Source organism: Streptomyces sp. CB01881 (assembly GCF_002953255.1).
Lineage (GTDB): Bacteria > Actinomycetota > Actinomycetes > Streptomycetales > Streptomycetaceae > Kitasatospora.
The window spans coordinates 9,790,291-9,847,961 of the sequence record NZ_CP026498.1; the positions used below are offsets into that span (position 1 = coordinate 9,790,291).

Annotated in this window: 48 protein-coding genes and 3 pseudogenes (2 of these 51 only partly in view); 29 read left to right on the top strand and 22 right to left on the bottom strand. The window is 74.3% G+C overall.

Annotated elements, in window-relative coordinates; genetic code table 11:
• Positions 1-86: the beginning of a MarR family winged helix-turn-helix transcriptional regulator gene (locus C2142_RS32145; RefSeq protein ID WP_148646323.1), read on the bottom strand. 412 nt of this gene lie to the left of the window's left edge; 86 of the gene's 498 nt are visible here — the first part of the coding sequence; it begins with the start codon at positions 84-86; its stop codon lies beyond the left edge, outside the window.
• Between the two features lie 99 nt (positions 87-185).
• Between C2142_RS32145 and C2142_RS32150 the strand changes: the two genes are divergently transcribed.
• The 3 genes and pseudogenes from C2142_RS32150 to C2142_RS32160 form a co-directional block, all read left to right on the top strand.
• Positions 186-1,034, top strand: coding sequence for an NAD(P)H-binding protein (locus C2142_RS32150; RefSeq protein WP_148646324.1), 849 nt, complete (start codon positions 186-188; stop codon positions 1,032-1,034).
• Between the two features lie 26 nt (positions 1,035-1,060).
• A complete protein-coding gene (locus C2142_RS32155; RefSeq protein ID WP_148646325.1) occupies positions 1,061-1,474 on the top strand; it encodes a MarR family winged helix-turn-helix transcriptional regulator in 414 nt (137 codons plus the stop codon).
• Positions 1,475-1,549: 75 nt separating this feature from the next.
• Positions 1,550-1,711: pseudogene (locus tag C2142_RS32160) on the top strand (family 1 glycosylhydrolase); the annotation flags it as partial.
• 66 nt (positions 1,712-1,777) lie between these two features.
• Here the strand turns inward: C2142_RS32160 and C2142_RS40700 are convergent.
• A pseudogene (locus C2142_RS40700) lies at positions 1,778-1,912 on the bottom strand (excalibur calcium-binding domain-containing protein); the annotation flags it as partial.
• A 165-nt stretch (positions 1,913-2,077) separates the two neighbouring features.
• Positions 2,078-2,620: pseudogene (locus C2142_RS40705) on the bottom strand (excalibur calcium-binding domain-containing protein); the annotation flags it as partial.
• A gap of 365 nt (positions 2,621-2,985) precedes the next feature.
• Between C2142_RS40705 and C2142_RS32170 the strand changes: the two are divergent.
• Complete coding sequence (locus C2142_RS32170; protein ID WP_148646327.1) at positions 2,986-3,495, top strand: hypothetical protein; 510 nt, start codon at positions 2,986-2,988, stop codon at positions 3,493-3,495.
• A 101-nt stretch (positions 3,496-3,596) separates the two neighbouring features.
• On the opposite strand, the gene C2142_RS32175 is transcribed toward C2142_RS32170, so the two are convergent.
• The 6 genes from C2142_RS32175 to C2142_RS32200 all read right to left on the bottom strand — a co-directional run bounded on the left by C2142_RS32175 (position 3,597) and on the right by C2142_RS32200 (position 14,851).
• Positions 3,597-5,165, bottom strand: coding sequence for an APC family permease (locus tag C2142_RS32175; RefSeq protein WP_148646328.1), 1,569 nt, complete (start codon positions 5,163-5,165; stop codon positions 3,597-3,599).
• Positions 5,166-5,315: 150 nt separating this feature from the next.
• Positions 5,316-5,843 (bottom strand): hypothetical protein, encoded by a 528-nt coding sequence (locus tag C2142_RS32180; RefSeq protein ID WP_148646329.1) that lies wholly within the window; start codon positions 5,841-5,843, stop codon positions 5,316-5,318.
• A 216-nt stretch (positions 5,844-6,059) separates the two neighbouring features.
• Positions 6,060-6,773 (bottom strand): hypothetical protein, encoded by a 714-nt coding sequence (locus C2142_RS32185; RefSeq protein WP_148646330.1) that lies wholly within the window; start codon positions 6,771-6,773, stop codon positions 6,060-6,062.
• The gene (locus C2142_RS32190; protein ID WP_148646331.1) at positions 6,770-10,963 is read right to left on the bottom strand and encodes an NEW3 domain-containing protein; all 4,194 of its coding nucleotides are present in this window, start codon (positions 10,961-10,963) and stop codon (positions 6,770-6,772) included. Before C2142_RS32190 ends, C2142_RS32185 begins: the two co-directional genes overlap by 4 nt.
• A gap of 32 nt (positions 10,964-10,995) precedes the next feature.
• Positions 10,996-13,461, bottom strand: a complete 2,466-nt coding sequence (locus C2142_RS32195) for a discoidin domain-containing protein (protein WP_148646332.1) — start codon at positions 13,459-13,461, stop codon at positions 10,996-10,998.
• A 301-nt stretch (positions 13,462-13,762) separates the two neighbouring features.
• On the bottom strand, positions 13,763-14,851 hold the full coding sequence (locus C2142_RS32200) for a LacI family DNA-binding transcriptional regulator (protein WP_148646333.1): 1,089 nt from the start codon (positions 14,849-14,851) through the stop codon (positions 13,763-13,765).
• 152 nt (positions 14,852-15,003) lie between these two features.
• Here C2142_RS32200 and C2142_RS32205 point away from each other — a divergent pair, with 152 nt between their 5' ends.
• The 7 genes from C2142_RS32205 (at position 15,004) to manA (ending at position 24,982) form a co-directional block, all read left to right on the top strand.
• Positions 15,004-16,290 carry a sugar ABC transporter substrate-binding protein gene (locus C2142_RS32205; protein WP_148646334.1) on the top strand — a complete coding sequence of 429 codons (1,287 nt, stop codon included), beginning with the start codon at positions 15,004-15,006 and terminating at the stop codon, positions 16,288-16,290.
• Between the two features lie 104 nt (positions 16,291-16,394).
• Positions 16,395-17,267: a sugar ABC transporter permease gene (locus C2142_RS32210; RefSeq protein WP_148646335.1), complete on the top strand. Its 873-nt coding sequence runs from the start codon at positions 16,395-16,397 to the stop codon at positions 17,265-17,267.
• A gap of 3 nt (positions 17,268-17,270) precedes the next feature.
• On the top strand, positions 17,271-18,194 hold the full coding sequence (locus C2142_RS32215) for a carbohydrate ABC transporter permease (protein WP_148646336.1): 924 nt from the start codon (positions 17,271-17,273) through the stop codon (positions 18,192-18,194).
• Positions 18,195-18,243: 49 nt separating this feature from the next.
• Positions 18,244-19,515, top strand: coding sequence for a glycosyl hydrolase (locus tag C2142_RS32220; protein WP_148646337.1), 1,272 nt, complete (start codon positions 18,244-18,246; stop codon positions 19,513-19,515).
• A gap of 47 nt (positions 19,516-19,562) precedes the next feature.
• On the top strand, positions 19,563-22,631 hold the full coding sequence (locus C2142_RS32225; protein ID WP_148646338.1) for a glycoside hydrolase family 38 C-terminal domain-containing protein: 3,069 nt from the start codon (positions 19,563-19,565) through the stop codon (positions 22,629-22,631).
• Between the two features lie 79 nt (positions 22,632-22,710).
• Positions 22,711-23,655, top strand: coding sequence for an ROK family protein (locus C2142_RS32230; RefSeq protein WP_148646339.1), 945 nt, complete (start codon positions 22,711-22,713; stop codon positions 23,653-23,655).
• Positions 23,656-23,755: 100 nt separating this feature from the next.
• Positions 23,756-24,982, top strand: a complete 1,227-nt coding sequence (manA, locus tag C2142_RS32235) for a mannose-6-phosphate isomerase, class I (protein WP_148646340.1) — start codon at positions 23,756-23,758, stop codon at positions 24,980-24,982.
• 28 nt (positions 24,983-25,010) lie between these two features.
• Here manA and C2142_RS32240 read toward each other — a convergent pair whose 3' ends face one another.
• From C2142_RS32240 to C2142_RS32260, 5 genes are all read right to left on the bottom strand, one after another.
• Positions 25,011-25,679 (bottom strand): hypothetical protein, encoded by a 669-nt coding sequence (locus C2142_RS32240; protein WP_148646341.1) that lies wholly within the window; start codon positions 25,677-25,679, stop codon positions 25,011-25,013.
• Positions 25,680-26,122: 443 nt separating this feature from the next.
• Positions 26,123-26,668 carry a thioesterase family protein gene (locus C2142_RS32245; protein ID WP_162002606.1) on the bottom strand — a complete coding sequence of 182 codons (546 nt, stop codon included), beginning with the start codon at positions 26,666-26,668 and terminating at the stop codon, positions 26,123-26,125.
• Complete coding sequence (locus tag C2142_RS32250; RefSeq protein WP_162002607.1) at positions 26,665-26,994, bottom strand: hypothetical protein; 330 nt, start codon at positions 26,992-26,994, stop codon at positions 26,665-26,667. The genes C2142_RS32245 and C2142_RS32250 overlap by 4 nt, the downstream gene beginning before the upstream one ends.
• A 234-nt stretch (positions 26,995-27,228) precedes the next feature.
• Complete coding sequence (locus tag C2142_RS32255; protein ID WP_148646343.1) at positions 27,229-27,522, bottom strand: hypothetical protein; 294 nt, start codon at positions 27,520-27,522, stop codon at positions 27,229-27,231.
• A gap of 74 nt (positions 27,523-27,596) precedes the next feature.
• A complete protein-coding gene (locus C2142_RS32260; protein WP_148646344.1) occupies positions 27,597-27,941 on the bottom strand; it encodes a helix-turn-helix domain-containing protein in 345 nt (114 codons plus the stop codon).
• Positions 27,942-28,049: 108 nt separating this feature from the next.
• Between C2142_RS32260 and C2142_RS32265 the strand changes: the two genes are divergently transcribed.
• The 3 genes from C2142_RS32265 to C2142_RS32275 all read left to right on the top strand — a co-directional run bounded on the left by C2142_RS32265 (position 28,050) and on the right by C2142_RS32275 (position 30,062).
• Positions 28,050-29,036 carry a zinc-binding dehydrogenase gene (locus tag C2142_RS32265; RefSeq protein ID WP_148646345.1) on the top strand — a complete coding sequence of 329 codons (987 nt, stop codon included), beginning with the start codon at positions 28,050-28,052 and terminating at the stop codon, positions 29,034-29,036.
• A gap of 68 nt (positions 29,037-29,104) precedes the next feature.
• Positions 29,105-29,575 (top strand): hypothetical protein, encoded by a 471-nt coding sequence (locus C2142_RS32270; RefSeq protein WP_148646346.1) that lies wholly within the window; start codon positions 29,105-29,107, stop codon positions 29,573-29,575.
• 103 nt (positions 29,576-29,678) lie between these two features.
• Positions 29,679-30,062: a YciI family protein gene (locus C2142_RS32275; protein ID WP_148646347.1), complete on the top strand. Its 384-nt coding sequence runs from the start codon at positions 29,679-29,681 to the stop codon at positions 30,060-30,062.
• Positions 30,063-30,117: 55 nt separating this feature from the next.
• Here C2142_RS32275 and C2142_RS32280 read toward each other — a convergent pair whose 3' ends face one another.
• Both C2142_RS32280 and C2142_RS32285 read right to left on the bottom strand, forming a co-directional pair.
• The gene (locus C2142_RS32280) at positions 30,118-31,530 is read right to left on the bottom strand and encodes an FAD-binding oxidoreductase (RefSeq protein ID WP_148646348.1); all 1,413 of its coding nucleotides are present in this window, start codon (positions 31,528-31,530) and stop codon (positions 30,118-30,120) included.
• Positions 31,531-31,767: 237 nt separating this feature from the next.
• Complete coding sequence (locus C2142_RS32285; RefSeq protein WP_148646349.1) at positions 31,768-32,259, bottom strand: cysteine/serine endopeptidase inhibitor; 492 nt, start codon at positions 32,257-32,259, stop codon at positions 31,768-31,770.
• A 301-nt stretch (positions 32,260-32,560) separates the two neighbouring features.
• On the opposite strand from C2142_RS32285, the gene C2142_RS32290 reads away from it, so the two are divergent.
• Positions 32,561-32,791: a hypothetical protein gene (locus tag C2142_RS32290; RefSeq protein ID WP_148646350.1), complete on the top strand. Its 231-nt coding sequence runs from the start codon at positions 32,561-32,563 to the stop codon at positions 32,789-32,791.
• Between the two features lie 46 nt (positions 32,792-32,837).
• Here C2142_RS32290 and C2142_RS32295 read toward each other — a convergent pair whose 3' ends face one another.
• Together C2142_RS32295 and C2142_RS32300 are read right to left on the bottom strand one after the other, a co-directional pair.
• Entirely contained in the window at positions 32,838-33,662 is an 825-nt protein-coding gene (locus C2142_RS32295) for an SMP-30/gluconolactonase/LRE family protein (protein WP_148646351.1), read from the bottom strand.
• Positions 33,663-33,683: 21 nt separating this feature from the next.
• On the bottom strand, positions 33,684-34,076 hold the full coding sequence (locus C2142_RS32300) for an SDR family oxidoreductase (RefSeq protein WP_148646352.1): 393 nt from the start codon (positions 34,074-34,076) through the stop codon (positions 33,684-33,686).
• A 537-nt stretch (positions 34,077-34,613) separates the two neighbouring features.
• Between C2142_RS32300 and C2142_RS32305 the strand changes: the two genes are divergently transcribed.
• The 9 genes from C2142_RS32305 (at position 34,614) to C2142_RS32345 (ending at position 45,588) form a co-directional block, all read left to right on the top strand.
• The gene (locus tag C2142_RS32305) at positions 34,614-35,570 is read left to right on the top strand and encodes a TauD/TfdA family dioxygenase (protein WP_148646353.1); all 957 of its coding nucleotides are present in this window, start codon (positions 34,614-34,616) and stop codon (positions 35,568-35,570) included.
• A gap of 105 nt (positions 35,571-35,675) precedes the next feature.
• A complete protein-coding gene (locus tag C2142_RS32310; RefSeq protein WP_148646354.1) occupies positions 35,676-36,989 on the top strand; it encodes an ROK family transcriptional regulator in 1,314 nt (437 codons plus the stop codon).
• A gap of 114 nt (positions 36,990-37,103) precedes the next feature.
• Positions 37,104-38,690, top strand: a complete 1,587-nt coding sequence (locus C2142_RS32315; protein ID WP_148646355.1) for an ABC transporter substrate-binding protein — start codon at positions 37,104-37,106, stop codon at positions 38,688-38,690.
• A gap of 3 nt (positions 38,691-38,693) precedes the next feature.
• Entirely contained in the window at positions 38,694-39,638 is a 945-nt protein-coding gene (locus C2142_RS32320; RefSeq protein WP_148646356.1) for an ABC transporter permease, read from the top strand.
• A gap of 4 nt (positions 39,639-39,642) precedes the next feature.
• Positions 39,643-40,506: an ABC transporter permease gene (locus tag C2142_RS32325; protein ID WP_148646357.1), complete on the top strand. Its 864-nt coding sequence runs from the start codon at positions 39,643-39,645 to the stop codon at positions 40,504-40,506.
• Positions 40,503-42,107 (top strand): ABC transporter ATP-binding protein, encoded by a 1,605-nt coding sequence (locus C2142_RS32330; protein ID WP_148646358.1) that lies wholly within the window; start codon positions 40,503-40,505, stop codon positions 42,105-42,107. Before C2142_RS32325 ends, C2142_RS32330 begins: the two co-directional genes overlap by 4 nt.
• Entirely contained in the window at positions 42,104-44,467 is a 2,364-nt protein-coding gene (locus C2142_RS32335) for an arylsulfatase (protein WP_148646359.1), read from the top strand. Before C2142_RS32330 ends, C2142_RS32335 begins: the two co-directional genes overlap by 4 nt.
• A gap of 87 nt (positions 44,468-44,554) precedes the next feature.
• Positions 44,555-45,208 (top strand): 4'-phosphopantetheinyl transferase superfamily protein, encoded by a 654-nt coding sequence (locus C2142_RS32340; protein WP_148646360.1) that lies wholly within the window; start codon positions 44,555-44,557, stop codon positions 45,206-45,208.
• Positions 45,205-45,588 (top strand): barstar family protein, encoded by a 384-nt coding sequence (locus C2142_RS32345; protein WP_148646361.1) that lies wholly within the window; start codon positions 45,205-45,207, stop codon positions 45,586-45,588. Before C2142_RS32340 ends, C2142_RS32345 begins: the two co-directional genes overlap by 4 nt.
• A 140-nt stretch (positions 45,589-45,728) precedes the next feature.
• Here C2142_RS32345 and C2142_RS32350 read toward each other — a convergent pair whose 3' ends face one another.
• A complete protein-coding gene (locus C2142_RS32350; protein ID WP_148646362.1) occupies positions 45,729-46,673 on the bottom strand; it encodes a polysaccharide deacetylase family protein in 945 nt (314 codons plus the stop codon).
• A 141-nt stretch (positions 46,674-46,814) separates the two neighbouring features.
• Between C2142_RS32350 and C2142_RS32355 the strand changes: the two genes are divergently transcribed.
• From C2142_RS32355 to C2142_RS32365, 3 genes are all read left to right on the top strand, one after another.
• Entirely contained in the window at positions 46,815-47,666 is an 852-nt protein-coding gene (locus tag C2142_RS32355; protein WP_148646363.1) for an SMP-30/gluconolactonase/LRE family protein, read from the top strand.
• A gap of 110 nt (positions 47,667-47,776) precedes the next feature.
• A complete protein-coding gene (locus C2142_RS32360) occupies positions 47,777-49,429 on the top strand; it encodes a CehA/McbA family metallohydrolase (RefSeq protein WP_148646364.1) in 1,653 nt (550 codons plus the stop codon).
• Positions 49,430-49,573: 144 nt separating this feature from the next.
• Positions 49,574-50,092 carry an ATP-binding protein gene (locus C2142_RS32365; RefSeq protein ID WP_148646365.1) on the top strand — a complete coding sequence of 173 codons (519 nt, stop codon included), beginning with the start codon at positions 49,574-49,576 and terminating at the stop codon, positions 50,090-50,092.
• Between the two features lie 128 nt (positions 50,093-50,220).
• Here C2142_RS32365 and C2142_RS32370 read toward each other — a convergent pair whose 3' ends face one another.
• Both C2142_RS32370 and C2142_RS32375 read right to left on the bottom strand, forming a co-directional pair.
• Positions 50,221-52,230 carry a DEDDh family exonuclease gene (locus C2142_RS32370; protein ID WP_241002908.1) on the bottom strand — a complete coding sequence of 670 codons (2,010 nt, stop codon included), beginning with the start codon at positions 52,228-52,230 and terminating at the stop codon, positions 50,221-50,223.
• 641 nt (positions 52,231-52,871) lie between these two features.
• Positions 52,872-53,231, bottom strand: a complete 360-nt coding sequence (locus C2142_RS32375; RefSeq protein ID WP_148646366.1) for a hypothetical protein — start codon at positions 53,229-53,231, stop codon at positions 52,872-52,874.
• Positions 53,232-53,757: 526 nt separating this feature from the next.
• On the opposite strand from C2142_RS32375, the gene C2142_RS41770 reads away from it, so the two are divergent.
• Positions 53,758-56,511, top strand: coding sequence for a hypothetical protein (locus C2142_RS41770; protein WP_153882838.1), 2,754 nt, complete (start codon positions 53,758-53,760; stop codon positions 56,509-56,511).
• 169 nt (positions 56,512-56,680) lie between these two features.
• Complete coding sequence (locus C2142_RS32385) at positions 56,681-57,571, top strand: MinD/ParA family protein (RefSeq protein ID WP_148646368.1); 891 nt, start codon at positions 56,681-56,683, stop codon at positions 57,569-57,571.
• 30 nt (positions 57,572-57,601) lie between these two features.
• Here C2142_RS32385 and C2142_RS32390 read toward each other — a convergent pair whose 3' ends face one another.
• Positions 57,602-57,671, bottom strand: the 3' end of a protein-coding gene (locus tag C2142_RS32390) for a DinB family protein (protein ID WP_148646369.1). Its footprint extends 437 nt past the window's final position; 70 of the gene's 507 nt are visible here — the last part of the coding sequence; its start codon lies beyond the right edge, outside the window; it ends in the stop codon at positions 57,602-57,604.

The window sequence follows — 57,671 nt, forward strand, 5'->3', positions numbered from 1 at the left end:
AGAAGGGAGGAGCGCCGCAGCTTCCCGAAGGCCGGGCCCACCGCGTCCAGCAGCTCGTCAGCCGTTCCCGGCTCGTGCTTCGTCATGCCCCCATCGTAACTGGATGACCGCTCGAAGGCATGTGTTGACATGAAAACGTGTGCATGTAAGCATGCATATGTCTACAGCAACGAACGGAGCTTCCCATGACCATCCTCGTCACCGGCGCCCGCGGCAAGGTCGGCCGAGCCGTCATCGACCTCCTGCACGCCGCCGGCCACACCGTCCGCGCCGCCAGCGCCGACCCCGCCCAGCTGACCGTCCCGGCCGGCGTCGAGGTCGCCGAACTCGCCCTCGACCGACCCGGGACCTTCGCCGCCGCCCTGCGCGGCGTCCGCCAGGTCTTCCTCTACCCGCAGCCCGCCGGCATCCACGAACTGGTCGAGGCCGCCGAGGCCGCCGGTGTCGAGCACGTCGTCCTGCTCTCCTCGTCCTCGGTCCTCGGCCCCGCCGCCGCGAACGACCCACTCGCGAGCCACAGCCTCCTCGTCGAGCAAGCGCTCGCCGGCTCCGCGCTCACCTGCACCCTCCTGCGCCCGGACGCCTTCGCCAGCAACTCCCTCGGCTGGGCCTGGTTCATCGGCAACTCGACGCCGGTCCAGCTCGCCTACCCGGACGCGCACATCGCGCCGATCCACCCCGAGGACATCGCCGACATCGCCGTCGCCGCCCTGACCGGCGACTCCCTCACCGGCCGCGCCGTCACCCTGACCGGGGCCGAGTCACTCACCTTCCGCGAGCAGCTCGCCGTCCTCGCCTACACGCTCGGCCGCGAGATCGAGGTCGAGCACATCACCCGCGCCGAGGCCGAGCAGCAGATGGGCCGGCACATGCCCGCGCCGATGGTCTCCTCGCTGCTCGACCTGTGGCAGGCCGCCGACCGGCACGGCCCCGCCGTCATCGCCGACACCACCGAGACCCTGCTCGGCCGCCCCGCCCGCTCGTACCGGCAGTGGGCCCGCGAGAACGCCGCCGCCTTCACCACCGCGCGCTGAACCGACCCGCCCCTCAGGAGCAGCACATGAAGCCGATCGGCTACTGGCTCAACCGCACCGACCAGGCCCTCACCGGCCGCATGAACGCCATGCTGGCCGAGTTCGGCCTCACCCGGCTCGCCTGGCAGGTCCTCAACGTCGTCGAGGACGACCCGCAGGCCACCGACACCGCCGTCCTGACCGTGCTCGCCGCCAACGCCGACCCCGCCGACCTGACCGCCGCCGTCTCAGCCGTCCTCGCCGACGGCTGGGCGACCCGCCCGGGCCCGGCCCGCCTCGCCCTCACCGGGAGCGGCCGCGCCCGCCTCACCGGCGTCGCCGCCCGGGTCGACGCCTTCCGCGCCCTGTCGACGGCCGGCATCTCCCCGGAGGAGTACCGCACCGCCGTCGCCGTCCTGGAGCGGATGACCCACAACCTGGAGACCGGGGCGGGGCGGTAGGGCCCGTGCCGCCCCGCCCGGCTACGGCGCGTCGGCCGGGTCGGCGGCGCTCACCGGGACGTCGGGGCGGCGGAACCAGTCACCGCGATGCCGTGGGAGGTGCACGCCCCCGGCCTCGAAGAACTGCTGCTGCGCCTCACCCACGAGTACGGGGTCCGGCGGATCTACGTCACCGAGAACGGCGCCGCCTACCACGACACCGTCGCCCCCGACGGCACCGTCCACAACCCCGAGCGCACTGCCGCCCACCGGCGGCGGTAGGCCGGGGGCGGCCCGCCGCACCAGCGGGCCGCCCGGCACCGGTCACTCGCAGGCGACGCCGTCGTTGTCGCGGTCGAGCCCCGCGCGGTACCCGGGGTCACCCCGGTGCAGTGGGGCGGCCCCGGCCGCCCGGGCTGCGGCGCAGTTGGCGTAGTACGCGGCGCCGCCGCCTCCACCGGAGGTCGCGCCCCCGCCGCCGCTCGCCGAGTCACCACCGGTGGACGTGCCGCCGGAGGTCGAACCGCCCGTGCCGGAGCCCCCGGCCGCCGAACCGCCGCTCGCCGAACCGCCCGACGAGGTGCCGCCGGAGGAACCGCCGGCGGAGGACTGCTCGCACGCGACGCCGTCACCGTCCGCGTCCAGCCCCGCGCGGTACCCGGGGTCACCCCGGTGCAGCGGGGCGACCCCGGCCGCCCGGGCGGCCGTGCAGTTCACGTAGTACGCACCCGCGGCGGGGGTGGGGGCGGGCGTGGGCGCGGGCGGTGCGACGGCCGTCGGGGGCGCGGGCGTGGGAGTGACCGTCGGAGTCGGCGCGGGGGTCGGGGTCGGCGTCGGCGTCGGGGTGGGCGTGGCCGACGGGCTCGTGCTCGCGGTCGGTGCCGGGGAGGCCGGGCCCGCGGTGGAGGACGAGGTGGCGGCCGCGGCCGGCTGGACGAGATCGGTGCGGTCGGGCTTCGGGTCCGCGAGCACCGCGCCGAACCAGATCAGGCAGTAGATCCCGCCGATCACACTGACGGCCACCTTCACCGGCCGCTGCCAGAACGAGGTCCACACCAGCACCAGGCCGACCGGTGGCACGAAGAGCAGGGCGAGGACGATCGCTGCAGGCCGACGCCACCACGGGCGGGTCGGAGCGGCAGCCGGTGGGGGGTACGCGTAGGTCATTGGCCCATCAGAGCACCATCCAGCCACCGACCGCGCAGAAATAGATCACATTTCAACCACATTCCGGACAAGGAAATGTCAGCTCCCCGCGAGTACACCGATCCCGGCCCGGAACCCGACCGCCCGGCCCTCGGCCGCTGCGAGGGCGCACCTTTGACGTCGTGACGGATTCCGACGTCGCCGACTCCCGGCAGCGGCCGGGCGCGCACGGAACTCGCGCCGCACCACTGATGCCCCGTCCCGGTTCCCGTCTGCAGCCGTTCGGGGGATACCCGCCCGCTCCCGGTGCCCCGGGCGCCCGTCGCGGGCATCCGTCACCCTCGTCGACCCTCCGCACACCAGGAGGGCGGTTCAGAGGAGAGGCCATGGATGACGAGCAGGTAGTGCCGGCCCAGGACGACGCGCTCATCTCACTGAGGGAGTACTCCGCACCCGACACCGTCCCGGGACTGCACCGCCTCATGGCCGAGATCGACGAATCCGGCCACCCCACCGCACTGCCGCTCTCCTTCTCCGGCGTGAAGGTGCTCGGCGATGTCGTCACCGGGGACGCCGCCTTCGACCTCCGCCTCGGGAACGAGACCAGCGGTTCGTTCCGGGTCCTGTTCTTCGTCCCCGAGGACGACACCGGGACCCTCCTGCCGCCGCCGTACGGCGACCGGACCGACGGCACCGCCATCCTCTTCCCGGGGGCCGCCGGCTTCCTCTCCCCCGGCACGCCCGCCACGGACCGCCGCCGCGGCTACGGCATCCAGCCGCCGAAGGTCTTCACCTGTCCGAACGGCATCCTCGTCGCCGGCCGCTGCGACCTCTACGGCGACTACACGATGATGGGAAGCCTCGGCTTCCAGGTCACCCTCGGCCCCCGCCCGTAGATCCCGGGCCTGCACCCGTCCCTCGGGGGTACGGGACTCCGCGCGCCCGCCACGTCCGCCGGCGTCCTCGACGATCACGCCCTGCAGCGAATCCGGCCCGGCTACGGCGCGTCGGCCGGGTCGGCGGCGCTCACCGGGACATCGGGGTGGCGGAACCAGGAACCCTGGACGGCCCACTGGACCAGCATCAGCACACCGCCCAGCACCAGGGCCCCGATGCCGATGACGGTCACGCCGCCAGTCTCCCCGAAGATCGGCAGGTTCACCGAGGTCGCGCCGTAGTTCGGGTCCGCGTAGACGTCGAAGGCGCCGTAGCAGAAGAAGTAGAGCAGCATCACGCCGCCGACCAGCGGGCAGAGCCCCTTGAAGACGAAGTCCTTGACGCTCCTGGTCAGCACCCGCCGGTAGTACCAGACGCAGGCGAAGCCGGTCAGGCCGTAGTAGAAGGCGATGCCGAGCCCCACCGAGGCGATGGAGTCGGCCAGCACGTTGCCGCTGATCGCCGTCAGCAGGACGTAGAAGGCGATGGACGCCACGCCCATGCCGATCGTGGACCAGGTCGGGGTGAGGTGGCGGGGGTGCACCCGGCCGAACGGAGCGGGGATCGCCTTGTGCGCGGCCATCGAGAAGGAGGTCCGGGCCGTCGGCAGGATGGTGGTCTGGGTGGAGGCCGCGGCGGAGGTCAGCACCATGAAGATCAGCAGCTTGCTGAGGAACCCGCCGAATCCCGCAGTGCCGAACACGGCGTCACCGAGGCCGGACAGCACGTCGCCGGAGTTGTCCTCGTTGCCCAGGCCGATGCCCTCCGTCCCGACGCCCGCGAACGCCAGCGCCGAGGTGGACACCAGGGTGTAGATCAGCAGGAGCAGCACGGTCGAGATGACCGCCGCGCGCCCGGGGGTGCGCTTGGAGTCGGCGGTCTCCTCGTTGACCGAGACGGCCGTGTCCCAGCCCCAGTAGATGAAGACCGCGGCGAGCATGCCGGCGGTGAACGCGCCGGTGGAGGCGACGTTGAAGGGGTTGAACCAGGAGGCGCTGATGTGGACCGCCGTGGCGGGCGGGCTGCTGCCGTAAACCTTGACCAGGGCGGTGACCGACAGCAGGACCAGCATCACCACCTCGACCGAGAGCAGCCAGCGTTGCAGGGCGGCGGACAGCTCGATGCCGACGTAGCAGATCGCCGTCATCACGATGATCCAGACCACGCCGGCGATGGACGTCCACACCGTGCTGTCGGCGAGCGAGTCCAGGCCGAACAGCCGGAATCCGTAGACTCCGGCGATCTGGGCCAGGTTCGCCATGACGATGATGTCGGCGATGATGATGCCCCAGCCGCCCATCCACCCCGTCCGCGGCCCGAAGGCCCGGGCGGCCCAGGTGAAGGTGGTGCCGCAGTCCGGGTCGGAGGCGTTGAGCTCCTTGTAGGCGTAGGCGATCAGCAGCATCGGGATGAACGCCAGGACGGTGATGATCGGGGCCTGGAGCCCCACACCGACCACGATGATGCCGAGTGTCGCCGCGAGGCTGTAGGCGGGGGCGGTGGAGGCCAGGCCGATGGCGACGGAAGAGACGAGTCCGAGCGCGCCGGTCTTGAGCCCCTTCTCGCCCGCGCCCGAGCCGGTCGTTCGTGGTTCGACGGCCGGGGCCGGACCGTTGGGGGACTGCGGCACCGATCCCACCTCCTCCCCCTGACCCAGCCGAGGACCTCGGATGTGATCATGGGGCCGAGAGAATTCCCGCTCTGAACCGACGATACTGCCGCCGCCCCCCGCAGGCCCGCCGGGACCGGGGCGCCCGTGCCGGGCCTGTGCGTACCCGGTTCAGCCGGCGGCGTGCTCCTTCAGGAAGGCCCCGGCGTGGGCGGCAGCCTCCTCCTTCGTGGCCAGGGCGGGCGCGGCGGCAGCCCCTCCCAGCGTTCCGTCCGCGCCCCGGCCGGTCCACCGCCACCCGGCCGACGACGCCTCCCGGAACAGCTCGGCGGTGCCGCCGAACAGTTCGAGGCCGCTCGCCCCCGCCCCGGAAGCCGCCGGCCTCTCGACGGCGTCGGGCCACTTCTTCCGGGCGCCCTGCCGGGTGATACCCCACGCGGCACCCAGCCGCTCGTAGCTCGCACCGTAGGACCCGGCGGTCTGCGCGGCGATCGCCGTCAGCCGCTTGACCTCCTCGTCCACCACCTTCCAGGTACTGAGGACGGAGAGGGCGACGTCGGCTGGGTCCCCCGCCCACATGAGGTCCGCGGGGAGCCCGGTCTCCCGGGCGCGCAGGGCGGTGGCGAGCGGATTGAGGGCGTCGAGCAGGGCCCTGTCCAGCGCGGTCAGTTCCTCGGTGGTGATCTCAGGCTTCGGCATGACGACAACTTTAGTTACCGCTTCGGCGTTCGACAACCGGAGTTTCCAAGTGGCATATGCCAAAACAGGCCGGTTCATCCCGCCGGGCGGGGCGGCCGCCTGCTCTACGTCGACCTCACCCCCCTCGTGTCCGAGCCGTGTACGAGCACCGGGCATCCGCAGCAGTTCGGCCCGCCGCGCTCGGGGGCGAGCGCGGCTGGCGTTGAACAGGGCCTGTCAGTGGCGGTGGTGGTTGTCGGGCTGGGCGGGGTCGCCGGGGTGTTCCAATCCCTGGACGAGGGTGAGGCGGTGGGCGCGTTCGTGGTCCAGCCAGCGGACGAAGGCGGACCGGCGGGCGGCTGCGCGGACCACCGACCGCGCGTCCGGGCGGTCGTCCGCAGGGCGGGCCACCGCGACGAGAGCGGCGGTCCAGCCGCCGGCCGTCGCCCACTCGCCCGGCGGCGTGTCGCGCAGGGCGTCGGCCAGCGCGTGCGGCAGGGTCTGCGGGCCGGCCTCGCAGGTACCGCCGTCCGGGAAGGACAGCGTCCAGGTCTCCGACGGCCCCGGGCGGTCCGCCACGGCCGCGTAGTGAGCGACCTCCGCCGCCGTCGGCTCGACGTCCGCCGTGACCGCCTCGAACACCGCCCGCACCGCCGCGCTCCCCTCGTACGCGGCGGCGGTGACGGAGCCGAGTTCGACGGCGGCCTGCTGGTCGAGGTGGGCGGGACCGGATCCGGCGACGGCCAGGCCGCGTTCGGCGGCCACCGCCTCGCACAGCGCCTCCGTCAGCAGCACCTGGGCCACCCAGCGGGTGAGCTGGCGGTCCTCCGAACCTCCCGGCCGGGGAAGGACGCAGGCACGCGGGCCGGACCGCAGGGTGGCGAGGCGGCGGTCGAGTGCGGTGCGCGGCAGCGGCCGGCCGTCGAGCAGGCCCAGGACGCCGGCGGTCACGGCTCCACCACCAGGGCGACGGTCGGGGCGTACTGGCAGCGGCCGAACCACATCACCTTGGCCAGCGCCCAGGACGAACCGGGCTCGGTGGCTTCGGGGGCGGTGATCTCGAAGTCCACGGTGGTGGCCGACCCGGCCGGGACGGTGAAGCCCCGCACGGGTTCCGCGATCGCCTCCCAGGTGCCCCACGGCGAGACGAGCTGCAGTTCACCGCGGATCTCGCCGCGGGTGCGGTTGTGCATCACCACCGCCAGGGTGGCCCGGCCGCCGGGAGCGACGCGCAGCGACTCCGAGCCGACCGTCACGGTGAGGCCGGTGTCCCGGCCCTCCACCGCCTTCGTGCCCTGGGCGGCGGTCCAGTCCTCGGGCGCCCCGCCGGGTACCGGCAGCAGCTCCGGCAGGTCGCCGACCGCGATGGTGACCACGTCCTCCACCTCCTGCCCGTCGTGCGCGATCCGGACGGCGGCGAAGTGGAGCCCGGGTTCGGCGCCGGCCGGCGGGGTGAGCGTGACCGGGAAGCGCAGGTGGCCGCCCGCCTCCAGCCGGTAGGGGCGGGCGGTGAGGCTCGCCGTCCAGCCCGCGGGCGGCAGGACGAGCACCGTCCCCTCGACGGCGGCGTCCCGCAGCTGCGAGGAGAGCGCCACCGACAGCGACACCGGCCCGCCCGCGCCGTCCGTCCGCAGCAGGCCGGGCGACACCCCGACCGACACCGGGAGGTAGCCGAGCGGCGCCGGTCCCCGGTTGTGCAGCCAGTACCGGGCGTGGACGGGCTGGGCGGCCTCGGCGACCGCGCCGAGCACCGGGCCGGCCGGGTCCGAGGTCACACTCGGCCGGGCCAGCACGGTGGCGATCTGCGAGCCGGAGAGCTCCAGGTCCGCCGGCCCGAGCGGACGCTCCAGCAGGTCGGCCCGGTGGAGTTCGGTGAGGCCGAGGGCCCCGCCGAGGGCCGCCGTGCGTCCCAGGCCCGTCGATTCGACCAGCCGTACGGTCAGTTGGTCGCCGAGCGGCCGGGCCGAGCCGTGCGCGATGGGGTTGCCGGCCGGCTTGAGGGCGCCGAGCAGCACCTCGCGGGCCGGTTCCACCCGCAGCCAGGAGAGGGTGGCGGGCAGCGGGCCCACCTGCGCCGGGGTGAGCCGGGCGTACAGCGGGTGGTTGAACTCCTGCCCCTGTGCGGGCAGCGTCAGGGCCCGCCAGTCTCCCGCGCCGCCCACCAGCGCGTAGCTGAACTCATGGGTCCAGTGCTGGAGTTGGAAGGACGCACCGTCGGGCAGGGTGCGCCGGGGCGGGTCGATCCAGACACCGGAGGGCCAGCCGGTGCAGGAGCGCATCAGCGAGAGGTGCAGCGCGCCGGTGGCGTCGACGGCGAAGCCGGGCAGGCCGAAGCTGAGCAGTCCGACGGTGTGGTCGACGAGTTGTTCCGAGGCGTGGAGCGGTCCGGGGCAGACGGCGGTGACCCGGGCATCGGCGAGGTCCTGCGCCAGAGCGGCGGGATCGGTGACCACGAGGGCGGGCAGCGCGCGCAGGTCGCGCAGGTCGGCGCCGGGCCGCCACACCTCGGCGAGCGGGGTCAGCGCGGGCACCCAGACGGCGCCGTGCGCCTTCAGCACACGCGCGTACTCCTCCCCGGCCCGCTCGATCAACTCCCGTGCCGCCTCGTTGACGTCCGGCCCGCCGACCACGATCCGGAAGTCCGGCAGGTTGGAGTCGACGTCCAGCCAGCCGTAGCGGGCCCAGTCCGCGCCCGAGGTGGTGGCGGTGACGCCGACCCGGGCGAGTGCGACCACCAACGCGCGCGCGTCGGCGGCCGCGTCCAGATCGGGGACGACCACCTCGGCCACGCCCAGCGCCCGTTCGCCCAGCACCGCACCGGACGGATCGGTGAGTACCGCGCGTGCCGTGGAACCGAGGCCGAACCAGGTGTTGGCGGGGTTGTCGAGGGTCCACGGCGCCTCGGCGGAGTCGACGTCGGGCAGTGCGAAGCCACGGCCGACCACCGCGTCCGCGACCTCGCTGACCGGCAGCGCCCCGGGCAGGTCCACCGGGAAGCGCAGCCGCAACAGGCGGTCGGCGCCGGAGTGGTCGACCACCCGGGTGCGGCAGTCGACGCGGTCCACGCCGCGCCACAGGGTCACGGTCTGCTCGTAGCGGACACCGTCCACCGTTCCGCCGATCACCAGCCGTTCGCCGAGCGGGCCGGTCTCCCGGCGGACGTCCGCGGGCAGGTCGCCGGAACCGGCCACCGGGCCCTTGGGCACGAGGTGCCAGGGGCCCTCGCCGAAGTCGGGGTGCTGCGGGTACTCCTCGTAGACCCGCAGCTCGTTGCCGATCGCGCCGGAGCGGATCAACTCCCGGTCGTGGAGCAGATCGTGAACTGACGTCAGACAGCCGCCGCGCCCGGGGTCGGCGGTCACCCGGTACCGGGCGTTGGCGACCGTCCGGCCCTCGGCGGCCGACCAGGCGGTGTCCTCCTCCGGCCCGGGGACCAGCCGCCAGGTGCGCCAGCCCAGCGCGGGCACGTCGGCGGCCAGGAACCGCAAGGTCCCCCGGTCGACGGCGCTGGGCACCACCGAGCCGGTGTCGTCCAGCACCCGCACCGCCTGCCCACCGCGTGGCAGCGGCACGGCCACCAGGTCGGTCCGGTCGAAGGAGAGCGTGTTGGTGACGACGACGGCCTCGCCCGCGCCCGTGGTGTCCACCCGGCCGGTGAGCGCCTCCAGTGCCCGGTCGCGGACGTCGGCCGCGAGGTCGTACGCCTCCCGCCAGCCGCCGAGCAGGTCCAGGTAGACCTGGTCGGATTCGGAGCCGGTGATCGCGTCATGGTGCGCGCCGTAGGCGAGTTGGCGCCAGACCTTGTCCAGGGCGCCCGAGGGGTAGCGGCCCAGCCCGTGCACCACGGCCAGCGTGGCCAGCTTCTCGGCGTCGACGGCCGCGACCTCGGCGGCCCGCTGGGCCTGCTTGGTGTCGATGTAGGAGACGTCCTTGCCGGTGTAGACCGGGTTCATGTCCCGGGTCTGCGGGCTGGGCCGGCGGCCGGTGGCCTCCAGCTCGGCACGGACGGCATCCAGGAAGTCGCGCGGGGTGGCGCAGACGAACCGCGGCCAGAGGTACTTCGAGGCCCAGGAGCGGTGGATCTCGGTGACCCACTTGTTCGGCGGGGTGTAGTCGGTGCCGACCGGCAGCAGCAGGTTCCTGGTCGCACCGACCGGCTTGAGCTTGCGGTACAGATCGAGGACGGCCTGCTCGGCGGTGGCGAGGTCGGCGGAGGAGTCCATCCACCAGCCGGCCGAGTAGTGGTGCGGCATGTAGTGGGTGAGCACGCCCTCGCCGGAGGGCGCGATCCACTCGAACTCGCTCGGGAACTGCATCACCCGGGCGTCGTCCTTGGCCTCGCGGAAGTTCTTCTGGATCGGGCCCCACTGGTGGAACGGGCCGCGCGCCCAGGCACTGCCGGTGAGGCCGGCTGCCGCCAGGTGGCCGGGGAACTGCGGGTCGTGCCCGAACACGTCGAGCTGCCAGGCGGTCTGCGGATCGCCGCCGAGGACGTCGCGCTGGTACCCGATGCCGTAGACGATGTTGCGGATGGTGGTCTCGGCGCCGGTGAGGTTGGTGTTGGGCTCGTTGTAGGTGCCGCCGACCAGCTCGACCTGGCCGCGTTCCAGCAACAGCCGCAGCGCCTCCCGGCGCTCCGGGTGCTGGTCGAAGTAGGGCTTCAGGTAGTCGACTTCGGCGAGCACGAACTTGTACACCGGGTCGCGCAGCGCCAGCTCCAGGTGTGCGTCGACCAGGGCGAAGCCGTTGCGCTCCCAGAGCGGCCGGGTGGTGGCGTCGGCGGAGAGCAGCTCCCACGGCGAGGTGTACGCGGCCTGGGTGTTCCACCAGACCGGGTCGTAGTGGAAGTGCGAGACCATGAACATCGTCCAACCGGGCTCGGCGACTTCGACGACGCCCTCGGCGCGTGCGCCGCCGGCCTCCACCCGGACGTCCACGCGCGCCCCCGGTGCCGGGCCGGTGATCTCCAGGGGGACTTCGACCAGCCCCGTGCCGGCCGCCTCGCCCCGCACGCCCGGACCGGTGACGGTGATCCGGGTGGCGGGCGGGCCGTCGAGGGTCACCCGCAGCAGCTGGCGCGGCGCGTCCTCAGGGCCGGTGAAGAGGTCCGTGCTTTCGACGGCGGTGATGGTGACCGACACGGGACTGGTCCTTTCACGAAGGTACGGCGGAGCTACGCGCCCCAGGCCTCGAACTCGTAGACGCGGGCGGCGGGGTCGGTGCCCTGGGTGGGCCTGGTGACGACCAGCCGGACGTAGCGCGCCGTGGTGGTCACCGGGTGGGTGGTGGTGCCGGCGGTGTTCCCGGTGACGGTGGCGACGGTGGTCCACGGGTCGGTGGCCGCCGAACGCACCTGGATCGAGAAGTCCCGGGTGTTGTAGGAGGAGCTCTCGCCGCCGGCCGAGGCGTGCTTGACCACGAACTTGGAGAGCGGCTGCGCCGATCCGAGGTCCACCTCCAGCCACTTGGCCGACGTGGTGGTGCACCACTTGTCGCCGTTGCCGCCGTTGACGGTGCCGTTGACCGCCTTGGCCGGGGTCTCGTTGGCGTTGCACTGGCCGGAGCCGGTGGCCGGGCGGTTCAGCGCCAGGTTGCCGCCGGCGGGCGGGGTGCCGGTCCAGGAGACCGTGGTGGTGGCGGCGGTGGAGCGGCCGTACTCGGTGGAGACGGCCACGACCTCGACGGTGGTGCTGCGCTCGGTGCCGGCCCGGTCCAGCTTGTTGACGAAGTAGGCGTCGGACGGCGTCGCCCCGAGGAAGGTGCGGGTCCCGTCGGCGCCCCGCCGGTACACCTCGTAGTGGTGGACGGAGCCGCCGGCCGGGGCCGTCCAGGAGAGCCGCAGCGACTGGCTGGAGCCGGCCACCACGTCACTGGCGCCGAGCACGGTGAGGCCACCGGGTGCACCCGGGGTTTCCACAGCACCGTCGTAGACGGCGAGTTGGCCGATCCTCAGATCGTAGGCCGGGTCGTTGCCGTCGGCCTGGAGGCCGATCTGGGCGATGGTGCGACCGACGTAGGCGGAGAGGTCGAGGGTGTGGCGCTCCCACCCGGTGCCGGAGTTGGCGCCCAGGTCGAGGGTGGTGAAGCTGGTCGGCGCGTCGGTGAAGGAGATCGCGGCCTTGAGCCTGGTCGGCCCGGCGGCCGGGGTCTTCACCACCACGGAGAGCCTGCTGTCCGCCGCGACCGGCAACCGGCTCTGGTAGAGGCGGACGGTGTTGGCGGCGTCCAGCCTGCCGGTGAGGCGCAGCGAGGAGCCGCCCTCGTAGGCGTCGGTGAAGTCGATGGACGGGGTGAGCCTGGTGCCGGTGGAGCTGACCAGCCAGCGGTAGGTGGGCGGGACGTCCTGGAGCGAGAGGTTGTTCCAGCCGCCGGTGGCCGCCCGGGCGCCGCCGGTCTGGTAGAAGTCGCCCTGTCCGGTGTCGAAGTTGGTGACGAACGGCTTGGCGGTGATCGGCGAGGACTCGGCGACGTAGCTGGAGAGGCCCTTCCAGCTGGACGAGGTGGCCGTGTTGGAGGGGTCGTTGTTGGCGCCGACCCAGTAGCGGGAGTCCTTGGCGTAGAAGTCGGCGCGGTCGGTGGCGGACTTCCACGTCCACTCCGGGCGGTAGAGGCCGAGCGAGGTGGTGTGCGGCTTGTTCGCGGGGAAGAGCGCGTTCCAGTCGACGCCGGTGTTGTAGCCGTTGGCCTCGGTGTCGATGCCGGAGTAGAGGTCGTACTCGCTGCGGCCGAGGCTGCGGGCCAGGGTACGGGACGAATCCAGGCCGGAGGCACTCCAGTTGAAGTTGAGGAACATCGAGTCGGCGGTCCGCCTGTTCCCCTCCTGGAGGAAGGAGTCGTTGGCGGAGGTCAGCGCGTTCTGCCAACTGACCGATCCCGACTCGGTCATGGCGTCGTACCACATGAACTCGGTGGAGCTCTGCGCCTTGGTGTACTGCATGAGGTTGCGGACCTCGCCGGCCAGGGCCGAATCGCCGCCGCCGGTCTCCTGGTTGATGAACCAGCCGTCGAAGCCGTAGTACTGGGCGGCCTGGGCGAGCTTGTCGGCGACGGGGTAGCGGGTGCCGGACTTCTGGACGAAGTCGCGGACCCACTGGAGCTGGCCGCCGTACGCGGCGGGCGGGAAGAACACGGTGCCGTACACCTTGACGCCGTTGCGGTGGGCGGCGTCGATGACGGTCGGGTTGGGGGCGAGGATGAGGCCCTCGCCGGCCGAGCCGCCCCAGAAGACCAGCTTGTCGACGTACTGCCAGTAGCCGAACGCGTAGTAGTTGGGGTCGGCGGAGCCCTGGGAGGGGTTGTTGGAGGTCGGCCCGAAGGACACCAGGGAGGCCACCTTGCCCTCGCCGGCCCGGGCGTTGGGGTTGGCCTTGAGCGCCGGGTCGCTGGTGCGCGGCTGGAGCGGGACGCGGGAGCGGTTGAAGCGGGCGTCCGGATCGGTGGCCGGGTCCCAGTTCAGGATGGTGTTCGGGTACCAGTAGGACGCGTACGGCTGGGTGCCGGGCGCCGCGGCGACGGGCGCGGGGGCGGTGACGGGCGCGGGCGCGGGGGCGGGCGGTGTGCCGGCGTGGGCGGCGGGTGCGGTGCCCAGGACGGCGGCCCCGAGGGCGGCGCTCAGGAGCAGGGGTAGGCGTCGTGACATGCGGTGGCTCCGATCGGGCGGAGGAGGGTGGGGGCCGGGCCGCCCGCGGCGGGGCGGTCCGGGTGCATGCGTGTGGCGCTGTACGGGTGCGGGGGCGGTGCCGCGGGAGGCGACGCCCGGGCCGGACGCGGACGTGCGGCCCGGCCGGCCCGCACGGCGCGGCGCGGCGGTACGCGCCGCGGCCGGCGGCGCGGGCGCGCCGGGCACCGGGTGGCACCGGACGCGTCAGGTGGCCGTGGGCGGCTCGTCGGCCGTCCGCCCACGGTGGCGCGCCGAGCGGGGCCCGCTCGGCGCTGCGAGGCTAAACCGGTTCAGATCCCGTGTCAACGGTCCGCGCAACGGCCACTCCGGCGGGTGAGCCGGCGTGCCGGCCGGGGCCCGGTGGCGAGGTGGACTCCCGGACGGTCAGCCGAGGGGTGGGCATCTGCAGGTCGCGTCCGGGGCCGGTCTCGTCGACCACCGCGAGCAGGCTCCGGGCGACCTGCTCGCCGAGTGCGAAGGTGTCCCGGCTGAGCGCCGTCAGCGGCGGGTGCACGATCCGGGCGAGCACCGAGTCGTCGAAGGAGACGATCGACAGCTCGCCGGGCACCGGGACCCCCATCTCGCCGGCCACCCCGAGCCCGGCCACCGCCATCACGTCGCTGTCGTAGACGATCGCGGTGGGCCGCCGGGGGCGGGAGAGCAGGGTGCGGGTGGCGGCGGCGCCCTCGGCGTCGCTGAAGTCGGTCGGCACCGAGACCGCCTCCTCCAGGCCGAGCCGCCGGGAGGCGTCGCGCAGCGCCCTGATCCGGCGCTGGGTGTGCTGGAAGTGCGGCAGCCCGGCCAGGTGCGCGATCCGGCGGTGGCCGATGGCGGCCAGGTAGTCGACGATCGAGAGCATCGCCTCCCGGTCGTCGGCCCAGATCCGCACCGGACCGCCGCCCTTGCCGGGGCCGCCCAGCACGACGGCGGGCAGCGCCAGCTCCTCCAGCACCTCCAGCCGCGGGTCGCGGACCTGGAGGTCGACCACGATGAAGCCGTCGACCCGGTGTTCGGAGGCCCAGCGCCGGTAGACCTCGATCTCGGCGGCGGTGTCCTCGACGACCATCAGGTGCAGTGCGACCGAGTGGGCGGAGAGGACGGCCTGGAGGCCGGAGAGCAGTTGGCTGAAGAACGGCTCGACACCGATGGTGCGGGCCGGGCGCGCGATCACCAGGCCGACCGCGTCGGCCCTGGCCCCGCCCAGGGCGCGGGCGGCGCTGTGCGGCCGCCAGTTCATCTCCTCGGCGACCCGGAGGATCCGGGCCCTCGTCGCCTCGCTCACCCCGGGGCGCCCGTTGAGCGCGAAGGACACCGCGCCCTTGGAGACGCCGGCCTGGCGGGCGATGTCGGCGATGGTCGGTCTGCCCACAGGGATCCGACTCCTCTCTTGACATCCAAGTTTAGGCGGGAGCATAGTCCCTGCAACAGCTAGACCGGTTTAGTACATCAGGTTGCGAAAACCCAGCAGGTTCGAGAACTCGGCACGATCCCCCACCCACCCCCCTGGACCGGGAGACCCTCATGCGAAGAATCTGGGCGGCACTGACGACGACGGCGGTCACCGCCACCCTGCTCACCGGCTGCGGACTCGGCTCCGACACCAAGAGCGACGACACCGTGGCGAGTGCGGCCGCCACCGGCGAGGTCAAGGGCAAGGTCTCCCTCCAGACCTGGGCGCTCAAGCCGAAGTTCACCGACTACGTCCAGGGCGTGATCGACGGCTTCAAGCAGAAGTACCCCGGCGTCGAGGTCCAGTGGCTCGACCAGCCCGGCGAGGGCTACTCGGACAAGGTGCTCAGCCAGGCCGCGGCCGGCACCCTCCCCGACGTGGTCAACCTCCCGCCGGACTTCGCCCTCCCGCTGGCCTCGAAGAGCCTGCTGCTCGACGTCGCCAAGGCCGACCCGAAGCTCTCGGACGAGTACGTCGCCGGCGGCGTCGACGCCTACCGGTTCACCGGCCAGGACGGCACCTACGGCTACCCGTGGTACCTCAACACCGATGTGAACTACTGGAATTCGGAGCTGCTGGCCAAGTACGGCCTGGACCCGAAGAACCTTCCCACCACCCTGGACGAACTGATCGCCCAGGCCCGGGTGATGAAGGAGAAGTCCGGCGGCTCGACCTACCTGATGAGCCGCAAGCCCGGCCTCGGCGACCTCGTCAACGCCGGCGTCAAGGTGATGGCCGACGACGGCAGGTCCTTCACCTTCAACACCCCCGAGGCGGCCGCGCTGCTCGACAAGTACCGCGCCGCGTTCAAGGAGGGACTGCTGCCGAAGGACGTCCTGACCGACACCTACGCCGGCAACACCAAGCTGTTCACCGCCGGTACGGCGGCCTGGACCACCGGCGGCGCCAACCTCATCGCCAGCGTCGCCACCGACAACCCCACCCTCGCCCCCAAGATGGTCTCCTCCCCCGCGATGGGCACCCCGCCGCTGTACGTGCAGGGCCTGTCCATCCCGAAGAGCACCAAGAACCCGGCCGCCGCGGTGGCCCTGGCCCGCTGGGTCACCAGCCCGGAGAACCAGGCCCGGTTCGCCCATCTGACCAGCATCTTCCCGTCCACCAAGGCGTCCGCGGGCGACGCCTTCTTCAGCAAGGGCGACGGCACCAACGGCGGTGACGCCAAGGTCGTCGCGTTCGGCTCGCTGGCCAAGGCGAAGATCCTCCAGCCCGTCCAGGTCGACGACGCGATGGGCACCGTCATCAAGCAGCAGATCGCCCTGGCGATCAGCGGCGACGCCACCTCCAAGCAGGCACTGGACACCGCCGTCGAACGCTGCAACCAGCTGCTCAAGGGCTGACGCCACCCCGCTCCGCCGGACCGGCACCGGCGGAGCGGCGGCCCTCCCCGGCCGCCGCTCCGCCGGGCCCGACCCGCACCGCCCCCAGGAAGGCAAGGCACCCGATGACCCACCGGCGTTGGTTCACCCCCTGGCTGCTCGCCGGGCCAGCGATCGTCTGGCTGGCCGTCTTCAACCTCTGGCCGACGCTCAACACGGTGATCCTGTCGTTCACCGATGCCAAGCCCCTGGGCGGCGGCCGGTTCACCGGCCTGGCCAACTACGAACGCATCCTCGACGACGACCAGCTCGCCGACGCCCTGCTCAACAGCATCGTCTACCTGCTGGTCTGCCTTCCGGTACTGACCGTCCTGCCGCTGCTGCTCGCCCTGCTGGTCCAGCGCAAGCTCCCCGGCATCACCTTCTTCCGCACCGCCTTCTACACCCCGGTGATCGCCTCGGCCGTCGTGGTGGCCCTGATCTGGGGCTGGGTGCTCGACGACCGCGGGCTGGTCAACGGCGTGCTCCAGCAGACCGGACTCGCCGACTCCCCGGTCGCCTTCCTCACCGACCGCTGGCTGCTGCTGTTCAGCTCGATCGCCCTGACCGCCTGGAAGGGGCTCGGCTACTACATGGTGATCTACCTCTCGGCCCTCGCCAACGTCGGCCGGGAGCTGCACGAGGCCGCCGCCGTCGACGGCGCGAGCGCCGTCCGCCGGTTCTGGCACGTCACCCTGCCCGGGGTGCGGCCCACCATGATGCTGGTCTCGGTGCTGATCTCGGTCTCCGCCCTGCGCGTCTTCTCCGAGCTGTACGTGCTCTCCCACGGCACCGGCGGGCCCGGCGGCCGGGACATGTCGGTGGTGATGCTGATCCAGATGTACAGCCGCGGCTTCACCGGGCACCTGGGCTACGCCTCCGCGCTCAGCCTGCTGCTGTTCCTCATCACCCTCGGCCCGATGCTGCTCCTGACGCGCCTGAACCGGAAGGCGGACTGACCCGTGACCCGACCCGCCGCCCCGGCCCGGCCCGCCGTACCGGCCCAGCCCGGTACCCCGGCCCGCCGCACCGCACCCGCCCGCCGCCCCCGCAGCTTCAACACCCCGTCGGCCGGCCGGACCGCACTGCGCTACCTGCTCCTGGCCGTCGTGCTGCTGCTGGTGATCGGCCCCTTCCTCTGGCAGCTCTCCACCTCGCTCAAGGGCCCCGACGAGGACGTCTACACCCGGAGCCCGGCCTTCATCCCCGAGCACCCCACCTTCGCCAACTACGCCAAGGTCGCCGACACCATCCCGGTCTGGACCTACGCCGCCAACTCGCTGGTCGTCGCCGCCATCGCGATCTTCGGCAACGTGGTCGGCTGCACCCTGGCCGGCTACGCCCTCGCCAAACTGCGCTTCCGCGGCTCCCGGCTGGTCCTCGGGCTCTTCCTGGCCACCCTCGTCCTGCCCGGCGAGGTCACCATCGTCTCCCAGTACGTGACGGTGCGCAGCCTCGGCCTGGCCGACTCCCTGGTCGGCGTCGCCCTGCCCGGCGCGCTCGCGATGCTCAACGTGCTGCTGATGCGCACCGCGTTCGCGGCGGTGCCGCCGGAGCTGGACCAGGCCGCGCTGGTCGACGGCGCCACCGTCTGGCAGCGCCTGTGGCACGTGGGCCTGCCGAACGTGCGGGGCATGCTCAGCGTGATCGTCATCTTCACCTTCATCGGCGCCTGGGACGACTTCCTCTGGCCGCTGATCGTCCTCACCGACCCGCAGAAGTACACCCTCACCGTCGGACTCCAGTACCTCAACGGCACGTTCAGCTCCAACCCGCGGCTGATCGCGGCCGGCACCATGATCGCCTTCCTGCCGATCGTCGTGGTGTTCGGCATCTGCCAGCGCTTCTTCTTCAAGGGCGTCGAGGAGGGAGCCGTCAAGGGCTGAGCTCCGCCCCCACCCGTCCCGCCGCACCCACCGAGGAAGCCGACCGAGGATGACCGCCGCCCAGCACCCCGCTCCCCGTCCGCCCCGCTTCGGCGTCAACTACACGCCGACCGCGGGCTGGTTCCACCACTGGCTCGACTTCGACCTCGACGCCGTCCGCGCCGACCTCGACTCGGTCGCCGCGCTCGGCCTGGACCACGTCCGGGTCTTCCCGCTCTGGCCCGTCTTCCAGCCGAACCGCACCCTGATCCGCCCGCGCGCCGTCGAACAGCTCGCCGCGCTGGTGGACGCCGCCGGCGAGCGCGGGCTGGACGTCGCCGTCGACGGGCTCCAGGGCCACCTGTCGAGCTTCGACTTCCAGCCGTCGTGGATCCAGAGCTGGCACCGGCGCAACATGTTCACCGACCCGGACGTGGTGGACGGCCAGGCCGCCTACCTGCGCACCCTGGCCGGGGCACTGCACGGCCGGGCCAACTTCCTGGGCATGACGGTCGGCAACGAGGTCAACCAGTTCTCCGGCGAGCCGCACCCCGACCCCGACCTGGCCACCCCCGAGCAGGTCGACGCCTGGCTGCGCCGGATGCTCGACGCCTGCGAGCAGGGCGCGCCCGGCCGCCTCAACCTGCACGCCTCCTACGACGCCGCCTGGTACCTGGACGAGCACCCGTTCACCCCCTGGCACTCGGCCCGGATCGGCGCGGCCACCGCCGTCCACTCCTGGGTGTTCAACGGCACCGCGCAGCGCTACGGCGCGCACTCCACCGCCACCGCGCAGCACGCCGCGTACCTGGTCGAGCTGGCCAAGGCCTGGGCGCAGGACCCGCACCGCCCGGTCTGGCTCCAGGAGGTCGGTGCGCCGGCCCCGCACATCACCGCCGGGGACGCCGCGCGCTTCACCGGCGACACCGTCGCGGCCGTGCTGGACTGCCCGGACGTCTGGGGCGTCACCTGGTGGTGCTCGCACGACGTGGACCGCTCGCTGGCCGACTTCCCCGAACTGGAGTACGGCCTCGGCCTGCTCACCACCGACCGGCGGGTCAAGCCGGCCGGGGCCCGGATCGCCGACGTCGCCGCGCGGGTGCGGGCCGGCTGGCGGCCGCCCCTGCCGCGCACCACCGCGGTGGTGGTCGCGACCGGCGACGAGGTCACCTCGCCCAAGCGCTCGGTCTGCGCCCCCGGCGGCCCCGTCTTCGAGGCGTTCATGCGCCTCGCCGAGGACGGCGCCCGGCCGACCACGGTGCTCGCCGAGCGCGCCGGGGACGCCGCCCACCTGGCCGCCCGCGGGATCACCGAGGTGCTCCACCCCGACGACGTACGCTGACGATCACCGCCCACCCGACCCCCAGTCACGCAACGGAGCCTTCCGCCATGCACGATGACCGCACCCTGGTCGAGTCCCGTCTCAAGCGCGTCCTGGACGAGCGCATCCGCCCGGCGGTGTACCCCGCCTCCGTTCCGCTGGAGGTGTCGGTCTGGACGGCGCCCGGCGAGCCCGTCCCGGTCGCCGAGGGCCTGGCCGCGCCGCGCACCCCGATCGCCGTCGGCGACGCGTGGGGCGCGCCGTGGGGCACCAGCTGGATCACCGTCACCGGCACGGTGCCCGAGGCGTGGGCCGGGCGGACGGTGGAGGCGCTGATCGACCTCGGCTTCGACGCCAACATGCCGGGCTTCCAGTGCGAGGGCCTGGTCTACCGCCCGGACGGCTCCCCGGTGAAGGGCCTCAACCCGCAGAACCAGTGGGTGCGGATCGCCGCCCCGGCGGCCGGCGGCGAGCAGGTCGAGCTGCACGTCGAGGCCGCGTCCAACCCGGTCATCCTCGACTATCACCCCTTCCTGCCCACCGAGTTGGGCGACCGTGAGACCGCCGGGGAGCAGCCGCAGTACCGGCTGGCCCGGATGGACCTCGCGGTCTTCGACGAGACGGTGTGGCAGCTCGTCATCGACCTCGAAGTGCTCGGCGAGCTGATGGAGGAGCTGCCGGTCGAGGGCGCCCGCCGGTGGGACGTGCTGCGCGCCGTCGAGCGGGCGCTCGACGCGATCGACCTCCAGGACGTCAACGGCACCGCCGCGGCCGCCCGTTCGCAGCTCGCCGAGGTGCTCGCCGCGCCCGCCGTACCGTCCGCCCACCGGATCAGCGCGGTCGGCCACGCGCACATCGACTCGGCGTGGCTCTGGCCGCTGCGCGAGACCGTCCGCAAGGTCGCCCGGACCACCGCCAACATGACGGCGCTGCTGGAGGACGAGCCGGACTTCGTCTACACCATGTCCCAGGCACAGCAGTACGCCTGGATCAAGGAGCACCGGCCCGAGGTGTACGCACGCGTCAAGAAGGCGGTGGCCGAGGGCCGGTTCGTCCCGGCCGGCGGCATGTGGGTGGAGTCCGACACCAACATGCCCTCCTCGGAGGCGATGGCCCGTCAGTTCGTCCACGGGAAGCGGTTCTTCCTGGAAGAGTTCGGGGTCGAGAACCAGGAGGCGTGGCTGCCGGACACCTTCGGCTTCACCGGCGGCCTGCCGCAGATCATCCGCAACGCGGGCTCCAAGTGGCTGCTGACGCAGAAGATCTCGTGGAGCCAGGTCAACAAGTTCCCGCACCACACCTTCCTCTGGGAGGGCATCGACGGGACGCGGATCTTCACGCACTTCCCGCCCGTGGACACCTACAACTGCTCCATGAAGGGCAAGGAGATCGCGCACGCCGCGCGGAACTTCAAGGACAAGGGCGTCGCCCGGCACTCGATCGCCCCGACCGGCTGGGGCGACGGCGGCGGCGGCACGACCCGCGAGATGGTCGCCAAGGCGGCCCGCCTGCGGGACTTGGAGGGCTCGGCGACGGTGCGCTGGGAGCGGCCCGCCGAGTTCTTCGAGAAGGCGCAGGCCGAGTACCCGCAGCCGCCGGTCTGGGTGGGCGAGCTCTACCTGGAGCTGCACCGTGCCACGCTGACCAGCCAGGCGAAGACCAAGCAGGGCAACCGGCGCAGCGAGAACCTGCTGCGCGAGGCCGAACTCTGGTGCGCCACCGCGGCGTCGCGCACCGGCCTGCCCTACCCGTACGAGGAGCTGGACCGGATCTGGAAGACGGTGCTGCTGCACCAGTTCCACGACATCCTGCCCGGCTCGTCGATCGCCTGGGTGCACCGCGAGGCGGAGGCCACCTACGCGGGGCTGGCCGCGGAGCTGGAGGCGCTGATCGGCCGGGCGCAGCAGGCGCTGGCCGGTGACGCCGCGGGCGGGCGCGAGCTGGTCTTCAACGCGGCCCCGCACCGCCGCTCGGCGGTGCCCGCGGGCGGCGCCGCGGTGCCGGACGCGCCGGCCGGCTGCTCGGTGGCCGCCCGCGCCGCGGGCGGGTTCGTGCTGGCCAACGGGCTGCTCTCGGTGGCCGTGGACGGTGACGGCCTGGTCGTCTCGGCGGTCGACCTCGCCACCGGCCGGGAGACCGTGGCCCCCGGCGCCCGTGCCAACCTGCTCCAACTGCACCCGGACTTCCCGAACATGTGGGACGCCTGGGACGTGGACCAGTTCTACCGCAACACCGTCACCGACCTGACGGCGGCGGACTCGCTGACGGTGGTCGCGGACGCCCCGGACGCCGTCGCCGTCCGGGTGGAACGCTCCTTCGGCTCGTCCACGGTCGTCCAGACGCTGACCCTGCTCGCCGGCGTCGGGCGCCTGGACATCGACACCGAGGTGGACTGGCACGAGACCGAGAAGTTCCTCAAGGCGGCCTTCCCGCTGGACGTGCACACCGAGCGGTACGCCGCCGAGACCCAGTTCGGCCACCTGTACCGGCCCACCCACACCAACACCAGCTGGGAGGCGGCCAAGTTCGAGGCCTGCAACCACCGCTTCGTCCACCTGGAGGAGCCCGGCTGGGGCGTCGCGCTGGTCACCGCCTCCACCTACGGCCACGACGTCACCCGCACGGTCCGCGACGCCGACGGCGGCACCACCACGACGGTCCGGTTCTCGCTGCTGCGCGCGCCGCGCTTCCCCGACCCGCGCACCGACCAGGGCCTGCACCGGTTCCGGCACGCGCTGGTGCCGGGCGCCGGAATCTCCGACGCCGTCCGCGAGGGCTACCTGATCAGCTTGCCCGAGCGGCGGGTGACCGGCTCCGTGGACGCCGTCCGGCCGCTGGTGGAGCTGGACGAGGACACGCTCGTGGTGAGCGCGGTCAAGCTGGCCGACGACGGCAGCGGCGACGTGGTCGTCCGTGTCTACGAGGCCGACGGCGGCCGCGCGCGGGGCCGGCTCACCACCTCGTTCCCGCTGGCCGGGGCAGTGCCCTGCGACCTGCTGGAGCGGCCGTGGGACGGCACCCGCGGCGAGGTCACGGTGGACGGGGGCGGCGTGTCCCTGTCGTTGCGGCCGTTCGAGCTGGTCACGCTTCGGCTGACGCCCGCGTCCGCCTCCGCGCCCGCGTCCGCTTCCGCCTAGCCTCCTGCGCTGTCCGTTGCCCAGCCCGCCGCCCCCGCCCGCCCAGGGCGGGGGCCCTCCCGCCCCGGAGCCACCCGCGATGACCGTCCCGCCGTCCGCTCCCCCGCTGTTCGCCGCCGTCGACATCGGCGGGACGAAGATCGCCGGGGCACTCGTCGACCAACGCGGAGGACTCTCCCAGCGGGTTCAACTCCCCACTCCGGCCGGGGAGTCCGGTGCGGCCGTGCTGGCCGTCGTGCACCGGGTGCTGGACCACCTCGCCGCGGCCCCGCAGTGGGCCGCCGTGACCGCCGTCGGCATCGGCAGCGCCGGACCGGTGGACCTCGGACACGGCACGGTCAGCCCCGTCAACATCCCCGGCTGGCGGGAGTTCCCGCTGGTCGCCGAGGCCGCCGCCCACCCCGCCGTGGCCGGGGCGGGACTGCCCGTGGCGCTGGCCGGCGACGGCGTCGCCATGGCCGCCGCCGAGCACTGGCGCGGCGCGGCCCGCGACGCCGACAACGCGCTCTGCCTGGTCGTCTCCACCGGCGTCGGCGCCGGGCTGATCCTCGACGGTGCCGTCCGACCCGGCCCCAGCGGCAACGCCGGGCACCTCGGCCACATCACCGTCAACCTCGACGGCGACCCCTGCCCGTGCGGCTCCCGCGGCTGCCTGGAGGGCCTGGCCAGCGGCACGGCGATCGCCCGGCGCGCCCTCACCCACGGCTGGCGCCCGTCCGGCGGGGACCGCTCGGCCCGCGCCGTCGCCGCCGACGCGCTGGCCGGCGACCCGGTCGCCCTGGCCTCCTTCGACCGGGCCGCCCAGGCGCTGGCCGCCGGGATCGCCGCCACCGCCGCCCTGGTCGACCTCGACCGGGTGGTGATCGGCGGCGGGGTCGCCGAGTCCGGCGCCGTCCTGTTCGACCCGCTCGCCCGCCACCTCGACCGGTACGCCGTGCTGCCCTACGTCCGCGGGCTGGACGTCCGTCCGGCCGAACTCGGCGCCGACGCGGGCCTGATCGGCGCAGCGGCCCTCTGCCGTTGACCACCCCCGCCTGCCGTTGACGACTCCCGCCTGCCGTCACCCACCCCCGCCCGCCGTCACCCACCCCCGCCTGCCGTCAGCCGCCCCGGAGGGAACGCGCATGCCCGCAGCCACCCGTCCCCCGTTCGCGCCGCTCGCCAACCCGGTCCGCGACTACGCCTGGGGATCCACGACCGCCATCTCCGCGCTCACCGGCACCGCGCCCACCGGCGGTCCGCAGGCCGAACTCTGGCTGGGCGCCCACCCGTCGGCGCCGTCCCGGCTCGACGACGGCGACGGGCCGCGCCCGCTGGACGAGCTGGTCGCCGAGGATCCGGAGGGCCACCTCGGAACCGACACGGTGAAGCGCTTCGGACCGGAACTCCCCTTCCTCCTCAAGGTACTGGCGGCCGAGCGCGCCCTCTCGATCCAGGTCCACCCCACCCGCGCTCAGGCCGAGGCCGGCCACGCCGCCGAGGAGGCCCGCGGCATCCGGCCCGACGCCCCGGACCGCACCTTCCGCGACCGCGGCCACAAACCCGAACTGATCTGCGCCCTGGGCGACTTCGAAGCCCTCTGCGGGTTCCGCCCGGCCGCCGCCACCGCCCGCCTGATGGACGAACTGGCCGTCCCGCTGCTCGCCCCCTGGGCCGCCGCCCTACGGCGCCGCCCCGCCGGGGAGGTGCTGCCCGCGCTGCTACGGCACGTCCTGGCCGACGTCCGCCCCGGCCCGGCCGAGCTGGCCTCCCTCGCCGGGGCGCTGCACCGGGTGGCGGACGGCGGCGGGCCGTTCGCGGCGGCCTGCGCCGCCTACGCACGGGCCGCCCGGGACTACCCCGGCGATCCCGGCCTGGTCGCGGCACTGCTGCTCAACCACGTCCGGCTCCGGACCGGACAGGCCCTCTTCCTGGACGCCGGGGTGCCGCACGCCTATCTGCACGGCCTGGGCGTCGAGTTGATGGCGAACTCCGACAACGTCCTGCGCTGCGGCCTGACCGCCAAGCACCTCAACGTGGACGGCCTGCTGGCGGTGACGTCGTTCCGCACCGGCGAGCCCGGCATCCTCACCGCCGAACCGGTCGCCGGGGGCGTCGAGGAGGTGTTCCGCTCCCCCGCTGCGGAGTTCCGCCTCTCCCGGCTCCGCCCCACCGGCACTCCCACCCGGATCGACCTGCCCGACGCCCCGCAGATCCTGCTCTGCACGGCCGGCCGAGCCGTCCTGGGCACCCCCGACGGCCGCCGACTGGCCCTGCACGCAGGCGGGTCGGCCTTCCTGCGCCCCGGCGGCGGCCCCGTCCACCTCACGGGCACCGGCGCGCAGCTGTTCCGCGCCACCACGGGCGGCTGACCAGGGAGGCCGCGTTCACCGGCCGGGCTCACCGGCCTCGGAGCTGGGCGGGTGCCACCGGGTCGGGCAGGTCGTAGGGCGCTCCCTCCTGAGTCACGCGCGTGCCCGCGGGGTAGCGGACGCACTCCGAGATCGCCGCGACGGACAGGTTGCCGTTCGGGTAGAGGCTGACCACGACCCGGTGGCCGACGCCGTCGCCGTCGCGCGGTGGCGCCAGCCGCAGGGTGACGTCCTCGACGGCCTCGTCGTGGCTGGTCACGGTCCAACCCTTCCCAACAAGGGCCTGCTTGGCGCGTCGCAACGCGTCCAGTGCCTGCGGGCGGGTGACCCCGGCGAGTGCCCACTCCGTGCTGATGACGGCCGTCCCGGGCTCACGGGGCTGGGTGTCGGCGAGATTGTCGACGAAGTGGGCGAGCCCCCGCGGGTGGCAGTCGTAGATGTTGGCCTCCGTGCCCCCGCCCGGCCACTGCGGGTTGAGTGCCGCACCGGGGAGGGCGAGGGCGTCGTACACCTCCTGCGTCTGCGCGTCCAAGCGCCGGGCGGTGGCCGCCGGGTCGGCCGACGGGAACGGGGTGCCCGTCCAGGCGCCGATCACCTTGACCCCGGCGAGGAACACCGCACCGACCGCGATCACGCCGACGGTCACGTAGAGGGCGGCCTTCCGGCCCCGTCCGGTCTGCTGAGGACTGCTCGTCATGATCCACAGCTTGCTCCGCCGCAACCGGGCGGCGCCTGAGTACTGGTACTCAACTCCTCCTGTGTGAAGTCGCCCGGCCTCCCCGGCGGGCCACCGGCGTTCACGGGCCGGGCAGCAGAACGGCTCCGCCGGGCCGGCGACCACGGGAGGCGCCCGCTCGATCGAGCGGCGCCACCCCTGCGGTGCGTCCCGGGCGGAGCCCCGGTCCCAGCGCGCCACGGACGGCGGCTCCGTTGCCGCTGTCGGCGTCACTGCTGTCATGGCTACTGCTGTTGCCGTCCCGTTCCCGGCGGCCTCGTCGATGCCGGGAGCGTCGTCGGTACCGGCAGCCTCGTCGACGGAGGCGGCTCCGTCGGTCCGGGCGGCCCCGTCGGTGAAGACGGTGCTGTCCGCGGAGGCGGTCCTGTCGGCGAAAGGCGTCGCCGTCGGTGAACGCGCCGCCGTCAGCGCGCCGAGGCGCGGCAGCGTCTGCGCGTGCGGTGCACCGGGGCGGCCTGGCCCGCGCCGCGCGGGACGTTCACCGCCACCCGGTGGGCCGGCGCCGGGGGCAGCGGGTCGGCCGCGGTCCCACCCGGCGCGAACGCTTCGAGGAACCGCCGCTCGGAGTCGCTGAGCGTGCGGGAGCGACCGGACTCCCGGTCCCGCGCGACCACCACGGTGCGTGCCCGCATATACGTCAGCGGATCGCGGCAGACATTCACCTCGACATGCGCGGAACTACGGCCGAGCCGTTCCACGGTCAGCCGTACCAGCAATGGCTCCGATGCGTGGTGGAGCTGCTCCAGGTAATCGATCTCATGCCGTGCGATCAGGAATCCGGACGGGAAAAGGGATTCCCGGACGGCGACCGCGTGGTGGCGGAAGAGGTCGTAGATCCCCTCCTGGACGTAGGAGACCAGCCGGGCGTTGTTGATGTGCCCGTTCTCGTCGACGTCACTCCACCGGGTGGGGCAGGTCAGGACATGCGCGTTGGAGTGCGACGCGCTCACTGCTTCTTCAGCCCGGCGTCGCCCTGGCCGCCGGCCGCGGCGGGCAGCAGCGCCCGCTGCAACCTGGCGTAGTAGACGGCGTGTTCGGAGGCCATCCGGGCGGCGGTCCACCCTTCCTCGGCGGCCTCGGCGGCGGCCTGGACGACCAGGCTGTCGAGCATCCCGTCGACGGCCCGGCAGAGCTCGGCCACCGCCGCCAGGCGCTCGATCACGGCGACGTCGGCACCGTCGACCCCACCCCGGGCCGGGAACGCCGCGAGCGAGTCCACGGCGAGCCGCAGCTCGTCGACGGCGCCCGGCCGGATTTCCGAAAGGCAATTGAGCACGGTTTTCTCCCGAAAGATTTACGGCATGATCGAATTCGTTCGAGTACGCCGGAGTGGTTCGAGCGCGGATCGCGCACCCCCCGGTGCAACGGACGCTATCCCAGCCCGGCCATGTCATCGCAGGGTTTACGGAGCCCAGCGGGAAACTGCCCACCATTGGAGTAGTTTGGCGGGGCATAAAATCTGCCGCATCAGCCGAATGCCGCCCCGGCGGTCACCCTGAGTGATCACGGCTCAGGCGCCCCAACCGGCCCACCGGCGTGCCTCGTACAGGTGCGTGCCGCGCAACACGCGGGTGCCGTCCGGGCGATGGAAGGTGAGCACCGAGGTGCACCAGGAGCACGGTCCGGCGTGGTCGGGGGCCGCGGTGAGCAGCCGTCCGGCACCCGGCTCGTCGCCGACGCTCTTCACATCCCGCCCGTCCTCCTCGCTGCCGAGGGGGACCCGGGTGAAGCGCCCGCCCGCCGGGCCGTACTGCCACAGGTGCGCGGTGGCACTCGCCCAGAACCGGCCGGGCGCGGCGAGCACCGGCACGAGGTCGTGCCCGCCCGGCTCCGGCAGGCACCCGGCGCCCGGCGGGCAGCGGGCGGAGTAGGGCCGTCCTAGACGGCGGCGTCCTCGGTGCGGGCGTACGCGGCGAGGACGGCATCGAGGAGGCCGGGGAAGCGCTCCTCCAGGTCGGTGGCGCGCAGGGCGGTGAGACGGCGGTTGGCCTCCTCGCGCTGCCGGACCACGCCCGCCTCGCGCAGCACCTTGAAGTGGTGGCTGAGGGTGGAGGGCGCGACGTCCACCGGGAAGGTGCCGCAGGCCCGTTCGGGCTCGGCGCGCAGGATGCTCACGATGGTCATCCGGGTGGCGTCGGACAGCGCGTGCAGCACGTCGAACAGGTCGATCTCCCCGGTCGCGGGGTGCGCGAGCGGCGCCTTGCGGCGGGTGCTACGGGGCACGGACGGACCTCCCGGTCGCTCATGTTCGACAATCATCGAAACTGCGTGGTACCAATGTGCCGCAGCAATTTCGTAGTTCGTCGAACATCGTAGCTGAGGGGGCCCGACATGCGCGCACTGGTGATGACCGCACCCGGTGGAGCCGAGAACTCGGAGATCCAGGAGATCGCCGCACCGCAACCCGGCCCCGGCCAGGTGGCGGTCGACGTCGCCTACGCCGGCCTGAACTTCGTCGACGTGATGACCCGCCGGGGCGACGCCGCGTACGACTCCGGCTGGCCCCACCTGCCCGGCAAGGAGGTCGCCGGGACCGTCCGGGCGGTGGGCGAAGGGGTCACCGGCCTGGCCGTGGGCGACCGCGTGGTCGCCGCCCCGCCCGGCGGCGGCCTGGCCGAGGTCGTCGTCGCCGACGCCGCCCTCACCGTCCCGGTCCCGCCCGGGCTCGCACTGCGCGAGGCCGCGGCCGCCCCGCTCGGCCTGGCCACCGCCATGCTGCTGCTGACCGACGCCGGCCGCTTCACCGCCGGGGACACCGTCCTCGTGCACTCGGCCGGCGGCGGCATCGGCAGCGCGATCGCCCAGCTGGTGCCGCTGCTCGGCGGCGGCCGGCTGATCGGGACGGTGGGCCGCCCCGAGAAGGCCGCCGCCGCCGAGGCGTCCGGCTACCACCACGCGTACGCCCGCGACGAGCGGCTCCGCGAGGCCGTCCGGGCCGCCACCGACGGGCGCGGCGTCGACCTCGTCCTCGACCCGCTGGGCACCGAGGCCCTGGAGCTCGACCTCGACCTCGCCGCGGTGGGCGGCCGCATCGTCCTGTTCGGCAACGCGGGCGGCGGCGCCGTCGGCGCCCTGCCCCCGGTCTCCCGGCTGCTCGCCGGAAACCTCACCGTCACCGGCTTCAGCCACCGCGGCCTGGCCGCCACCGCCCCCGCCCGGCTGGGCCGGGCCGTCTCCCGGGTCGTCGACCTGCTCGCCGACGGCCGGCTCACCCTGCCCGTCACCGAACTGCCCGGCCTCGCCGACGTCCCCGCCGCCCACGACGCCATGGCCGCCGGCCGCGCCACCGGCAAGTACGTGGTGCGCGTCGGGAGTTGAGCGACGGCCCCGGGGCGGCCGGAGGAACCGGTTCGACACCGCGCCGCCCCGGCCGGGAGACTGCCGGGGTGCTGCTGACCCACATCGCGGAGATCGCGGACGAACCCCTGCTCCTGGAGCCCGCCGACCGCCATCAGGAGACCGAGACCAACACCTGGTGGCTGAGCACCGAGGACGAGGACCGGCGGTCGCTGTCGGTACCCGAGGTGGTGGCCGCCTTCGAGCGGACCGCCGACGCCCTGCGCGCCCGGATCCACGCCTCGGGCTACGCCGGGCCGGCCACGTTCTACGTCTGGCACGACGAGCAGGCCGGCCAACTGCGCTGCTCCACCGGCGCGGTGCCGCGCACCCGACTGCCGTTCGGCGGCGCGCACGTACCGTCCGACGACCTCGGACCGGTCGTCGCCGCCTTCCTGGCCGACGACCTGCCGGGGATCGTCCTCATGGACGACCTGGAGCCCTGCGACCCCGACGCCCCGGAACCCGAGATCCCGCCCTTCCCCGTCTGGGTCCGCGACGTGGGCACCGGCACGCCCTGACCGCCCGCACACCGCGCGACGCCCGTCCGTGTCCGGGTCCGCCGCCGGGCGGCGGGCCGTGCACGTCCGCCCGTGTGCGGCGGGCCGGTGCGAGGATCGCAGCATGAAGTACATGGTGCTGATGTACGCCGATCCGGCGGCGACCGAGGCGATGTCCGGGGCGCAGCGGGCCGAGGTCTTCCGCCGGCACGAGGCCCTCCACCGGGACCTGACGGGCACGGGCGAGCTGCTGAACGGGGCCGGGCTGGCCTACCCCCGGGACACGACGGCCATCCGGTGGCGGGCCGACGGGCCCGGGGCGGCCGACCGGGCCGAGGCGGCGGACGGGCCGCTCACCGGGACGGCCGAACAGCTGACGGCCTACTACGTCATCGACTGCGCGACCCCGGAACGGGCGCGCGCGATCGCCGAACGGGTCCTCGACTTCCACGTCGTCGCGGTCGAGGTCCGGCCGGTCCACGACTCGTTCGGGATGGACGGCGCCTGACCGGCCGGCGGCGCGGCCCCCGCCCGCGCCGGCCGGCACCACCCGCCGCGCTCCCCTACCCCCGACCCGACACCACGTCCGCCAGGCGGGCGATGGGCGAGGTGGTGGGGCGGCCGGCGGACTCCTGGTGGTCGGCGGCGTGGTAGGCGGCGTACAGGGCGTGGACGCCGATCCACCGCAGCGGTTCGGGCTCCCAGCGGCGGACGGTGTGGCCGACCCAGGGCAGCCGGGTGAGTCCGGTGTCGCGGCCGAGGACGAGGTCGCGCAGGGTGCGGCCGGCCAGGTTGGTGGTGGTGACGCCGCTGCCGACGTAGCCGCCGGCCCAGCCGAGGCCGGTGGTGTGGTCGAGTTCGACGGTGGCGCACCAGTCCCGGGGGACACCGAGGACGCCGGCCCAGGCGTGGTCGATCCGGGCGCCGGCCGCGGCGGGGAAGAAGCTGTCGAGGATGGCGCGCAGCTGGCGGACGGTGGCCGGCTGGGTGGTGCCGTCGGAGTCGGTGCGCGAGCCGTAGCGGTAGGGAACGCCGCGGCCGCCGAGGGCGATCCGGTCGTCGGCGGTGCGCTGCGCGTACATGTAGGCGTGGGCGAAGTCGCCGAGGACTTCGCGGCCCTCCCACCCGGCGGCCGCCCAGAAGGAGGGCGGCAGCGGCTCGGTGGCGATCATCGCGGAGTTCATCGGCAGCCAGGTGCGTCGTTCGCCGCTGAGGCCGGCGGTGAAGCCCTCGGTGGCGCGCAGCACGTGGTCCGCGGTGACGGTGCCGTGCGGGGTGACGGCGCGGGCGCGGCGGCCCGGTCCGGCGGGGTGGATGGCCGTGACCCGGGTCTCCTCGTGGATGCGCACGCCGAGCGCCTCGACCACCCGGGCGAGTCCGCGGGCCAGCTTGGCCGGCTGGATGCGCGCGCCGTACGGCGTCCAGGTGCCGCCGAGGCCGCCGGCGACGCGGAGCCGCTCGGCGGTCTCGCGGGCGGTCAGCAGGTGGATGCGGTCGGGGCCGTAGGCGGCCTCCGCGGCGGCGAAGGACTGGAGCCGGGCGAGCTGGGCCGGGGTGCGGGCCACCTCCAGGACGCCGCCGCGGACGATGTCCGCCTCGATGCCCTCGGCCTCGGCGGTGTCGGCCACCTCGCCGACCGCCTCGTCCATCGCCCGCTGCATGGCGGCGGCCGGGCCGGGCCCGTACCGGCGGGCGAAGGCGGAGCGTCCGGCGAAGCCGTTGTAGAGCCAGCCGCCGTTGCGCCCGGAGGCCCCGTACCCGCAGAAGCGCTGGTCGAGCAGGGTGATCCGCAGCCCGGGCTCGGCCTTCTTCAGGTAGTACGCCGTCCAGAGCCCGGTGTACCCGCCGCCGACGATGCACACGTCGGCGTCCGCGTCGCCGGGCAGTGCGGGCCTGGGCACGGGCAGGCCGCCCTGCGCGAACCAGAAGGAGACGCCGCCGTTGACGGCCGGGGTGTCTTCGCCGTTGCGGGCCACGGGAACCTGCTTTCGCTCGGTGATCTCCGGGGACGCTACGCCGCGCCCTCCCGCGCGGACCACCACCACGCTGCCAGTATCCGGCCGCCGGGCCCTGCAACCTGTCAGGCCGTGTGGCGGCGGACGGGCCGGGTGCCCTGCCCGTCCGCCGCCACGCCTTGCGCCCTGCTGCTCAGCGCCCTGCTGCTCGGCGCCCTGCTGTCCGGAGCCCGGCCGTTCGGCGCCCTGCCCCCGGTGCTAGCCGATCGTCGAGCCCTCGACGGGTGCGGACAGCGGGATGGTCTCGCCGGCGAACCCGGTCTTGACGAACTGCCACGTGAGACCGGTGAGCACGCCCTTGCCCAAGGGCGCGAGGCGGGCGAAGGCGGGCTGGCTCAGGTCGATGTGGGTGGAGTCGCAGGACGGACACTTGTCCCTGACCGGCACGGTGACGGTCTTGCCCTGGTAGGTCACCTTGACCGAAATGCCCTTGCACAACGGGTCGTTGTTCGGATTGGCGGTGGTCCACCAGGTGTGCGAGACGGCGACCAGCATCTGGTTGCCGGCGTTGATCTGGGTGCCGCAGGCGCCGAAGCCGGCGTCGTTGTAGTAGGTGGCCTTACCGCTCATCGGCTTGTTGATCGGGATCGCGGCGCTGGCCGAGCCTGCGGTCAGGGCGATCAGCGCGGCGGCGGCGAGCGGCGCGCCGGCCAGGATGCGGGCACTCCTGATGTTCTTGACGACTCGCATGGTTCCCTCCGGTTCTTGGTGCGGACGGCATACCGAGCACGGGCGGGGCCGGGGAGCAGCACCGGGGCCTGCGAGGTTCTCTGAGCAGGTCAATTCACCGGCGGCGCGGCGGAGTTCGAGTACATCCGGCCCGCCCACGGGAGGACGCTATGCCGATCCTGCCAACGAGGTCCAGACCTTTGAAGTGTTGTCATGAACACAAATCAGGATGCTTTACGAACACAGCCGAAGGCGGGACGATACGTGACCGCAGAGCCGGTAGCGCGTTCACAGGGCACGTTCCGCACCCCCAGGAGGCCCCGTGCAACCCGCGCTCCGCCCCGTCCTCACCACCGCCGTCACCACCGCGCTCCTCGGCTCCGCCGTGCCGGCCGGCCTGACCCCGGCCGTCGCGGCCGTCGCTGTGCCCGCCGCCGCGCACCGGGACGCCAACCAGGGCTACAGCATCCCGGTCGGCGCCGTCACCGACCTCGGCGCGCTGCCCGTCCTCGGCGGCCTCGGGCTCGACTTCGCCCGCCTGCTGGGGCAGTGAGGACGACGGTCACCCGCGGCGGCCGGGCCCGGCTCCGGTCACGTCCTCACCCCCCGACCCCGACCCCGTCAAGCGCGAACAGGGCTCCGGAGAGCGGGTGTTCGTCCGTCCTGGCGGTGGTGATGTAGAGCGTGCGGAGGTCCGGGCCGCCGAACGTGCAGCTGGTCGCACGCGGCACCGGGAGCCCGACGGTGGCGAGCACGTGCCCGGCCGGCGACAGGCAGTGGACGGCGGCGCCGCCCCAGAACGCCACCCAGAGGTTCCCGGCCGCGTCGAGCGTCATGCCGTCGGGAAGACCCGGCAGGTGGGAGACGTCCAGCGAGCGGATCCGCGGGCCGACCGGGCCGTGCTCGGGGTACTCGTAGAGGTCGATCCGCCGCGTCGGGGTGTCGATGTGCCAGAGCCGGTCCGGCTCCGGCCAGGCGAGGCCGTTGGGGACGGACAGTCCGCCCAGGACGGGCCGCGCCGTCCCGTCGGCCTCCAGCCGGTAGAGCGGGCCGGGCCGCCACGGCTCCGACCGCTGCATGGTGCCGGCGACCGGGCGGCCGTACGGGTCGCAGGCGCCGTCGTTCATCCGGCGTTCCGGCCGGTCCGCCTCGACCGGGGCGAGCAGCGTGGTCCGGCCGCCGGCGGGGTCGAGCAGCTCGAAGCCGCGTTCGGTGGCGAGCACCGGCCGGCCGTCCGGCCGGAACATCAACGCCCCCGGGGTCACGTCGAGCCCGGTCCCGGTGACGCGACCGCTCGACGGGTCCAGGGTCAGCAGGCGCCGGTCCTTGATGCCGATCCAGTACAGGCGTCGGGCGGTCGCGTCCCAGCACGGGCCCTCGCCCAGGGCGAGCCGCGGGGTGTCGGCTACGGGTTCGGCATGCATGGGGCTTCTCCTCGGGGGGTCTCAACGCAGCAGGGCCTCGGGCGGCATGGCGGTCATCCCGCCGTCCACCGCAAGGCAGGCACCGTTGACGAAGGATGCATCGCCACCGGCCAGGAAGGCCACCACGCGCGCCACTTCGGCCGCGCTGCCGAACCGGCCGAGCGGCGCCGCGCGCAGCATGGCCGCGCTCGTCTCCGGGTCGGTCCAGACGTGCCGGTTGCGCTCGACCGGGACGACCCCCGGCGCGACGGCATTGCACCGCACCCCGCGCGGCCCCCACTCGACGGCGGCGGCCCGGGTCAGGCCGCCGCCCGGCCGCTCCGGAGTTTCTTCCGCTCCGAGAGTTAATAACTCCGACAGGGCCGCAACAAGGTCGAATGCCGTCGTGAAGCCTGCCCGCCATCGTCCGGCCATCGGCCGCAACGGGGCGTCACACTGCGGCAACACCCCTGCCCAGCAGGCAAAACGGCGATTGACAGCGGGCCTCGACGTTCAGCACGATGAGCGCCGGGCCCACTCGCAGCACGCCGGAAGGAGGGCCGATGACCACCGTTCGCCGTGTCCAGTGCCCTGCCTGTTTCCGCCCCTGCTGCGGCCGTTGCCGCAGCCGCTGTTGTCGCTGAACGCTCACCTGCTGGACGACGGGACGCCCAACGCCCGGATGCTCAACGCTCAGATGCTCAGCACCCGGGTGCTCGACACGCACCTGGTGCAGGTCTGAGCCCCCTGATCCCCTGATCCCCTGACGACCCGACCGGATCGGCTCGCCGCACGGTGAGCCGTCGCGCTCTGACGTCCAGCGTCACCCGCTTCCCCCGTCAGTCGCGCACTCCGCGCAGCGCCGACGCCCTGCCGCACACCCGCACGGCCGGCGCGCACCCTCTTCTGCCGTACACCCACCCGCTCCTGGCCAGTTACGCCGAGCAACCACGCGAAAGCCGAGGTACCACCATGACCACCGCCCTCACCGAACTGCGCCTCACCCCCGCCGCCGGCCGGATCGGCGCGATCGTGCACGACGTCCGCCTCGGCGGCGACCTGCCCGCCGAGACCGTCGCCGCCCTGGAGGCCGCCCTCCACGCGCACAAGGTGCTCTTCTTCCGCGGCCAGGATCACCTGGACGACACCGAACACGAGGCGTTTGCCCGCCTGTTGGGCCAGCCGGTCGGCCACCCGACCGTGCCCAGCGCCGACGGCCGCTACATCTTCGAGTTGGACGCCACCAAGGGCGTGCGCGCCAACAACTGGCACACCGACGTCACCTTCGTCCCGTCCTACCCGAAGGCGTCCATCCTCCGTTCACTGGAGCTCCCGCCGGCCGGCGGCTCCACGGTCTGGGCCAACACCGTCGCCGCCTACCAGGACCTCCCCGAGCCGCTGAAGGTGCTGGCCGAGAGCCTGCGGGCCGTTCACACCAACGACTACGACTACGCCGCGAGCCTGGCCCTCAAGCCCGAACTGGCCGACAACGCCGAGGTCGCCAAGCTGTTCCGCCAGGTGTTCGTCTCCACCGCGTTCAAGACCGAGCACCCGCTGGTCCGCGTCCACCCGGTGACCGGCGAGAAGACGCTGCTGCTGGGCGCGTTCGCGCAGAAGATCCAGGGCGTGTCGGGAGCCGACAGCCGGGCCCTGATCGCGCTGTTCCAGCGGTACATCGAGCGTCTGGAGAACACCGTCCGCTGGGAGTGGCAGGTCGGCGACGTGGCGGTCTGGGACAACCGCGCCACCCAGCACTACGCCGTCAACGACTACGGCGACGAGCCGCGCCTGGTCCGCCGGATCACCCTGGACGGCGACCTGCCGGTGGGCGTGGACGGCACCCCGAGCCGCCTGCTGGAGCCGGCCGAGCCGCCGAAGGTGGCCGGACTCGTCCCGGCCGAGGAACTGGAGGCCGCCCTCCAGGCCTGAGCGCCGGCCGACCGCCCCGCCAAGCCTCACCGAAGCCCGCCGAGGCCCCACCAACGCCGCACCGAACTCCCGCCGATCGCCCCTGGCCGCCCCGAAAGGCCCCCGATGCCCGACACGCTCGCCCACCCCGCCCCGCCCCTCGGGGACGAACGACGCCTCGGTGACGAACGGCGCCTCGGGGACGAACGGCGCCTCGGTGAAGACCGCAGGATCGGGGACGACCGCCGGGACGTCAACGCCGCCGCCGTCCTGCGGGCCGTGCTCGACCACGGACCGATCGCCCGCAGCCGGGTCGCCGCGCTCACCGGACTCAGCGCGTCCGCGGTGTCCCGGCAGGTGGTGGACCTCGTACAGCTCGGACTGCTCCGCGAGCGGCCCGAGTTGACGGGCGGCGGGGCGGGCACGGTGGGCCGGCCGCAGGTGCCGGTCGACGTCGACACCGGGCGGCTCGCGGTGGCCGGCCTGCACATCGGGGTGCCGTACACCACCTTCTCGCTGCTCGACCTGCGGGGAAACGTGCTCTACCGGAAGGAGTTGAGCAACCGGGGACGCACCGGGCACGCCGTGCTCCGGCCGCTGCTGGAGCGACTGCCCCGGCTGCTCGCCACCGTGCCGGGCGGCCGGCGGGTGGTCGCGCTCGGCGCGGTCACCGGCGGAACGGTGGACCCAGAGCGCGGCATGACGGTCCGTCACGATCCCCTGCAGTGGCGGGACATGCCGCTGGGCGACCTCTTGTCCCGGGCCTCCGGGCTGCCGGTCCAGGTGGACAACCACGCCCGGGCGCTCACCCAGGCGGAGATCCTCTTCGGGCACCCGGCCGCACGCCGCTCGATGGTGCAGCTCTTCGTCGGCCACGTGGTGGACGCGGCGCTGGCGGTGGCCGGCACGGTCCACCTCGGACCGGCCTCGGCCACCGGAGACGTCGCCCACCTGCCGGTGCCCGACAGCGACGCGCTCTGCCACTGCGGCCGGCTCGGCTGTCTCGCGGTCGCCGCCTCGGACACCACCCTGTTCGAGGCGGCGGCCGCCGACGGGATCACCGCCCGGCCCGACCGCGCGGAACTGATCGCCGCCGTCCGGGCCGGCGACCCGCGGGCCGACCGCCTCGTCCGCCGCCGGGCCGAGGTCGTCGGCCGCGCCCTCGCACTGCTGGCGGACGTCGTCAACCCCGACCTGCTGGTGCTCACCGAGACCTTCGCGGTGCTCGACCCGGCCTACCTGGACGTGGTCCGCACCGAGTTCGCCCGCCGCTCCCACCTGCGCCGGGACGCCGACCTGCTGATCGCCCAGAGCCGCGGCGCCGACGCGCTCGCGGTGGCGGCCGGCGCGGCCGTCCTGGGCGTGCTGTACGCCCGGCCGCTGCACGCGATGACCGTCGCCGCGCAGGCCTCCCCGGTGGGGCCGGGGCAACCGCTCTGACCACCTCCCGGGAGCACCCCGAGAACAACCGTCCGCCCCGACAACCGTCCACCCGACAACCGTCCGCCCCGACATCCGCCCGACCGCACCCGCCACCCCTCCGAAGGACCCGCCATGACCGCGTTCACCACACCCTCCGCCCCCGGCCTCTCCCGCCGCGTCCTGCTGCGCGGGGGCCTCGCCGGAGCCGGCCTGCTGACGCTGGCGGCCTGCCGCTCGGCCGCGGACACCGCCTCCTCCGCCGCGAACGGATCGGCGGGCCCGCGCCGGGGCGGCGTCCTCACGGTGGGCACCGGCGTCGACTTCACGCCGAGCCTGCTCTTCGCCCAGAGCGCCAACACCCTCGTCCAGCGCCTGGTCTTCAACACCCTGACCAGATACGACGACAGGCTCCAACCCCAGCCCGAGCTCGCCACCTCCTGGCAGACCGCCGCCGACGGCACCAGCATCACCCTCAAGCTGCGCGAGGACGTGCTCTTCCACAGCGGCCGCAGGTTCACCGCCGACGACGTGGTGTTCGCGGTCAAGAACCTGCAGAACCCGGCCCGTTCGGCCCAGCTCCGTTCGACGGCCGCCACCGTCACCGACTTCCGCAAGAACGGCGACTTCGAGCTGACCCTCGTCCTCGCCCATCCGGTCAGCAACCTCTTCGACCTCTTCGAGTTCATGATCATCCCGGACTCGGCCACCGTCGAGGACGCCGTGGCCGGCACCAGGCTGGTCGGCACCGGGCCGTTCACCCTCACCGAGCGCAAGCCCGGCAGCTCGATCACCTTCGCCCGCAACGAGAAGTACTGGAACGCCGGCCGCCCCTACCTGGACGGGGTGGAGATCCGGATCGTCCCGCAGGCCGAGTCGCTGCTCTCCTCCCTCAAGACCGGCCAGACCCACCTCTCCTACAGCGTCCGCGGCAAGGACGTGGCCACCCTCAAGAGCGACACGCAGTTCCGGATCAAGCAGTACGACACCGGCTCCGGCGCCTACTACATCGGTGCCAACCTCACCGCCGAGCACGTGAGCGACAAGCGCGTCCGGCAGGCCATCGCCTGGGCCGTGGACCGCGACCGGCTGGTTCAGCAGGCGCTCGGCGGCTACGGCACCGTCTCCTCCGTCCCCTGGCCCAAGTCCTCGCCCGCGTACAGCGAGGCCGGCGCCGGCCGCTACAGCCACGATCCGGACAAGGCCCGGGCCCTGCTCAAGGACGCCGGCCTCACCACGCTCACCCTGCCCTTCGCGCACTCCAACGAGCCCGGCGCCACCGCGATCGCGCAGATCCTCCAGTACGACCTCAAGCAGGTCGGCATCGAGACGGTGCTCCAGCCGACCGACTCGCCCACCATGCAGAAGCAGCTCATCTCCCAGACCATGCCCGCCCTCTGGACGCTGAGCCACGGCTTCGCCCAACTCCACCCCGCCACCCTCGCGGTGAGCGCCTACCCGTTCAACGAGGCCAGGAACAGCTCGCACTTCAGCTCCCCCGCCTACACCGACATCGTCCAGAAGGCCTGGAACCGGCCGGACAGCGACAGCCCGGAGGCCAAGGCGCTCTACCAGCAGATCACCGACGTGCTGCTGGACGAGGAGTTCGTGATCGACCTCGCCATCGCCGGCCTGGTCGAGGTCGCCGGCGGCAAGGTCCGCGGCGTCGACCTCAACAAGTTCGGCTACCTCAACCTCGACGACTCCTACCTGACGGCCTGACAGATGCGCACCTTCCTCCTCAAGCGGCTGCCCTCCGGACTGCTCGTCCTCGCCCTCGCCTCCTTCCTCGTCTTCCTCATCCTCCGGCTGATCCCCGGCGACCCGGCCACCTCGCTGGCCGGCCCCGACGCCGGGCCGGAGGCCGTCGCCGCCATCCGCTCCCGGCTCGGCCTCGACCAGCCGCTGCTCTCCCAGTACGCCGCCTGGCTCGGCCACCTCGTCACCGGGGACCTCGGGCCCAGCTACGCGATCGGCGGGCAGGTCGCCGACCTGATCGGCAACGGCCTCGGCGCCACCGCCCAACTCACCCTCGGCGCCCTGTTCCTGGTGATCGTGATCGCGCTGCCGCTGGGCGTGCTCGGCGCCACCACCCGGCGCCGCCCGGTCGCCGCCGCCGTCCAGGCGTTCACCACGGCCGTCCTGGCCGTGCCCCCGTTCGTCACCGGTGTCCTGCTGGTGCTGCTCTTCGCGGTCACCCTCGGCCTGCTGCCGGCCGGCGGCCACGAATCGCTGCTCGACCAGCCGGACCTCGCCGTCCAGTACCTCCTGATGCCCGCCCTCTGCCTGGCCCTGCCGAGCGCCGCCGTCCTCGCCCGCTACCTCAAGGACGGCGTGGAACGCGCCCTCGCGGAGGACTACGTCCGCACCGCCACCGCGCTCGGCGTCTCCCGCCGGCGGATCGTCTGGCAGCACGCGCTGCCCAACGCGCTGCCGCCCGCGATCACCGTGCTCGGCCTCCAGGTCGGACAACTCATCGCCGGAGCCGTCCTGGTGGAGCGGATCTTCGCCTGGCCCGGGCTCGGCCAGCTGATCGAGCAGGGCGTGATCCGCCGCGACTACCCCGTCGTGCAGGACCTCCTGCTGCTGATCGTCGCCGTCTACGTCGCCGTCCAGCTGTTCACCGACCTGGTGTACGCATGGCTGGACCCCCGGATCCGGTGGGAGTAACCCGATGACCACCCTGACCGCCCCGACCGCCGGCCCGCCGCAGGCCGCCGCCCGGCGCCGCAACCGGTACCTGGCCGGCCTGCTCACCGTCCGCGGCCTCACCGGCCTCGCCCTGGTCGGCGTGACCGCGCTCGCCGCACTGTTCGCGCCGTTGCTCACCGACCTCGACCCGAACGCCCAGAGCGCCCTCGCCCTGGCCGGCCCCAGCGCCGAACACCCCTTCGGCACCGACGACATGGGCCGCGACCTGTTCAGCCGGGTCCTGCACGGCATCGGCACCGACCTGGTGATCACCTTCGGCGCCGTCCCGGCCGGCGCCCTGCTCGGCTGCTCCTTCGCCCTGCTCGCCGCCTCCTCCCGCTGGGCCGACCTCACCGTCCAACGGCTCTTCGACCTGCTGCTCGCCTTCCCCGGCCTCATCCTGGCGCTCGCCGTCACCGCCGTCCTCGGTCCGGGCCGCTGGCCGGTGCTCATCGTCATCACCCTCGCCGAAATCCCCGGCTTCGGGCGGCAGTTGCGGGCCGGCATCCTGGTCCAGCGGGAGCGCGAGTACGCACTCGCCGCCCGGGTCGGCGGCGCCTCCCGGCTGCGGGTGCTGCTGCGCCACGTCGTCCCCAACGCGGCCGACCCGCTGATCGTGCAGACCGCCGTCGCGCTCTCCATCGGTGTCTTCATCGAGGGCGCGATGAGCTTCCTCGGTCTCGGCGTCCGCCCGCCCGAGCCCACCCTCGGCTCCATCCTCAGCCAGTCCGTCGCCTACCTCTCCAGCCACCCCGCCTTCGCGGCGGCCCCGCTGGCCGCCACCACCGCCCTGGTCCTCGGCTTCACCCTGATCGCCGAGGCCCTGAACAAGGGGATCCGCCGATGAGCCGCCCGGTCCTGCGCGTGACCGACCTCACCGTCGAGTTCGACGGCACCAGGGCCGTCGACGGGGTCGGCTTCGAGCTGGCCGCCGGGGACACCCTCGGGCTGGTCGGCGAGTCCGGCTCCGGCAAGTCCACCACCGCGCTGGCGCTGCTGCGGATGCTGCCGCCCGGCGGGCGGATCACCGGCGGCACGGTCGAGCTCGACGGCCAGGACCTCGCCGCACTGCCCGAACCGGGCCTGCGCGCGCTGCGCGGCCGGCGGATCGCCATGATCTTCCAGGACCCGATGTCCTCGCTCAACCCGGTGCTCACCATCGGCAGGCAGCTCGACGAGGCACTGCGCGCACACGGCACCGCGGGCAGGGCCGAACGGGCCGCCCGGTCCGCCGAACTCCTCGGCCTGGTCGGCATCCCCGACGCCACCGCCCGGCTGCGCGACCACCCGCACCAGTTCTCCGGCGGCCAGCGCCAACGCATCATGATCGCGCTCGCACTGGCCAACCGGGCCGAGGTGCTGGTCGCCGACGAACCCACCACCGCCCTCGACCCGACCGTGCAGCAGCAGATCCTCCGGCTGCTCGCCCGGATCAACCGGGAGACCGGCACCGCGCTGGTGGTGATCAGCCACGACCTCGGCGTGATCGCGCAGACCTGCCGCCGGATCCTGGTGCTGCGCCACGGCCGGGTGGTCGAGCACGGCGGGACCGACGACGTCCTGGCCGCGCCCCGGCACCCCTACACCAAGCAGCTGCTGGCGGCCGTGCCGCGGCTGGACGCCCCGTCCGAGGCGGCCGCCAACAGCACCCCCGGGGCCGAACCGCTGCTCACCGTCACCGGGTTGGGCAAGACGTACGGTCCGCGCCGACGGGCGGTCACCGCGCTGGACGGCGTCGACCTGGTGCTCCACCCGGGCGAGACGCTCGGGCTGGTCGGCGAGTCCGGGTCGGGCAAGTCCACCCTGGCCCGCGCCCTGGTCCAGGTGCACGCCCCCTCGGCGGGCTCGATCCGGTTCCGCGGACGGGAGTTCGGGAGCGGCGGGGAGCGCGCGGCCCACCGCGAGGTGCAGATGGTCTTCCAGGACCCGTACGCCTCGCTCAACCCGCGGATGACCGCCGGCCAGATCATCGCCGAACCGCTGATCGCCCACGGCCTGGGCGACCGCGCGGCCCGCGACCGGCGCGTCGCCGAACTGCTCCGGCAGGTCGGCCTGGAGCCGGACGCGGCCGGCCGGCAGCCGCGCTCCTTCTCCGGCGGCCAGCGCCAACGCATCGGCATCGCACGGGCCCTGGCCCCCGAGCCGAGCGTGCTGATCTGCGACGAGCCGGTCTCCGCGCTGGACGTCTCCGTCCAGGCCCAGGTGATCGAGCTGCTCGCCCGGCTGCAACGCGAACTCGGCCTGGCCGTCCTCTTCATCGCCCACGACCTCGCGGTGGTCCGCCAGGTCAGCCACCGCATCGCGGTGATGCACCGCGGCCGGATCGTCGAGACCGGCCCGGCCGACCGCGTCGTCACCGCACCCGAGGACCCTTACACCGCCGAACTCCTCGCCGCCGTACCGCGCCTGGAATCCGCCACCCGCCTCACTACCCGGAGCCACGCATGACCAGCACGCCCAACCCCCAGCCGGCCGACCCCCAGCCGGCCGACCCGCACCGGCGCGACCCGTACGCGGGCTTCGCCGGCACCGTCGGCCGCACCTTCGGCGCCTCCACGCCCGCCTGGCCCGAACGCGTCCGCCCGCGCGAGGGCGCGCCCAACATCGTCGTCGTGCTGATCGACGACATGGGCTACAGCGACATCGGCCCGTTCGGCTCCGAGATCCCCACGCCCACCCTCGACCGGCTCGCCGCGAACGGGGTCCGGCTGGCCAACTACCACACGATGCCGCTCTGCTCGCCCGCCCGCGCGGCCCTGCTCACCGGCCTCAACCCGCACCGGGTCGGCTACTCCTTCGTGGCCAACGCCGACCCGGGCTTCCCCGGCTACGGCATGGAGGTGGCCGGCGACATCCCGACCCTCGCCGAGCTCCTGCACGACCGGGGCTACGCCACCTACGCCGTCGGCAAGTGGCACCTCACCCGCGACTCCGCCTCCAACGCCGCCGACAGCCGCACCAACTGGCCGCTCCAGAAGGGCTTCGACCAGTACTACGGCGTACTGGAAGGCCTCACCAGCCTCTTCCACCCGCACCAACTCGTGCGCGACAACAGCCCCCTGGACATCGACGAGTTCCCCGAGGGCTACTACTACACCGACGACATCACCGACCAGGCCATCGCCATGGTCAAGTCGCTGCGCGCGCACGACGCGGAGAAGCCGTTCTTCCTCTACCTCGCGCACAACGCCGTGCACGGCCCGCTCCAGGCCAAGCCGGCCGACCTGGCCCGGCACAAGGGCCGTTACGACGGGGGCTGGGACGAGCTGCGCGAGGCCCGTTTCGCCCGCCAGCTCGCCGCCGGCCACTTCCCGCCCGGCACCGAGCTGCCCGAGCGCAACGGGGAGGCCGGCTACGACGTCGGCCCGTGGGACGAACTCAGCGACGTCCAGAAGAAGTTGTACGCCCGGTACATGGAGGTGTACGCGGCGATGGTCGACAACGTCGACCAGAACCTCGGCCGGCTCACCGACACCCTCGCCGCGCTCGGCGAACTCGACAACACCATCATCGTGTTCACCTCCGACAACGGCGGCACCGGCGAGGGCGGCGCCGAGGGCACCCGCAGCTACTTCAGCCGCTTCGTCCACCACCCGGGCCTGCCCGAGGACTGGAACCCCGACGTCGAGCGGGAGATCGAGCTCATCGGCGGCCCGCAGAGCCTGGTCCACTACCCCCGCGGCTGGGGCATGGCCTCCAACACGCCGTTCCGCTTCTACAAGGGCCAGACCTACGCGGGCGGCGTCCGGGTGCCCTTCGTCCTCTCCTGGCCGGCCGGGCTGCCGCGCACCGGGGGTGACACCGGCGTCCGCCCGCAGTACCAGTACGTCACCGACATCCTGCCCACCCTGCTCGAACTGGCGGGCGTCGAGCGGCCGTCGGACCGCGGCGGGCAGCCCGTGCAGTCGCTCGACGGCATCAGCTTCGCCCCCGTCCTGCGCGTGCCGCAGGCCCCCTCCACCCACCCCGAGCAGTACTGCGAGATGACCGGCAACCGCAGCTACTACCGGGACGGCTGGAAGCTCGTCACCCTGCACCGCCCCGGCGCGCCCTACGACGACGACGAGTGGGCCCTCCACGACCTGCGCACCGACCCCACCGAGATCCACGACGTCGCCGCCGAACACCCCGGGCTGGTCAAGGAACTGGCCGCCGCCTGGGAGGCCGCCGCCTGGCGCGACGGCGTCTTCCCGCTGGCCGACGGCAGCGGCGCCCTCGCCCTGCGCGGCCCGGAGGCCGAACGGCTGCGCCGCCCCGTCACCCTGCTGGCCGGCACGCCCGAGCTGGAGCGGTACCGCTCCTCCCGCCTGATCTCCTTCCGCTCCTTCGCCGTCGAGGTCGAGCTGGACCGCCACGAAGCGGACGACCAGGGCGTCCTCGTCTCGCACGGCGACCAGGGCGGCGGCTACAGCCTCTACGTCGAGGACGGCCGGCTCCGCCTCGCCTACAACCAGTACGGCGAGCTGGTCGAGGCCGACGGCGGCCCGGTGGCACCCGGCGCCCGCCGGATCACCCTGGAGGCCGCGGCCGTGGCCGGCCTCAAGTGGGAGTTCCGCCTGCTGGTCGACGGCGTCGAGGGCGGCCGGCTCGGCCCGGTCCACCAGCTGATCGGCATGGCTCCGTTCCAGGGCATCAGCGTCGGCGTCGACCGCAAGTCCCCGGTCTCCTGGCCGGTCTACGAGCGCCACCGCTCGTTCCGCTACACCGGGGCCCTGCGCGCCGTCACCTACCTGCCCGGTGAACCCGCCCCGTACGACCCCGAGACGGTCGCCCGGGCCCTCCGCGCGGCGGCGGCCGCCTTCGAGTAGCCCAGCGGACCCCCGGCCGGCCCCCACCGTGGGGGCCGGCCGGGTTAGGCTCGTCCCGTCCGCACGGCACACACTCAGGGGGGACCTGTGATCGGCGAACTGCTGCCCGGATCCGTCGTGGCGGAGGTCGCGTACGACGACCCGCCGCAGGCGCGGCTCGAACCGGCCGAGGAGGCCGCCATCGCCCGCGCCGTCGGCTCCCGGCGCCGCGAGTTCACCACCGTCCGCCACTGCGCCCGCCTCGCCCTCGGCCGCCTCGGCGTCCCGTACCTCCCCCTCGTCCCCGGCCTGCGCGGCGCGCCCGGCTGGCCCGACGGCGTGGTCGGCAGCCTCACGCACTGCGCCGGCTTCCGCGGCGCCGCCGTCGCCCACGCCGGCGACGTCGTCTCCCTGGGCATCGACGCCGAGCCCGCGCTCCCCCTCCCCGAGGGCGTCTTCGAGGCCATCGCCCTCCCCGACGAGCAGAAGCGCACCGCCGAACTGCTCGCCGAGCACCCCGACACCCCCTGGGACCGCCTCCTCTTCAGCGCCAAGGAGTCCGTCTACAAGACCTGGTTCCCCCTCACCCGGCTCTTCCTCGAATTCAGCGAGGCCGACCTCACCTTCCGCACCGACGGCACCTTCCACGCCGAACTCCTCGTCCCCGGCCCGGTCGTCGACGGCCGGCGCCTCGGTTCCTTCGACGGGCGCTGGACCGTGCGCGACGGCCTCCTCGCCACGGCCATCACCGTCCTGCCGTGACCGTCACCTACGTCCTCGACGGCACCCGGATCGGCACCCTGGAGGACTTCTGGGCCGAGGCCGGCCGCTCCATCGGCTGCGGCGGCTACTTCGGCCGCAACCTCGACGCCTTCGCCGACTGCCTCCGCGGCGGCTTCGGCACGCCCGAGGACGGCGACTACGTCATCGAGTGGCAGGACCACGAGACCTCGCGGCGCCACCTGGGCCACCCCGAGACCGCCCGCCAGCTGGAGCTGATGCTCGCCCGCTGCCACCCCACCCACCGTGAGCGGGTGGCCGCCCGCCTCGCCGAGGCCCGCGCCGGACGCGGCCCGACCGTCTTCGACTGGCTGGCCGACATCGTCGAGGAGGAGCTCCCCGGCGGCCTGCGCCTGCGCTGACCTCCGGCCGCGCGCCATCGGCCGGTTCGCACGGGCCGCGCGCCGGTGCCGTCCCGGGCCCGTTCGGGCGGCCCACTCCGGACCGGCCCGGCCGGCGGCCCGGCCCTGCCGGCGCCCGGGCCGGGTGGCAGGCCGACGGTTCAGCCCAGGACGTCCGAGAGGCGGGTGAAGCGGCGGCCGGCGGCGAGGAGGGGCGGGAGGGCAGCCGCGAAGCCGGGGGCGGTGCCGCCGCCCGGGTGGTTCAGGTGGGCGATGACGACGGCGCCCGGCGGGGTGGCGGCCACCTCCTCGCGGACCTGGGCGGAGGTGAAGGTGGCGCCGGCGTCGGCGTTGACCGTGAACCCGGCGACGCGTTGGTCGAGGTCGGCGGCGATCCGGGTGGCCACGTCGTCGTAGTGGGCGGTGCCGGAACGGAAGAAACGGGGCGGCCGGCCGAGCAGGGCGGTGAGCTTCGCGAGGTTCCCGGCGACCTCGTCGTACGCCTCGCCGGCGTCGCCGGTGCCGGCGATGCCGTAGGCGGAGCGGCCGGTGACGGAGAGCGGGCGGTGGAGCGTCCCGTGGTTGGCGATCTCGAACAGGGGGTCGCCTGCGAGGCTCTCGAACTCCGCCGGGTTGGCGTCGATCCAGCGCGCGTTGAGGAACAGCGTGGCGGGCACCTCGTGGGTGCGCAGGAACTCGATGAGGTCGGCGTCGTAGCCGGAGCCGCCGGGGCCGCCGCAGGCGTCGAAGGTGAGTGCGGTGGCCTGCTCCCCGGCCGGTAACGAGGTGAGCACCCCGGTCACGTCCAGGCCCCACTCGGAGGGCTCGACGCCCGCGTACCGGGCCAGCACGTCGGCCCGGCCAGCCAGCGTCGCGGAGGTGGACGGCGGCCCGGACACGGTGCCGGGAGCGGTGGCAGGAGTGGCGGCGGGGGTCGTGGCGGCCTCCGGGCCCGTGGGCGACTCGGGCTCAGGAGCGGTGGACGGCAGCGGGCCGGCCGCCGGGGCCGCCGCCGTCACCCGTCCGGCGGGCCCGGCGGCCGGCTGACACCCCGCCAGTGCGCTGCCGGCCGCTGCGATCAGCAGTGTCCGCCGACTCAGCGACATGCCCACCTCCATACACATCCGATAGTCCGATCATCTGTTTCTATGAACGATCGTCACCCGCCGCAACCGCACCCCGGCTGTCCCGGCCCGCCCCCCCCCGCTGTTCACCCCGCCGTCCGGCCGTCCGCGCAGGGAGTCCCGATGCCCGCCACCCCCTCCCCCCTCCTCACCGGCCTCGCCCTCGGCGAGTCGCCCCGCTGGCACGACGGCCGGCTTTGGGTCTGCGACTGGGGCGCCCAGGAGCTGCTCACCGTCGGCCCCGACGGCGCCGCCACCGTGACCGCCCGCGTCCCGTCGTTCCCGTTCTGCATCGACTGGCTGCCGGAGCCCGACGGCCGTCTGCTCGTCGTGGCCGGCGGCGACCGGCGGCTGCTGCGCCAGGAGGCCGACGGCACGCTCGGCCCGTACGCGGACCTGCGGGCGGTCTGCGACCGGCCGTGGAACGAGGTGGCCGTGGACGGGCGCGGCAACGCGTACGTCAACTGCATCGGCTTCGACCTGATGGGCGGCGAGGCCCCGGGGCCCGGACTGGTCGCGCTGGTCACCCCGGACGGGACCGTCCGGCAGGTGGCGGGCGACCTCGCCTTCCCCAACGGAATGGCGGTCACCCCGGACGGCTCGACCCTGATCGTCGCCGAGTCGTACGCGGGCCGGCTCACCGCGTTCACCATCGCGGCCGACGGGGGCCTGGCCGACCGGCGGGTCTGGGCGGCGGTGGAGGGTTCGGCGCCGGACGGGATCAGCCTCGACGCGGAGGGCGCGCTCTGGTTCGCGGACGTCCCGGGCCGCTGCTGCGTCCGGGTGCGCGAGGGCGGGGAGGTGGTGCAGCGGGTCGCGCTGGACCGCGGGTGCTTCTCGTGCGCGCTCGGCGGTCCGGACGGCCGCACCCTCTACCTGACCGCCGCCGAGTGGCCGCCGCCGGAGGACGCGCGAACCGGGCAGGTGCTGGCCGTGCCGGTGGACGTGCTGGGTGCCCCGGGGCTCCTTCACTGACCCGCCGTGCGCCGGTGAGGCCCGGCTCACCGCGGGTTCACCGGCGCGGGTAGGGAGGCGGGCGAGCCGGCCGGGAGTCCGCCCGCCGCCGCCCGAGACCGGAGGCCCCGATGACCGACCGTGACGACCCGCAGCCCGGCCGGCGGCCGGACGGCCAACAGCCCGACGACCAGAGCCCCCCGTCCGACCGGCCCGACCCCACGCTCGACCGCCGCGACCTGCTCCGGACCGGTCTGGCCACCGGCGCGGTCACCGCGCTCGGCCTCGCGTCCGCCGCCGGACCGGCGCAGGCGGCGGACGCCGTACCCGACCGGACGGTCACCCTCACCGGCCATCTCCCCACCGGTGCGCCCGACTTCGTGTACCTGCCGTTCGACGTGCCGGACGGCGTACGGGAGATCGCCGTCGCGTACGGCTACGACAAGCCGTCCGTCCCCGCCGGCACACCCGGCAACTCCTGTGACATCGGCCTCTTCGACGAACGCGGCACCGACCTCGGCGGGCGCGGATTCCGCGGCTGGTCGGGCGGGTTCCGCACCGAGTTCACCGTCGCCCGCGACGGGGCGACGCCCGGCTACCTCCCCGGCCCGATCCGCCCGGGGAGGTGGCACGTCGTCCTCGGCCCGTACCAGGTGGCGCCGCAGGGGCTCGACTACCGGGTCACGGTCACCCTCCGATTCGGCGCGCCGGGGCCCGAGTTCACCCCGTCCTACCCGCCCGAGCGGGCGCGGGGCCGCGGGCGCTCCTGGTACCGGGGCGACTGCCACCTGCACACCGTGCACTCCGACGGTCGCCGGCTGCCGGCCGAGGTCTCCGCGGGCGCGCGGGCCGCCGGGCTGGACTTCATCGTCTCCACGGACCACAACACCACTTCCTCGCACGGCGTTTGGGGCCCGCCGGCCGGGCCGGACCTGCTGATCGTGCTTGGCGAGGAGGTGACCACCCGCAACGGCCACTGGCTGGCGCTCGGCCTGCGGCCGGGCCGGTTCGTCGACTGGCGCTACCGTTCCCGCGACGAGGCCTTCCCGCGCTTCGCCCGGCAAGTCCGCAGCCAGGGCGGCCTGGTGGTGCCCGCCCACCCGTACTGCCCGTACGTCGCCTGCCAGTGGAAGTTCGGCTACCAGGACGCCGACGCGGTGGAGGTCTGGAACGGGCCCTGGACCTACGACGACGAGTCGGCGGTCGACACCTGGGACGCGGGGCTCGGCGTCGCCCTGCGGGAAGGACGCTCCTGGCTGCCGGCCATCGGCAACAGCGACGCCCACAGTGCCCCGCAGGTCATCGGCTCCCCGCACACCGTCGTCCGGGCCGAGGACCTCACCCGTGACGCCGTCCTCGACGGACTCCGGGCCGGGCGCAGCTGGCTCGCCGAATCGGCTGCCGTCCACCTGGAGTTCACCGCCACCGGACACGGCCGGCAGGCGGGCATCGGCGAACAGCTCACCGTCCCCGCGGACGCCCCGGTGGACGTCCGTCTCACCGTCTCCGGCGTGCCCGGCGGGACGGTCCGCTTCCTGACCGACGAGGGCCAGCTGCACCAGGAGTCGCTGCCCCCCGACGGTGCGGGAACCGTCGTCTGGCGGACGACGGCCTCGCTCGCCGCGTTCGTCCGGGCCGAGGTCCGCCACCCGAAGGCCGACGGCACCGCCGGCCGGGGCAACGCCATGGGCCCCGACCTGCCGTGGGGCCCGATGGCGGCGCTGACCAACCCGATCGTGCTGCGGCCGGACACCCCGGTGCGGGAGCGGTCCGCGGATCGGTAGGGGGGAGGACTCGGGGTGCCACCGTGGACTAGGTTGATCTCCGACAGCAGTCAGTCGTAGGGACGATGCGCTCGGCTGTCCGTACCCGGGTCAGACCCGCTCCGGCACCCCGTCCGTCCCCGGCCCGCGAAGGGATCAGCAGCCGTGAACCGAACGACCGTAGGCGGGCCGGAGATCGGGGGCCGGCGGGGCGCCGGCGGCGTGGTCGTGCTCGCCGACCCGGCCGGGGCCGGGAGCGGCACGGTCGCGCCCCTGCTGGCGGACGCCCTCCACCCGAGCGTGCACCTGCGGGCGGACGACTTCCAGCGGGCGGTCCGCCGGGGGTACGTCCCGGCGCACCTGCCGGAGGCGCAGCGGCAGAACACGACGGCCCTGGCGGCCACCGCGCAGGCGGCCTTCGCGTTCGCCACCGGCGGGTACCAGGTGGTGGTGGAGGCGGCGGTCGCGCCGACGGCGCTGGACGCGTTCCGCCGCGAGAGCCGCACCACCGGGGCGGCTCTGCACTACGTGGTGCTGCGGCCGGCGGGCGAGTCCGCTGAGCCGGGCGAGCCGGGCGGCGTGCCGGACCGGCACACGGTGGACGCCGCTCCCGTCGCACCGGAGGCGGCGGCGGAGGCCGTGCTGGCCGGGTTGTCCCGGAGGGCGTTCCTACTGGGGTGGTGACGTCGTCCGCTGCCGCCCCCGCTGCCCTCCCTCGGGCCCGGCCGGACGGACCCCGGCGGCACCCCGGCGGGGCGGCAGCGGGGGCGGCGGCGGAACCCCGCCGGGGTACCGCCGCCGCCCCGGGCCGCTCAGCCCTCGACGTCCACCCCGTAGCCGCGGGCCAGCTCGTCAAGCCCGTGGTCGAAGCCCTGCCCGACCGCACGGAACCGCCAGGAGCCGCCGCGGCGGTAGATCTCGGCGAGCAGCAGGGTCCGTTCGGTGGTGGCGGCGTCCAGCGTGGCCTGGACGATCGGGCGGGCCCTGGTGTCGCCGGCCAGCGCGATCTCCACCGCGCCGACGTCGCCGAAGGTGGCCGAGCCGTCGATCGCCGCCGCGATGACGATCTTCCGCACCGAGCCGCCCAGCGGGCCGAGATCGACGGTGACCGCCTGCTCCTGCGGGCCGTCGAAGGCGAGCCGGACGGTGCCGTCTGGGCTCTCGGGTGCGCCGTAGAAGACGAAGTCCTCGTCGCAGGAGATCTGTTCGTCCTCGTCGAGGCTGAACGCGACCACGTCGACCTCGCAGCTGGTCTGCTGCGTCCACGAGGCGTTGACGCTCCAGCGGGCACCGTCGGTGGCGATGGGCAGGTCGATCACGCCACCGCGCGGCAGCACCTCCACCTCGTCCGCCTCCCCTTCGTCCGGCTCTCCTTCGGCCGGCTTCCCGGTGCCCGGCGCGGCGGCGGGCGTGCTGCCCAGGGTCCGCAGCCAGGTGTCGTCGTGCACCGGGAGCTGGAGCCACTCGATCCGCTTCATCCTCCGGTCGGTGGCGGAGCCGGTCAGCGCGAGGACGTCGGTGACGTTGGCCGACAGGTTCACTGCGGCGGCGCCGCCGAGGCCGACCACCGCCGTCCGGGCCGCCACCGCCTCGGGGTGCCGGCCACCCAGCACGAGCACCCGCCGGCCGGTGAGCGCCCGCCGCTCCCGGGCGGTCCTGCGCCGCACCGCGGACCGCACGGCCACCGGGACCGGCTCGGCCACCGCCGAAACCGGCTCGACGACCGGCGCAGTGGCCGACTCAGTGGCCGACTCAGTGGCCGACTCAGTGGCCGGATCCGCCTCCGCGAACTCCACCGCGACCACGGCTTCCACCGCAACGGCCGGCGCCGCCTGCCCGGGGCCCGTCACCGCGCCGCCGGCCTCGTGCGGCTGTCCCGGCCGCACCTCCGCGAGCAGGGCGAGGAACGCCCCCTCGTCGAGCACCGGCACCCCCTCGGCGGCGGCCCGCCGGGCCTTCGCCGAGGACGCCGCGCCACCGTTGGCCACCAGCACACTGGTGTGCCGGCTCACCGAGGTCATCACGTTCAGCCCGGCCGCCACCGCCCTCGCGACCAGTTCCTCCCGGGCCGTCCCCGTCTCCCCGGTCACGGCGACCTTCATGCCCTGCACCAGCGCCCCACCCGCCGGCAGCCGCCCCGGATTGCGGTACGCGCACGGCGTCTTGGGGATTCGCGGCCGGAACTCCGAGGTGCGCCGGGGCGGGCAGTCCACCAGCGGCAGCGGCACCCCCAGGCGCTGCGCCTCGGCGAGCGAGCCGCGCAGCACTCCGGCCAGCACCCTGGTGTCATCCAGCGCGTCGTGCGCGTGCAGTTGCGGGACGCCGTAGTGCGCGGCGAGCGTGCCGAGCTTCAGGTCCGCGGTCGACGTGTCGATCCGCCGGTTCAGCGCCAGCGTGCAGAGCCGCCGCGAGACCGGCAGCCAGGAGCCGGCGAGCGCGAACTCGTGGCTGAGGAAGTCGTAGTCGAACTGGGCGTTGTGGGCCACCATCACCCTGCCCTCCAGCAGTTCGGCAACCCGCCCGGCGATCTGCTCGAAGGCCGGCGCCCCCCTCAGCCGCTCGGCGGTCAGGCCGTGGACGTGCACCGGTCCGGGGTCCACGCCCGGATCCAGCAGGGTGGAGTACTCCCCGGTCTGCCGGCCCCCGGCGTCGACCGTGATCACCGCGAGGGAGAGCACCCGGTGTTGGCCGGGCCTCAGCCCCGAGGTCTCGACGTCGACCAGCGCCCATTCGTGGGCGTATCCGGTGGGCGTGGGCCCGGATGTGTCGCTCTGGTGGCCGGGGCGTGGGGGAGCCGAAGTCATGGCCACAAGAATGCTCATCAGCCGGCACTCCCCACAACCCGTTTGACCTGCCCGTTATCCGTACGACACCGTGTCGCGGCGGAGCCTTGGGGGGCGGGGGCGGTCTGCTTCGGGGGTTCCCGGCGGCGGCGGTGGTTCGCGCACGGTGACCGCCTCGGGTGGACGCCCCGGCTCACACGGGCCGCGCCGCACCTGCGGACGCACCGGCGTCCCACTCGAAGGCTGCGGCAGGAGGCGCGCGCCCGGGGCGTCGCACCGTGCGAAGCCGGGCGCTCCGGCGACCGCCCTCCCACAAGGACGGCCGCCGGAGCACCCGATCCCGGCTCCCGACGGGGTGCGGGAGCCGGGGGACCGGGAGCCGGACCACCGGCGGGCGGGCCACCCCAGCGGGCGGACCGTACTCCCGGACGACTGAACCGGCGCCCGCACGGGGGGTCGGGCGCCGGTGGCGTTGCCGCCACCCGGTACTACGGACGGAAGCACCCGCACGGTTCACCGGTCCTGCGGACCGTCTCCCCGCCGTGGCCGCGGGGCACCGAGCACCGGGCACCGGGCACCGCCTCCGGGCGTCCTGCCCGAGCCCTGTCCCCGTCCGGCGGACCACCACCTCCGAGGCTCTCCCCGGTTCTGGCGGGCCCGGGGTCCACCCCTTCGAGGAGTCAGCAGAGCCGGTCCGGGGACGGGAGCCGGGTGATCTGGTCATCACCCCAGCCGTAGACCTCCAGGTTGGACAGGTAGCCGTCGTAGGCGAAGACCAGCGCTCCGCCGACCGGCTCTCCGTCGGCGTCGAGCACCGTCCCGTCGGCAACGGGATTGCCGGCCACGGGCGCGGCCGGCACCGCTGCCCTGTCCAGGCCGAAGTCGATGCTGGCGCAGGAGCACGGGCAGCGGCCGATGACGCGCAGGTGCGGGATCTGCGCGAGCAGGGCCCGATGGTCCGGCTGGTCCTCCTTGAGGAGAGCCTCAAGGAGCTGAACGGCTTCTGCAGGCAGTGGATCGCCCGTCGTGCTGGTTTCCATGCCCCAACCCGATCATCCGACCGATCGAGGGGTCAACCCGAATACCAGGGCCGAGGACCGTGCTGTCGCCCGAGTCACCCGAGCGCGCGTGGGCCGGTTCGTTCGTAGACGGGTCATCCAGGGGCGAACCATCCCGCCTTCTTCCGGACGGCCGGGCTCGGGTCCTGGGCGTGCGACGCCTGCAAGGCTGCGCCGGCCCGGGCGTCGGTGCGGGAGAACGTGCCGCCCTGGGGTCGGTGATGCCGCGGGCGGCGAGTTCGGTGGTGATCAGGGCAGCCACCTCGGCGGCGGTCTGCTGCGTCGGGGTCTTGAACTCGGCCTTCCACCGCTTGCCGGCCGGCTGCCAGCCGTCCGCCGTCATCGCCGCCGCGACGGCCTCCCGGGTCGCCGGGGCGCGGGCCGACGCGGTCCACGAACCCGCGCGGTCCACGTCCCCGCACACCCGCACACCCCCATGCTCGCGCGGCCCGCATGCTCGCGCGGACGAGGTGAACCCCCGACCGGGCCCCAGCCGTTTACCAGGACGATGAGCGTCTCTCCCACCCGACCGCCCGGCCCTGCCGTCCCCGCCGCCCTGGCGCCGCGCCGGCTGTTCGGGCGTCGCCCGCGGGCGGGTGAACCGCAACTCCCCCAGCCGGTGCCGCCGCCGTCGGCGCAGCCGTCCGCCGCACCGTGTGGCGCCGAACTCCGGCTCGTCGGAGCGCACTTCGTCATCGCCCCCGCCTCGGCCGACGACGACGAGCTGTCGGCGGCGGTCGGCTCGCTGCCGCCGCTGCCGGGGAGCCTGATCGTGGTCGCCGCCGCCCCCGACGCGGCGGTCGTGCTGCGCGACCGGATGGCCGACCTCGGCGTGGTCGCCCGTGCCCGCGGGGCCGGCACGCTCGTCGTCGCCGCGTCCGGGCTGGCCGCGCTCGCGCCCAACGGCCGCCGGCCCGCCGAGCTGGTCGCCGAGCAGGCGGGCGTACCGGTGGTCGCCCCGGACGGACTGGTGAGGATCACCCCGGACGGCGGCCTCGCGCTCACGACCCCCGACGGCGCCCCCGAGCCGGCCGCCTGGTGGCACTGCGTCCCGGGCGCGGCGCCGCAGCGGCTGGCCGGAACACCCGGCGCCACCACGGCCGAGCCCCGGGCCACCACCCACGCCGCCGTCCGAACCGCCACGCCTCCGGCTGCCCGGACCGCCCCGGCCGCCCCGCCCGCCCGTACGTCCGGGAGCCCCGCCGCCCAGGTACTGCGCCTGCCCGCCGGTTTCTGGCTCACCCACCCGACGGCCCCGCCCGCCGGCCCGTTGCCCGGCCTCGGGCTGGCCGCCGCACCGCCCGGCACCGTCGTCCTGCTGGTCGGCACCCCCGCCGCGCCGCTCCTCCTCCCCGAGGAGTTCGCCGACGCCGCAGTCGCCCTGCCCCTCGACGCCGCCCGGCTGCTGGTCAGTGCCCCCTGGGCCTCACCCGACGAACTCACCGCTCTTACCGGCGCGTTGGCCGCCCGACTGGCCCGGCCGGTGCACGCCGCGATCGGCCTCCCGGTGCTCGGCGAGGGCGGTCCCACCTCCCGTGTCCTGGACGCGCAGGGGCAGGCCCGCTGGGAGCCGTACCTCCTGCGGCTCGCCTCGGCCCCCGGCCAGGGCACCACCCCGGCGGCATGGCGCAACAGCGGAGCCGACTGGCGGACCGACGGACCGGCCGTCTTCGCGGCCTTCCCGTACTGGGCGCTGGAGGCCGTCCCGGCCGGCCTCTGGCTCCGCCCGGAACCGCCGCACGTGCTCACCCCGCGCTTCCGCCGCCCCGAACCGGCCCGCCCGCTGCTCATCGTCGGCGAGCGGGACCGCCCGGTGGAGCCGGACGTCTTCGAGGAGCTCGGCGCGCTGCTGGACCGTCTGCCGACCGTCGGCGCCGAGGGGTTCGGCCTGCTCGTACACGGACTGCTGGAGCCGTCCGCCGAACGCGTCGGGCGTTTCGTCGCCCGCATGCACGGCCTGGAGTGGCTCGGGCCCGACCCGGCCGTGGCCAGGCCGCCGGGCGTGGTGCCGGTCTCGTACGGAGCCCTGCCCGGGGCGGCACCGACCGGGGCGCCTCGCGCCGTCCTGGGCACTCCCGGTGCCCCCGCCGTCCTCCCCGCCCCGGGTCCCGCACACCTCCCGGCGCCCGGGGTCGACCCCGGCCCCGGGCGCTTGGCCCTGCCCGCTTCCCCGGCCGCCCCCGACCCCGCACCGCTTCCCGAGCCGACTCCCCTGCCGACCCCGCCCGCCCCGACCGCCGTCACCACCAGTAGCAGCAGCAGCACCAGCGCCACCACCAACAGCAGCCCTGCGCAGCCGTCCGCACCGGAGGAGCCGGAGGAACTTGAGGAGTCGGAGGAGTCGGAGGAGCTTGAGGAACCGACCCCGCCGCCCGCAACTGCTCCAGACCCGGCCGCCGAAGCCCCGTGCGAACCCGCCCCCGGCCCCCGGCCCGAACCGACTCCCCAACCGGCCCGCCGCTACCGCCCGGAGGAGTTCGCCGCCCCCGTCACCGTCAGCAGCGCCGCCGACCGCGAAACCGTCCGGGCCCTGCTCGGCGAGCACTACCAGCGGTGCACCGGCCGGGTGGACCAGGCCGCCACCCGGCTGCCCGCCCTGCGGCCCACCGCGAAGGACGACATCAGGCCCGACCTCGCCGCCGTCCTGCTGTACCACGGCGACACCGGAGTCCCGGTCGGCCGGGCCGAGTTGACTGCGACGGCCCGGGCCGGAGCGTCCGCCCCGCTGGCCGCCTTCCTCCGCTGTCTCGGATCCGGCCTGCGCCGCCTCCCGAGCCACCACGGCGTCGTCCTGCTCGCCGCCGATCCCGGACTCGATCCGGCCGGGGTGGTGGACCACTATCCGGTCGGACGGGAGCTCCTGGAACCCGCCCCGGTCGCCGGTCTGACCGCGCCGACGGCCGAACTTCCGGGTGTGTCCGTCGAGTTCGTCGTCTGGTCGGCCACCGGCCGGCGCACCACCGCGTTCGGCAGCGCCGACGACGAGCCGCAGGCGGTGTTCGCCCCGGGCACGACGTTCACCGTCATCGGGGCGGCGGAGGCCGACCCGTCCGGCCGTCCGGCCCGGGTCCTGCTGCGCGAGTCCGCCGGCCTCGCGAGTGCCGACCCGGCCGAGCGCAACCACAACGCCCTGGCCAGGCTGAACGGTTGGCTGGAGCGGCGCGACCTGCTGGCGCCGGCCGAACGACGCCCGGTCACCCGCCCCGAACGGTTCCACCTCACCCCGGGCATCGAACTCCCCTCCGCAGCCGGGACGGTGTGACCCGGCGCCGTCGAACTCCGGCCTTCCGACCCCCTCCCGCCCTCGTCGCGAGTGCGCGGTCGTGCCCCGCCGGGCACCACCTGGACGCCCTGGCACTGAACTGACCTGCACCAACGCGCCGTAGAGCAGGGTGGAGAGTGCGCCGCAGACCGCGTCCGAAGGAGACAGCATGAGGACTGCCAGCCCCGCCCCCGCACCGGCCGCCGCCCGCGTGCCGGCCTCCGCCCCCGGGCGGCGGCGCAGCGCGCTGGACCGCCTGCGCTCCGGCGAACGCCGGTGCCGCGAGCATCTGCGGCTCATCAGGTCCCCGCTGCAGGGGAGTTGCCGGGTGGCCGTGGTGGGTGCCAAGGGCGGCGCCGGCAGGACCTCGCTGGTGCTCACCCTGGGCGCGATGCTGGCCGCCGAGCGCGGCGAGCCGGTCGCGGCGGTCGACGCGGGGTCGCACAGCGGCTCGCTGGGTCGCCGGATCCGGCGGCGCACGGAGGCCGGGATCGCCGACCTCGCGGCCGCCCGGCACCCCGCCGACCTCGACCGGTACGTCTCGCCGACGCCGAGCGGACTGGCGGTGCTCGCCGGTCCCGACCGTCCGGAGTCGCTCTCCGACGCCGGCTACGTCTCCGCCCTGGACCTGCTGGCGCAGCGGTTCCCGATCACCCTCACCGACTCCGGCACCGGCCTGCTGGACGACCCGATGCGCGGGGTCCTCGGCCTGGCCGACCAGTTGATCCTCGCCACCACCCCGGGCGTCGACAGTGCGGGCAGCGCGGCAGCGACCCTCGACTGGCTGCACGCGCACGGCTACGGGGAGCTGGCCGCCCGTTCGGTCACCGCGATCTCGGCGGTCCGCGGGACGGTCCGGCCGGTCGGATCCGCCGAGCTGCGGGCGTACTTCGGCGCCCGCTGCCGGGGCGTGGTCGAGCTGCCGTTCGACGAGCACCTGGCGGCGGGCGCCGAGTTCGACCCCGGCCGGCTCGGCCTCCGCACCCGCGCGGCCGTGCGCGAGCTGGCCGCCCTGGTCGGCGCCGACCTCTGGCGGGCGGGGCGGCCCACCGGGCGGTGAACCGGCGGGGCCCGGTCTCGTCCCTGGCCCCTACGCCCCCACCTCGCCGTCGATCGACTCGCGCAGGAAGTCGGCGTGCCCGTTGTGCCGGGCGTACTCG

Bases quoted from the DNA above. Each gene is read 5' to 3' on its own strand.
- C2142_RS32305 (WP_148646353.1), top strand. From the start codon at position 34,614: ATGACCACCGCCCTCACCGAACTGCGCCTCACCCCCGCCGCCGGCCGG.
- C2142_RS32350 (WP_148646362.1), bottom strand. From the start codon at position 46,673: ATGTCGCTGAGTCGGCGGACACTGCTGATCGCAGCGGCCGGCAGCGCA.
- C2142_RS32355 (WP_148646363.1), top strand. From the start codon at position 46,815: ATGCCCGCCACCCCCTCCCCCCTCCTCACCGGCCTCGCCCTCGGCGAG.
- C2142_RS32265 (WP_148646345.1), top strand. From the start codon at position 28,050: ATGCGCGCACTGGTGATGACCGCACCCGGTGGAGCCGAGAACTCGGAG.
- C2142_RS32295 (WP_148646351.1), bottom strand. From the start codon at position 33,662: ATGCATGCCGAACCCGTAGCCGACACCCCGCGGCTCGCCCTGGGCGAG.
- C2142_RS32385 (WP_148646368.1), top strand. From the start codon at position 56,681: ATGAGGACTGCCAGCCCCGCCCCCGCACCGGCCGCCGCCCGCGTGCCG.
- C2142_RS32275 (WP_148646347.1), top strand. From the start codon at position 29,679: ATGAAGTACATGGTGCTGATGTACGCCGATCCGGCGGCGACCGAGGCG.
- C2142_RS32180 (WP_148646329.1), bottom strand. From the start codon at position 5,843: ATGCCGAAGCCTGAGATCACCACCGAGGAACTGACCGCGCTGGACAGG.
- C2142_RS32240 (WP_148646341.1), bottom strand. From the start codon at position 25,679: ATGACGAGCAGTCCTCAGCAGACCGGACGGGGCCGGAAGGCCGCCCTC.
- C2142_RS32285 (WP_148646349.1), bottom strand. From the start codon at position 32,259: ATGCGAGTCGTCAAGAACATCAGGAGTGCCCGCATCCTGGCCGGCGCG.
- manA (WP_148646340.1), top strand. From the start codon at position 23,756: ATGCCCGCAGCCACCCGTCCCCCGTTCGCGCCGCTCGCCAACCCGGTC.
- C2142_RS32170 (WP_148646327.1), top strand. From the start codon at position 2,986: ATGGATGACGAGCAGGTAGTGCCGGCCCAGGACGACGCGCTCATCTCA.
- C2142_RS32370 (WP_241002908.1), bottom strand. From the start codon at position 52,230: ATGAGCATTCTTGTGGCCATGACTTCGGCTCCCCCACGCCCCGGCCAC.
- C2142_RS32220 (WP_148646337.1), top strand. From the start codon at position 18,244: ATGACCGCCGCCCAGCACCCCGCTCCCCGTCCGCCCCGCTTCGGCGTC.
- C2142_RS32205 (WP_148646334.1), top strand. From the start codon at position 15,004: ATGCGAAGAATCTGGGCGGCACTGACGACGACGGCGGTCACCGCCACC.
- C2142_RS41770 (WP_153882838.1), top strand. From the start codon at position 53,758: ATGAGCGTCTCTCCCACCCGACCGCCCGGCCCTGCCGTCCCCGCCGCC.
- C2142_RS32360 (WP_148646364.1), top strand. From the start codon at position 47,777: ATGACCGACCGTGACGACCCGCAGCCCGGCCGGCGGCCGGACGGCCAA.
- C2142_RS32325 (WP_148646357.1), top strand. From the start codon at position 39,643: ATGACCACCCTGACCGCCCCGACCGCCGGCCCGCCGCAGGCCGCCGCC.
- C2142_RS32195 (WP_148646332.1), bottom strand. From the start codon at position 13,461: ATGTCACGACGCCTACCCCTGCTCCTGAGCGCCGCCCTCGGGGCCGCC.
- C2142_RS32330 (WP_148646358.1), top strand. From the start codon at position 40,503: ATGAGCCGCCCGGTCCTGCGCGTGACCGACCTCACCGTCGAGTTCGAC.
- C2142_RS32320 (WP_148646356.1), top strand. From the start codon at position 38,694: ATGCGCACCTTCCTCCTCAAGCGGCTGCCCTCCGGACTGCTCGTCCTC.
- C2142_RS32230 (WP_148646339.1), top strand. From the start codon at position 22,711: ATGACCGTCCCGCCGTCCGCTCCCCCGCTGTTCGCCGCCGTCGACATC.
- C2142_RS32300 (WP_148646352.1), bottom strand. From the start codon at position 34,076: ATGGCCGGACGATGGCGGGCAGGCTTCACGACGGCATTCGACCTTGTT.
- C2142_RS32155 (WP_148646325.1), top strand. From the start codon at position 1,061: ATGAAGCCGATCGGCTACTGGCTCAACCGCACCGACCAGGCCCTCACC.
- C2142_RS32310 (WP_148646354.1), top strand. From the start codon at position 35,676: ATGCCCGACACGCTCGCCCACCCCGCCCCGCCCCTCGGGGACGAACGA.
- C2142_RS32225 (WP_148646338.1), top strand. From the start codon at position 19,563: ATGCACGATGACCGCACCCTGGTCGAGTCCCGTCTCAAGCGCGTCCTG.
- C2142_RS32150 (WP_148646324.1), top strand. From the start codon at position 186: ATGACCATCCTCGTCACCGGCGCCCGCGGCAAGGTCGGCCGAGCCGTC.
- C2142_RS32315 (WP_148646355.1), top strand. From the start codon at position 37,104: ATGACCGCGTTCACCACACCCTCCGCCCCCGGCCTCTCCCGCCGCGTC.
- C2142_RS32335 (WP_148646359.1), top strand. From the start codon at position 42,104: ATGACCAGCACGCCCAACCCCCAGCCGGCCGACCCCCAGCCGGCCGAC.
- C2142_RS32375 (WP_148646366.1), bottom strand. From the start codon at position 53,231: ATGGAAACCAGCACGACGGGCGATCCACTGCCTGCAGAAGCCGTTCAG.
- C2142_RS32210 (WP_148646335.1), top strand. From the start codon at position 16,395: ATGACCCACCGGCGTTGGTTCACCCCCTGGCTGCTCGCCGGGCCAGCG.